52 protein-coding genes and 1 tRNA gene (2 of these 53 running past the window's edge) are annotated in these 57,671 nt (G+C 48.7%); 39 read left to right on the top strand and 14 right to left on the bottom strand.

Annotation, left to right across the window (positions count from 1 at the left end; genetic code table 11):
- From ilvB to ACFORK_RS16905, 5 genes are all read left to right on the top strand, one after another.
- Positions 1 to 1,233, top strand: the 3' portion of a protein-coding gene (ilvB, locus tag ACFORK_RS16925) for a biosynthetic-type acetolactate synthase large subunit (RefSeq protein ID WP_379200959.1). Its footprint begins 510 nt before the window's first position; the window shows 1,233 of its 1,743 coding nt (coding positions 511-1,743); its start codon lies off the left edge, out of view; it ends in the stop codon at positions 1,231 to 1,233.
- Between the two features lie 5 nt (positions 1,234 to 1,238).
- A complete protein-coding gene (ilvN, locus tag ACFORK_RS16920) occupies positions 1,239 to 1,718 on the top strand; it encodes an acetolactate synthase small subunit (protein ID WP_175370017.1) in 480 nt (159 codons plus the stop codon).
- Positions 1,719 to 1,918: 200 nt separating this feature from the next.
- Complete coding sequence (ilvC, locus tag ACFORK_RS16915) at positions 1,919 to 2,911, top strand: ketol-acid reductoisomerase (protein WP_379200957.1); 993 nt, start codon at positions 1,919 to 1,921, stop codon at positions 2,909 to 2,911.
- 110 nt (positions 2,912 to 3,021) lie between these two features.
- The gene (locus tag ACFORK_RS16910; protein ID WP_379200955.1) at positions 3,022 to 4,563 is read left to right on the top strand and encodes a 2-isopropylmalate synthase; all 1,542 of its coding nucleotides are present in this window, start codon (positions 3,022 to 3,024) and stop codon (positions 4,561 to 4,563) included.
- A 339-nt stretch (positions 4,564 to 4,902) separates the two neighbouring features.
- Positions 4,903 to 9,180, top strand: a complete 4,278-nt coding sequence (locus tag ACFORK_RS16905) for a collagen binding domain-containing protein (protein WP_379200952.1) — start codon at positions 4,903 to 4,905, stop codon at positions 9,178 to 9,180.
- Between the two features lie 117 nt (positions 9,181 to 9,297).
- On the opposite strand, the gene ACFORK_RS16900 is transcribed toward ACFORK_RS16905, so the two are convergent.
- A complete protein-coding gene (locus ACFORK_RS16900) occupies positions 9,298 to 10,443 on the bottom strand; it encodes a response regulator (protein ID WP_379200950.1) in 1,146 nt (381 codons plus the stop codon).
- A 396-nt stretch (positions 10,444 to 10,839) separates the two neighbouring features.
- Here ACFORK_RS16900 and ACFORK_RS16895 point away from each other — a divergent pair, with 396 nt between their 5' ends.
- From ACFORK_RS16895 to ACFORK_RS16880, 4 genes are read left to right on the top strand one after another with little or no spacing between them, the layout of a single operon-like run.
- Positions 10,840 to 11,382, top strand: coding sequence for an RNA polymerase sigma factor (locus ACFORK_RS16895; RefSeq protein WP_379201249.1), 543 nt, complete (start codon positions 10,840 to 10,842; stop codon positions 11,380 to 11,382).
- Positions 11,379 to 11,828, top strand: a complete 450-nt coding sequence (locus tag ACFORK_RS16890) for an anti-sigma factor family protein (RefSeq protein WP_379200948.1) — start codon at positions 11,379 to 11,381, stop codon at positions 11,826 to 11,828. Before ACFORK_RS16895 ends, ACFORK_RS16890 begins: the two co-directional genes overlap by 4 nt.
- A gap of 55 nt (positions 11,829 to 11,883) precedes the next feature.
- On the top strand, positions 11,884 to 12,381 hold the full coding sequence (locus ACFORK_RS16885) for a hypothetical protein (RefSeq protein ID WP_379200946.1): 498 nt from the start codon (positions 11,884 to 11,886) through the stop codon (positions 12,379 to 12,381).
- Between the two features lie 19 nt (positions 12,382 to 12,400).
- Positions 12,401 to 13,495 (top strand): LiaF transmembrane domain-containing protein, encoded by a 1,095-nt coding sequence (locus tag ACFORK_RS16880; RefSeq protein ID WP_379200944.1) that lies wholly within the window; start codon positions 12,401 to 12,403, stop codon positions 13,493 to 13,495.
- A gap of 131 nt (positions 13,496 to 13,626) precedes the next feature.
- On the opposite strand, the gene ACFORK_RS16875 is transcribed toward ACFORK_RS16880, so the two are convergent.
- Positions 13,627 to 14,607: an aldo/keto reductase gene (locus ACFORK_RS16875; RefSeq protein WP_379200942.1), complete on the bottom strand. Its 981-nt coding sequence runs from the start codon at positions 14,605 to 14,607 to the stop codon at positions 13,627 to 13,629.
- Between the two features lie 239 nt (positions 14,608 to 14,846).
- Here ACFORK_RS16875 and ACFORK_RS16870 point away from each other — a divergent pair, with 239 nt between their 5' ends.
- The 7 genes from ACFORK_RS16870 (at position 14,847) to ACFORK_RS16840 (ending at position 21,427) form a co-directional block, all read left to right on the top strand.
- A complete protein-coding gene (locus ACFORK_RS16870) occupies positions 14,847 to 15,050 on the top strand; it encodes a hypothetical protein (RefSeq protein WP_379200940.1) in 204 nt (67 codons plus the stop codon).
- A gap of 191 nt (positions 15,051 to 15,241) precedes the next feature.
- Entirely contained in the window at positions 15,242 to 16,324 is a 1,083-nt protein-coding gene (leuB, locus tag ACFORK_RS16865) for a 3-isopropylmalate dehydrogenase (protein WP_379200938.1), read from the top strand.
- A 262-nt stretch (positions 16,325 to 16,586) separates the two neighbouring features.
- Positions 16,587 to 17,126: a peroxiredoxin gene (locus ACFORK_RS16860; protein ID WP_379200936.1), complete on the top strand. Its 540-nt coding sequence runs from the start codon at positions 16,587 to 16,589 to the stop codon at positions 17,124 to 17,126.
- Positions 17,127 to 17,361: 235 nt separating this feature from the next.
- Positions 17,362 to 17,769, top strand: coding sequence for a hypothetical protein (locus tag ACFORK_RS16855; RefSeq protein ID WP_379200934.1), 408 nt, complete (start codon positions 17,362 to 17,364; stop codon positions 17,767 to 17,769).
- Between the two features lie 389 nt (positions 17,770 to 18,158).
- Positions 18,159 to 19,262 carry an ATP-binding protein gene (locus tag ACFORK_RS16850; RefSeq protein ID WP_379200932.1) on the top strand — a complete coding sequence of 368 codons (1,104 nt, stop codon included), beginning with the start codon at positions 18,159 to 18,161 and terminating at the stop codon, positions 19,260 to 19,262.
- A gap of 165 nt (positions 19,263 to 19,427) precedes the next feature.
- On the top strand, positions 19,428 to 20,948 hold the full coding sequence (locus tag ACFORK_RS16845; RefSeq protein WP_379200930.1) for a leucyl aminopeptidase: 1,521 nt from the start codon (positions 19,428 to 19,430) through the stop codon (positions 20,946 to 20,948).
- The gene (locus ACFORK_RS16840; protein ID WP_379200928.1) at positions 20,945 to 21,427 is read left to right on the top strand and encodes a hypothetical protein; all 483 of its coding nucleotides are present in this window, start codon (positions 20,945 to 20,947) and stop codon (positions 21,425 to 21,427) included. Before ACFORK_RS16845 ends, ACFORK_RS16840 begins: the two co-directional genes overlap by 4 nt.
- Positions 21,428 to 21,518: 91 nt before the next feature.
- On the opposite strand, the gene ACFORK_RS16835 is transcribed toward ACFORK_RS16840, so the two are convergent.
- The 4 genes from ACFORK_RS16835 to ACFORK_RS16820 all read right to left on the bottom strand — a co-directional run bounded on the left by ACFORK_RS16835 (position 21,519) and on the right by ACFORK_RS16820 (position 24,254).
- On the bottom strand, positions 21,519 to 21,656 hold the full coding sequence (locus ACFORK_RS16835; RefSeq protein ID WP_379200926.1) for a hypothetical protein: 138 nt from the start codon (positions 21,654 to 21,656) through the stop codon (positions 21,519 to 21,521).
- Between the two features lie 107 nt (positions 21,657 to 21,763).
- Positions 21,764 to 21,943: a FeoB-associated Cys-rich membrane protein gene (locus tag ACFORK_RS16830; protein ID WP_379200924.1), complete on the bottom strand. Its 180-nt coding sequence runs from the start codon at positions 21,941 to 21,943 to the stop codon at positions 21,764 to 21,766.
- Positions 21,944 to 22,002: 59 nt separating this feature from the next.
- Entirely contained in the window at positions 22,003 to 24,015 is a 2,013-nt protein-coding gene (gene feoB / locus ACFORK_RS16825; protein ID WP_379200922.1) for a ferrous iron transport protein B, read from the bottom strand.
- Positions 24,012 to 24,254: a FeoA family protein gene (locus ACFORK_RS16820; RefSeq protein WP_379200920.1), complete on the bottom strand. Its 243-nt coding sequence runs from the start codon at positions 24,252 to 24,254 to the stop codon at positions 24,012 to 24,014. The genes feoB and ACFORK_RS16820 overlap by 4 nt, the downstream gene beginning before the upstream one ends.
- Positions 24,255 to 24,440: 186 nt before the next feature.
- Between ACFORK_RS16820 and ACFORK_RS16815 the strand changes: the two genes are divergently transcribed.
- From ACFORK_RS16815 to ACFORK_RS16795, 5 genes are all read left to right on the top strand, one after another.
- Positions 24,441 to 25,400 (top strand): aldolase catalytic domain-containing protein, encoded by a 960-nt coding sequence (locus ACFORK_RS16815; RefSeq protein WP_379200918.1) that lies wholly within the window; start codon positions 24,441 to 24,443, stop codon positions 25,398 to 25,400.
- Between the two features lie 259 nt (positions 25,401 to 25,659).
- Positions 25,660 to 27,786 (top strand): putative bifunctional diguanylate cyclase/phosphodiesterase, encoded by a 2,127-nt coding sequence (locus ACFORK_RS16810; RefSeq protein ID WP_379200916.1) that lies wholly within the window; start codon positions 25,660 to 25,662, stop codon positions 27,784 to 27,786.
- Between the two features lie 84 nt (positions 27,787 to 27,870).
- Positions 27,871 to 27,944 (top strand) — tRNA-Gly (locus ACFORK_RS16805).
- Positions 27,945 to 28,197: 253 nt separating this feature from the next.
- A complete protein-coding gene (locus ACFORK_RS16800; RefSeq protein WP_379200914.1) occupies positions 28,198 to 29,028 on the top strand; it encodes a DUF3800 domain-containing protein in 831 nt (276 codons plus the stop codon).
- Between the two features lie 628 nt (positions 29,029 to 29,656).
- The gene (locus ACFORK_RS16795) at positions 29,657 to 30,535 is read left to right on the top strand and encodes a cation diffusion facilitator family transporter (RefSeq protein WP_379201247.1); all 879 of its coding nucleotides are present in this window, start codon (positions 29,657 to 29,659) and stop codon (positions 30,533 to 30,535) included.
- Between the two features lie 21 nt (positions 30,536 to 30,556).
- Here ACFORK_RS16795 and ACFORK_RS16790 read toward each other — a convergent pair whose 3' ends face one another.
- The gene (locus ACFORK_RS16790) at positions 30,557 to 31,234 is read right to left on the bottom strand and encodes a DUF1796 family putative cysteine peptidase (RefSeq protein ID WP_379200912.1); all 678 of its coding nucleotides are present in this window, start codon (positions 31,232 to 31,234) and stop codon (positions 30,557 to 30,559) included.
- 188 nt (positions 31,235 to 31,422) lie between these two features.
- Here ACFORK_RS16790 and ACFORK_RS16785 point away from each other — a divergent pair, with 188 nt between their 5' ends.
- Positions 31,423 to 31,704, top strand: a complete 282-nt coding sequence (locus tag ACFORK_RS16785; protein WP_379200910.1) for a hypothetical protein — start codon at positions 31,423 to 31,425, stop codon at positions 31,702 to 31,704.
- Positions 31,705 to 31,807: 103 nt separating this feature from the next.
- Here ACFORK_RS16785 and ACFORK_RS16780 read toward each other — a convergent pair whose 3' ends face one another.
- Positions 31,808 to 33,163: a dipeptidase gene (locus ACFORK_RS16780; RefSeq protein ID WP_379200908.1), complete on the bottom strand. Its 1,356-nt coding sequence runs from the start codon at positions 33,161 to 33,163 to the stop codon at positions 31,808 to 31,810.
- Between the two features lie 347 nt (positions 33,164 to 33,510).
- Here ACFORK_RS16780 and ACFORK_RS16775 point away from each other — a divergent pair, with 347 nt between their 5' ends.
- The 3 genes from ACFORK_RS16775 (at position 33,511) to ACFORK_RS16765 (ending at position 35,483) form a co-directional block, all read left to right on the top strand.
- Positions 33,511 to 34,464 (top strand): TRM11 family SAM-dependent methyltransferase, encoded by a 954-nt coding sequence (locus ACFORK_RS16775; protein ID WP_379200906.1) that lies wholly within the window; start codon positions 33,511 to 33,513, stop codon positions 34,462 to 34,464.
- A gap of 42 nt (positions 34,465 to 34,506) precedes the next feature.
- Positions 34,507 to 35,124, top strand: a complete 618-nt coding sequence (locus ACFORK_RS16770) for an NUDIX hydrolase (protein ID WP_379200904.1) — start codon at positions 34,507 to 34,509, stop codon at positions 35,122 to 35,124.
- A gap of 206 nt (positions 35,125 to 35,330) precedes the next feature.
- Positions 35,331 to 35,483, top strand: coding sequence for a hypothetical protein (locus ACFORK_RS16765; protein WP_175371189.1), 153 nt, complete (start codon positions 35,331 to 35,333; stop codon positions 35,481 to 35,483).
- Between the two features lie 93 nt (positions 35,484 to 35,576).
- Here ACFORK_RS16765 and ACFORK_RS16760 read toward each other — a convergent pair whose 3' ends face one another.
- The 3 genes from ACFORK_RS16760 to ACFORK_RS16750 form a co-directional block, all read right to left on the bottom strand.
- The gene (locus ACFORK_RS16760) at positions 35,577 to 36,050 is read right to left on the bottom strand and encodes an ASCH domain-containing protein (protein WP_379200901.1); all 474 of its coding nucleotides are present in this window, start codon (positions 36,048 to 36,050) and stop codon (positions 35,577 to 35,579) included.
- Positions 36,051 to 36,323: 273 nt separating this feature from the next.
- Positions 36,324 to 38,423 (bottom strand): ribosomal protection-like ABC-F family protein, encoded by a 2,100-nt coding sequence (gene abc-f / locus ACFORK_RS16755; protein WP_379200899.1) that lies wholly within the window; start codon positions 38,421 to 38,423, stop codon positions 36,324 to 36,326.
- A 94-nt stretch (positions 38,424 to 38,517) separates the two neighbouring features.
- Entirely contained in the window at positions 38,518 to 38,682 is a 165-nt protein-coding gene (locus ACFORK_RS16750) for a hypothetical protein (protein ID WP_379200897.1), read from the bottom strand.
- A 278-nt stretch (positions 38,683 to 38,960) separates the two neighbouring features.
- Here ACFORK_RS16750 and ACFORK_RS16745 point away from each other — a divergent pair, with 278 nt between their 5' ends.
- The 3 genes from ACFORK_RS16745 (at position 38,961) to ACFORK_RS16735 (ending at position 42,655) form a co-directional block, all read left to right on the top strand.
- Positions 38,961 to 39,338: a PH domain-containing protein gene (locus ACFORK_RS16745; RefSeq protein WP_379200895.1), complete on the top strand. Its 378-nt coding sequence runs from the start codon at positions 38,961 to 38,963 to the stop codon at positions 39,336 to 39,338.
- A gap of 272 nt (positions 39,339 to 39,610) precedes the next feature.
- Positions 39,611 to 41,428 (top strand): adenine deaminase, encoded by a 1,818-nt coding sequence (locus tag ACFORK_RS16740; protein ID WP_379200893.1) that lies wholly within the window; start codon positions 39,611 to 39,613, stop codon positions 41,426 to 41,428.
- A gap of 774 nt (positions 41,429 to 42,202) precedes the next feature.
- Positions 42,203 to 42,655, top strand: coding sequence for an IDEAL domain-containing protein (locus tag ACFORK_RS16735; RefSeq protein WP_379200892.1), 453 nt, complete (start codon positions 42,203 to 42,205; stop codon positions 42,653 to 42,655).
- Positions 42,656 to 42,711: 56 nt separating this feature from the next.
- On the opposite strand, the gene hemH is transcribed toward ACFORK_RS16735, so the two are convergent.
- Positions 42,712 to 43,761, bottom strand: coding sequence for a ferrochelatase (hemH, locus tag ACFORK_RS16730; protein ID WP_379200891.1), 1,050 nt, complete (start codon positions 43,759 to 43,761; stop codon positions 42,712 to 42,714).
- A gap of 454 nt (positions 43,762 to 44,215) precedes the next feature.
- Between hemH and ACFORK_RS16725 the strand changes: the two genes are divergently transcribed.
- The gene (locus ACFORK_RS16725; protein ID WP_379200889.1) at positions 44,216 to 46,570 is read left to right on the top strand and encodes an FMN-binding protein; all 2,355 of its coding nucleotides are present in this window, start codon (positions 44,216 to 44,218) and stop codon (positions 46,568 to 46,570) included.
- A gap of 252 nt (positions 46,571 to 46,822) precedes the next feature.
- Complete coding sequence (locus tag ACFORK_RS16720; RefSeq protein ID WP_379200887.1) at positions 46,823 to 47,779, top strand: 3'-5' exoribonuclease YhaM family protein; 957 nt, start codon at positions 46,823 to 46,825, stop codon at positions 47,777 to 47,779.
- Positions 47,780 to 47,850: 71 nt separating this feature from the next.
- Here the strand turns inward: ACFORK_RS16720 and ACFORK_RS16715 are convergent, their stop codons facing one another.
- Together ACFORK_RS16715 and ACFORK_RS16710 are read right to left on the bottom strand one after the other, a co-directional pair.
- Positions 47,851 to 48,504, bottom strand: coding sequence for a 3'-5' exonuclease (locus tag ACFORK_RS16715; protein ID WP_379200885.1), 654 nt, complete (start codon positions 48,502 to 48,504; stop codon positions 47,851 to 47,853).
- Between the two features lie 492 nt (positions 48,505 to 48,996).
- Positions 48,997 to 49,542, bottom strand: a complete 546-nt coding sequence (locus tag ACFORK_RS16710) for a GNAT family N-acetyltransferase (RefSeq protein ID WP_379200883.1) — start codon at positions 49,540 to 49,542, stop codon at positions 48,997 to 48,999.
- A 265-nt stretch (positions 49,543 to 49,807) separates the two neighbouring features.
- Between ACFORK_RS16710 and ACFORK_RS16705 the strand changes: the two genes are divergently transcribed.
- The 9 genes from ACFORK_RS16705 to solA all read left to right on the top strand — a co-directional run.
- Positions 49,808 to 50,701 carry a LysR substrate-binding domain-containing protein gene (locus ACFORK_RS16705; protein ID WP_379200881.1) on the top strand — a complete coding sequence of 298 codons (894 nt, stop codon included), beginning with the start codon at positions 49,808 to 49,810 and terminating at the stop codon, positions 50,699 to 50,701.
- Positions 50,702 to 50,816: 115 nt separating this feature from the next.
- A complete protein-coding gene (locus tag ACFORK_RS16700; protein WP_379200879.1) occupies positions 50,817 to 51,323 on the top strand; it encodes a GNAT family N-acetyltransferase in 507 nt (168 codons plus the stop codon).
- Positions 51,324 to 51,340: 17 nt separating this feature from the next.
- Positions 51,341 to 52,204: a transporter substrate-binding domain-containing protein gene (locus tag ACFORK_RS16695; RefSeq protein WP_379200877.1), complete on the top strand. Its 864-nt coding sequence runs from the start codon at positions 51,341 to 51,343 to the stop codon at positions 52,202 to 52,204.
- 36 nt (positions 52,205 to 52,240) lie between these two features.
- The gene (locus ACFORK_RS16690) at positions 52,241 to 53,026 is read left to right on the top strand and encodes an amino acid ABC transporter permease (RefSeq protein ID WP_379200875.1); all 786 of its coding nucleotides are present in this window, start codon (positions 52,241 to 52,243) and stop codon (positions 53,024 to 53,026) included.
- A complete protein-coding gene (locus ACFORK_RS16685; RefSeq protein WP_379200873.1) occupies positions 53,023 to 53,733 on the top strand; it encodes an amino acid ABC transporter permease in 711 nt (236 codons plus the stop codon). The genes ACFORK_RS16690 and ACFORK_RS16685 overlap by 4 nt, the downstream gene beginning before the upstream one ends.
- The gene (locus tag ACFORK_RS16680) at positions 53,730 to 54,482 is read left to right on the top strand and encodes an amino acid ABC transporter ATP-binding protein (protein ID WP_379200871.1); all 753 of its coding nucleotides are present in this window, start codon (positions 53,730 to 53,732) and stop codon (positions 54,480 to 54,482) included. Before ACFORK_RS16685 ends, ACFORK_RS16680 begins: the two co-directional genes overlap by 4 nt.
- Positions 54,483 to 54,494: 12 nt before the next feature.
- On the top strand, positions 54,495 to 55,511 hold the full coding sequence (locus ACFORK_RS16675; RefSeq protein WP_379200869.1) for an LLM class flavin-dependent oxidoreductase: 1,017 nt from the start codon (positions 54,495 to 54,497) through the stop codon (positions 55,509 to 55,511).
- Positions 55,512 to 55,562: 51 nt separating this feature from the next.
- Positions 55,563 to 56,738 carry an amidohydrolase gene (locus ACFORK_RS16670; protein WP_379200867.1) on the top strand — a complete coding sequence of 392 codons (1,176 nt, stop codon included), beginning with the start codon at positions 55,563 to 55,565 and terminating at the stop codon, positions 56,736 to 56,738.
- A gap of 2 nt (positions 56,739 to 56,740) precedes the next feature.
- Positions 56,741 to 57,671: the 5' portion of an N-methyl-L-tryptophan oxidase gene (gene solA / locus ACFORK_RS16665; protein WP_379200865.1), read on the top strand. Its footprint extends 242 nt past the window's final position; 931 of the gene's 1,173 nt are visible here — the first part of the coding sequence; its start codon is at positions 56,741 to 56,743; the stop codon falls past the right edge of the window.

Genomic DNA, 57,671 nt, shown 5'->3' with positions numbered 1-57,671 from the left:
ACAGGTCGTAAAGGTCCTGTCCTTATCGACATTCCGAAGGATGTATCGGCAGCGAAAACGCTGTTTACTCCAGTGCAGGGTGTCAACCTTCGTGGATATAACCCGCGAACTGTACCTAACAAGCTGCAGCTTGATAAGCTCGTGAAAGCTATCTCGGAAGCTGAGCGCCCAATTATCATTGCAGGTGGCGGAGTTATTTACTCCGGAGCGCATGAAGAGATGTTGGAATTTGTTAAACGTACTGAAATTCCAATCACGACGACATTGCTGGGCCTAGGTTGTTTCCCAAGCGGAGAAGACCTGTGGATGGGGATGCCGGGAATGCACGGCACCTACACTGCCAATAACGCCATCCAGCAGAGTGATCTGCTCATCAATATCGGTGCCCGGTTCGACGATCGTGTAACAGGAAAGCTGGACGGTTTCGCGCCAAAAGCCAAAATTGTACACATTGACATTGACCCGGCAGAGATCGGTAAGAACGTAACGCCTGACATTCCAATCGTAGGAGATGTGAAGACCGTTCTGGAAATGCTGAATCCAGAGGTAGGACGCGCAGTTAAGGCAGATGCCTGGAGAGCACAGATCGCTCAGTGGAAGCAGGAGAAGCCACTGCGCTATAATGATTCCGAGACGGAATTGAAGCCGCAATGGGTTATCGAGATGATCAACGACACCACTAAAGGTGAAGCGATTGTCACAACGGATGTTGGTCAACACCAAATGTGGGCGGCACAGTACTACAAGTTCAATCATCCACGCTCATGGATCACCTCCGGCGGTCTTGGAACGATGGGCTTCGGATTCCCGTCCGCGATCGGCGCGCAAATGGCGCACCCGGAACGTCTAGTCGTATCTATTAACGGAGACGGTGGTATGCAGATGTGTTCTCAGGAACTTGCAATTTGCGCCATTCACAATATTCCGGTCAAAATTGTAGTCATCAATAATGAGGTGCTCGGTATGGTTCGTCAGTGGCAGAACCTCATCTATGAGAAGCGTTACAGCTATACGGATCTGGCAGGCAGCCCGAACTTCGTCAAGCTGGCTGAAGCATATGGTGTGAAAGGCCTCCGGGCAACCAACAAGGAAGAAGCAAGAGCGGCATGGCAGGAAGCGATGGATACACCGGGTCCAGTATTGGTAGAATTCGTAGTTCCTAAGGACGAGAATGTCTATCCAATGGTTACCCAAGGCTCTACCATCGATCAAATGCTGATGGGGGATGAATAACAGTGATGAAACATACGATTGCTGTACTGGTGAATGACCAACCAGGCGTACTGCAGCGGGTATCTGGTTTGTTCGGGCGTCGGGGCTATAATATTGAGAGCATTACTGTGGGGCAGTCTGAAGAAGAAGGACTCTCCCGGATGGTTATCGTTACCTGGGGTGACGCTAGCACTTTGGAACAGATCGAGAAGCAGCTTTACAAGCTGATTGATGTCATCAAGGTTGTGGACCTCAGCTCCAAACCAATGGTAGCGAGAGAGCTTGCCTTGATCAAGGTGAAGGCAGAGCCATCGGAGCGCCCAGAAATCATGGGCGTGGTGGAGACTTTCCGGGCCGCTGTTGTTGATATTGGCAGCACTAGTCTCCTCGTACAGGTCGTGGGTGACACCGAGAAAATCGATGCCATGATTGAACTGCTCAAGCCTTACGGCATTAAAGAGCTATCGCGCACAGGAGTCACAGCCATGATTCGTGGCAACGCCTAAAGGCTGTATTTTACGGCTTTAGCGAATTACTGCTTGGTTGCTTTAACGAGATGTGATATAACGGTATAACGAGAATACGAAATAACGACATGCCCGCTAAAGAGCGGGGGCTTGAGGAGCAGCTTTGAGAGTCCTTCAGGCAGATGCTCTTGAAGCACCCGCTCTTTACGATGGGTCCAATTTAAAGGAGGATATTGACAATGGCAGTGACAGTTTACTATGAACAAGATGCAGAACTTAGCGTATTAAAAGGGAAGACAATTGCGGTAATCGGTTATGGTAGCCAAGGGCATGCCCAAGCACAAAACCTTCGTGATAGCGGTCTTCAAGTTGTCATCGGCCTGCGTGAAGGTAAATCCTTTGAAGCAGCTAAGAACGACGGTTTCGAAGTATTGCCAGTAGCGGAAGCAGTATCCCGTGCTGATGTCGTGCAAATTCTGATGCCAGACGAAACACAAGCATCCGTATATAAGAACGAAATTGAACCAAACCTTAAAAAAGGTGCAGCACTGATGTTCTCCCACGGCTTCAACGTACATTTTGGCCAAATCGTAGCACCTAAGGATGCAGACGTGCTGCTCGTAGCTCCTAAATCCCCAGGTCACATGGTTCGCCGTACTTATGTAGAAGGCTTCGGTGTTCCTGGCCTGATCGCAATCCATCAAGACGCTACCGGACAAGCGCAAGCTATCGGTCTGGCGTATGCAAAAGGTATCGGCTGTACTCGTGCAGGCGTTATCGAAACTTCCTTCCGTGAAGAAACTGAAACCGATCTGTTCGGTGAGCAAGCTGTACTTTGCGGCGGCGTATCCGCTCTGATCAAAGCCGGTTTTGAAACACTGACTGAAGCTGGTTATGCTCCTGAGATGGCTTACTTCGAGTGCTTGCATGAGTTGAAGCTGATCGTAGACCTGATCTATGAAGGAGGATTGGCTACAATGCGTGATTCCATCAGTAACACTGCTGAATACGGCGACTATGTAACAGGTCCTCGCGTTGTAACTGATGAAACTAAGAAAGCTATGAAGGCTGTTCTGAGCGATATCCAACAAGGTAAATTTGCTCGTGACTTCATCTTGGAGAACCAATCCGGCCGTGCGTTCCTGACTGCAACTCGCCGCAACGAAGCTGCTCATCCAATCGAAGTAGTAGGCGGACAATTGCGTGAAATGATGCACTGGATCAAGAAATAAGCACATATAAATAAGATAACTTTGAAGTCTATATGGTAATCCCCAGATGCGGCCGTCCACCAACGAGCCGCATTTGAGGGTTTTAGCCCAATTTTCAGGAGGTGCTCCGCATGCGGAAAATTTATGTGTTCGATACGACACTGCGCGATGGAGAGCAGTCGCCGGGTGTGAACCTGAACACGCTTGAAAAAGTGGAAATCGCTCATCAGCTTGAAAAGCTTGGGATTGACCGCATGGAAGCGGGCTTTCCAGCTGCCTCGCCGGGTGATCTGGCGGCAGTCAACGCGGTAGCCAGAGCCGTTAAGAATGCGACAGTGATCGGGTTGTCCCGCTCAAGAGAAGCAGATATTGACGCGGTAAAAGAAGCCTTGAAGGGTGCGCAGGACCCTTGCATCCACCTTTTCCTGGCAACCTCACCTATCCACCGGCAGCATAAGCTGCGGATGGAAAAGTCTCAGGTACTGGAGACTGCGCAGGCAGCGATTCGTTATGCGAAGAAGTATTTTCCCAAGCTGGAATTCTCACTTGAGGATGCTGGCCGTACCGAATATGATTTCCTCGTTGAAGTTGTGAGCATGGCGGTACGTGAAGGAGCGAATGTGGTTAATATTCCGGATACAGTCGGTTATTTGAACCCTTCGGAATACGGAGCGATCTTCAAATATTTGAAAGAAAATGTGCCTGATATCGAGCGGGTGCAGCTCAGCGCGCACTGCCATAATGATCTTGGCATGGCTACGGCCAATACTCTTGCAGCAATTCAGAATGGTGCAGACCAGATTGAAGGTACCATCAACGGTATCGGCGAACGCGCCGGGAATACGGCTATTGAAGAGGTCGCGCTTGCGTTGGAGACGCGGAGTGAATTTTTCGGAGCAAAGACTTCTCTCGTGCTGTCCGAGATCTCCCGTACCAGTCGCTTGGTCAGCAAACTGACCGGTATGGTTGTTCCAGGTAACAAAGCAATTGTGGGTGCGAATGCGTTCGCGCATGAATCAGGCATTCACCAGGACGGTATGCTGAAGGAGAAGACGACTTACGAGATTATGACGCCGGAGACCATTGGTCTCAAGGAAAGCAAGCTGGTGCTCGGCAAGCATTCCGGTCGCCACGCGTTCCGCGACAAGCTGAATGATCTTGGTTACGATCTGCCGGATGAAGAGTTGAACACTGCGTTTGGCAAGTTCAAAGATCTGGCGGATAAGAAGAAGGAAGTGTCCGACGAGGATATTTTGGCTCTGCTTGAAGAGAAGCTTGCGAAGACACCTGAAACCTTCCGCTTGCAGACGATTTATGTCACCTACGGTAATGAAGCCACACCAACAGCCAAGGTCGTTATCAATGGTCCTGAGGAGCAGCATATTACTGCTTCTGCTGAAGGTAACGGTTCCGTAGATGCGATCTACAATGCTATCGATTCGGCTACGGGAGAAGAAGTCACCTTGAGTGATTATTCTATTAAATCTGTCAGCCGGGGTAAAGATGCACAGGGTGAGGTTCATGTGGTGTTGACACAGGGCATAGTTGCGGCACAGGGCAGAGGTCTTAGCACCGATATTCTGGAAGCCAGCGCCCGGGCTTATCTGGATGCGCTTAACAAGCTGATCGAGAAGCGTAAGACCTATACGGAGCGCGACCGCGCTACATTATAAACTATATAAAGCGATTGCCTGACAGACCGTCCCGACAATAGAGATTATTCTATTGCCGGGGCGGTTTTTTTGTTGCTTTTGTCTCATTGAGCCCTCTTGTTTGTATTTTTAGTGACTAGTCTACGTTTTGTTCAGTTTTTGTTTAGACGTAATATTTAAAATGAGTTGATAGCTTGAGCTTTTCATGGCAAGGGCATCCAGGAAGAGTTGCGAAAGGAGGAGCGCCGGGAGAGAGACTCTCTCTAGCAAGGTAGCGTAATCCGGTAAGGGAATCTGGAACGAAAAGCTTCAACCTAGAAACCACATAGAAATGAAGAGAAAAGGAGGATATTGAAACAGATGTTCAAGAGGAGAGTTAGCGCATGGCTGATTGTGATCCTGCTTGTGACTCAATGGACTTCCGGCTTTGGCTTCAATGCACAGGCACATGCTGAAAGTTCCGCCATCAGTGAGAATCTGATTACTAGTGTTTCACTTGCGGTATACACGGATGATAGCTACTCGGAGACGGTAACTGGGAACGTGTATCAGCTCGATTCATACTCAGAATTGAAGTATACCTGGGAACTTCCAAACGGTCATAAGTACACCGACGGGTCTACGTATACCTTTGATCTTCCCAACCAGTTTGAATTGTATAATGACCTTGATGGCCCCCTGGATTTTGACGGTGTGACGGTGGGCACTTATTCAGTGAATAAGAATACGAACAAGGTCGTATTTACGTTCAATAGTTACATTGAAAGCCATGATAATGTAGGGGGGACATTTACTGTAAGGTCTCTGCTGAGCTCCAAGAAAATTACAGGCTCTACAAAGCAGACCTTGGTTTTCCCGATCAAGGGTGGTACACAAACCATTGAATTAAACTTGAAACCGAAGGGTAGCTCCACGGTGGAGAAGAAAGGAACGGCCAAGCCACAAGCTTACAATGCTACTAGCATCGATTGGACTATCGATGTGAACAAAGTACTGGATAGTGTTTATGGGGCTTCGGTAACGGATGCACTCCCCACAGGTCTGGATCTGGATCAGAATTCCATAACTGTTTACGAACTAAACGTGGACGTAGATGGTAAGGTAACTCAAGGCAGTCAGGTTGACAGTAGCAAGTTCACTACGAGAGATTCAAGCACGGGTGAATTGAAGCTGTCCTTTACAGACAGTCCGATTACAAAAGCTTACCGGATTGCGTTTAGCACGAATATTAACGCCGCCGGAAGCGATCTGACTAACTTTGTGAATAAGGGTATCTTTAGTGGTACCGGTGGATTTTCTAAAGAAAGCCAGGCGACTGTTACAGTAGGCCGCGGCAAACCTTTGGATAAAGTGACGACAGGATACGATAAGAATAATCAGATCATTAGCTGGGGGATTAACTTCAACTATAATGAGAAAACAATTCCTTCTGCTAAGGCAGTACTAGAAGATTATTTTAACAACTCGCATGATCTGATCGCTACTTCCTTGAAAGTATATCCAGTTACAATTGACAGTAACGGAAAGGCTACCAAGAGCAATACTCCACTGGATCCAAGCAAGTATACAATCACGTCTCTTACCGATACCGATAAGGGAACGAATGGCTTCAAGCTGCAATTTAATAACGATATCAGCTCTGCCTATCGGATTGAATACCAGACCAAAGCAAACGGCCGTGTATTCGATGATGGATCAGTTCAGAACAGTGTAACTTACAATGGAGAAACCAAGACAGTTCCACGAAATACGGAACAGGTTATTCTTCATAAAAGTTATAGCAATATTGATTATGCTAATAAGACACTGCAATGGACGATCAATATTAATGATGACAGCAAGAAAATGAATGATCTGGTTGTAACGGATACCTTCGGGAATGCCGGACTTAAACTGGATAGAAACTCGTTGAAAGTAACCACCAAAAGCGGAGCAGCACCATCAGTCTATGATGTTGTGTATAAGGAGACTACCCCTCCAGCTGCCACCGATGGTTTTATCATCACCTTTACACAGCCAGTAACTGAGCCGTATACCATTACTTACACCACAAACTTTAACTATGATTGGTTGGCCCAAGGGAAATATGATTTTCTTAATAAAGCCGGCATAGAATGGAAAGAAGATGGGGAGACGACTAAGCGGAGCAAGGATGCTACCTCCATCTTTAATCCGAGAGAAGAAGTGAAGAACAACGGTAAAAAGTTCGGCTCCTATAATGCAATTACCAAGAAAGTTACTTGGGGCATTGGCGCGAACTATAACAAAAAGACACTCGCCGCAGCTGTACTGGAAGATACTATTACTGCCGGCCAGAATGTCGATTTGGCATCCCTGAAGGTTTACAAATGGGAGTATGGCAAGAATGGTGATCCAACTCTTGGAACGACGCTGAAAATTAATGAGGATTACAAAGTTACCCTGGTCGGCAGTACGCTGAAGGTAGCCTTCCAAAAACCTATCGACTATGCGTTCTATGTGGAATTCGATACAACATTTACAGATCAAGCTATCGATGTAGATAAAGTAGATAACACGGCAAAACTTTTGAATGGTACCACAGCAGAGTCGCAAAATCTGAAAGCTTCCGTGAATATTCCGCAGGGTGGGGAATATGTAACCAAGAGTGGCGTGCAAGATGGTAACAAAATTAACTGGACCATCTATATTAATCGTAATCAGTCCTTTGTAAAAGAAGCTGAAATTAACGACGTACCGAGTGAAAACCAAATACTGTTGTCCAATACATTCAATCTGTTTAAAACAACAGTAGATGACAAGGGTAATGTTAAACCGACCAACATCAAACTGGTTGAAGGCACAGATTACAAATTGGTCATCTCTACAGACAACGACGGTAAGGAAAGTTTCAAACTTAGTTTCTTGAAGGATATCTCAGAGGCATATGTACTGGAATACCAATCGCTGATCGTAGCCAAAAATAATGACAAGGTCAGCAATAAGGTAAGCTTCAGTGGTAAAAACGTAAAGATAACTGTAAAGGATAAAAATGAGGAGATTACAGTAAAACTCTCTAGTGGATCCGGTACAGGTAGTGGCGTAAGAGGAGAACTGAAGCTCAAGAAGGTAGACAAGAACGATGGTACCAAGTTACTCAGTGGTGCAACATTTGATCTGTACCGTGTGGTAGATGCAGATAAAATATGGATTAAAGAAGGCACTACTGATACCGATGGGCTTCTTGTATTCACGAAGCTGCTTAGTGGTAAATACATTTTGATTGAGAAGGCAGCTCCTACCGGTTATGTGCTTGATGCAACACCGTATGAAGCAACTATCAACAGCACAACGACAGTAGACGTAACTGCAACCAACAAAACGGTTGCAACACCGACACCGTCGCCAACAGCAACACCGTCACCGACACCAACAGTAACACCGTCGCCGACACCGACAGCAACACCGTCGCCGACACCAACAGCAACACCGTCGCCGACAGCAACACCGTCGCCGACACCAACACCAACAGCGTCGCCGACACCGTCGCCGACAGCAACACCGTCGCCAACGCCGACAGCAACACCGTCGCCGACACCGACAGTAACACCGTCGCCGACACCAACAGCAACACCGAAACCAACGCCGACAGCAACACCGACACCGACGCCGACAGCAACACCGTCGCCGACACCAACAGCAACACCGAAACCAACGCCGACAGCAACACCGTCGCCGACACCAACAGCAACACCGTCGCCGACACCGACAGCAACACCGAAACCAACGCCGACAGCAACACCGTCGCCGACACCGACAGCAACACCGTCGCCAACGCCGGTAGCAACACCGACACCGACGCCAACTGTAGTACCGACAGCAACACCGACACCAACACCGGTAGCAACACCGACACCGACGCCAACGGTAGTGCCGACAGCAACACCGTCACCAACGCCAATAGCGACAGCTTCTGCTACGCCTGAGGCCAGTGCAACACCTACGGTAGCGCCGCCTACTGATGGACCGACAGCAACACCAGCACCAACATTGCCGCCGACATCGACATTTGAGCCGGTAGCAACACCTACTCCTGTACCAGGAGTTGTTGTGACACCAACGCCATCACCGTCACCGGGTGCTTCAGTAACGCCATCGTCCACTCCTTCGGCAACGCCGACAGTTGTACCAAGTGCAGGTCCAACAACAACACCTGCTCAACCGACAACTCCGGCAACACCAGCTATTCCGCAGGTGACACCGCCTGTGAAGCAGGAGACAACGACCGAAGAAGTACCAATTGAAGGTGAGATTCCACTTGGAGGTGTGCCAAGTATCGGTGATAAACCGACACACGGCAAGGTCACCCTGACGCCAAACGGCAAGTGGGTTTATACACCAGACCCAGGCTTTATCGGAAAAGACAAATTCACGATCATCGTGACCGATAAAGATGGAAATGAAGAAGAGGTCGTCATCGAAATTGATGTTGAGGAAGTACCAAAGGGAACGGTAACAGGAGAGCCAGATGGTAATAGTAAAGGCAAAGGTGGAAAACCTGCCGTATTGCCGAAGACTGGCGAAGACAGCCCGCTTCCAATCTACCTGGCTGGTGGATCTCTGATTATTCTCGGCTATGTACTCAGCAGAAGATTCAGAAGAGGCGGCAAACAGGAGTAGAGATAAGAGCGACACGAGATATTAAAAAGGTCTAGATAAAAGCAAGCCCATCTCCAGATTCAACGGAGATGGGCTTGCTTCTTTGTATAGGATGAGTTACGGGGCAATTCTTTTTCTCTACAACTGTTTCAGGTTGTGTAGCTTCCAGTCGGTATACCAGTGTTCAATATTGGACGGCAGTTCGGTGCTGAGATCATCCTTTAGCAGTTCTGTGAGCGCTTTGTATTGCTCCTCCACCGCAGAACGCTCCCCAATACTGTCATAGATCTTCATCAGGCCCAGGTGCCCTTGTTCAAAATAGGGTTGAAGCTGGACGATCCGTTGATAGACGGTTACAGCTTCAGGAATTCGTCCACTGCCAATGTAATATTCGGCGATCCCGATGGCATGATGTAACCAAATGGTCCGAAGCCGCTGTCGTTCGCTTTCCGCCCACAGATAGTCATAGTCCCCAAAATAATCTCCAGAATACAGATCGAACAATCGTTGATGATCATTGAAATTGCTATCCTCGATGGGATCAAGCGTTAGAATGCCGTTTTCCCACTGGGCAGAATCAATCAGCATCGTACCACTCTCCAGAGTGTAGCCCTCCCCGCCGCTGACATTGTTGATCTGCAGCTCTATGCCGGCCTGCTTCAAGCATTGTCTGACCTGATAGATCGTTGTATAGAGATGGGTTGAAGCTTTTTTTAAATTAAAGTCCGGCCACAGCATATCGATCAGCGTGTCTTTGCTAACAAAACGATTGCGGTTATGGAGCAGAAAAGCGAACAGTTCCTGTGCCTTGTTAGTCCGCCAGCGAATTGCGCTTAGATGAACGCCTCCCCGTTCAAAACGCAGGGTAGGAAAGCAGCGGACCATGAGTGTATCCGAGGAGACTACCTGCTTGGTCACTCGTTGTGTCCGTTCCTCTAGACGACTAATGGTTTTTAAAAGCCGGTCACGGATAACAGGTTTCAGTACATAGTCCAGCGCGTTGACTTCAAATGCTTCCAAGGCATAATTGTTATAAGCTGTCACAAATACAATATCAGCTTCCGGGGTATGCTCATGCATGATTTCTGCAGCTTGCAGGCCGTTCATCTCCGGCATATCAATATCCAGAAAAATAACGTCGGCTTTCCACTTTCCTGCTTCTCTGACCGCTTCTACAGGGTCCGTGTACGTGGCCGCTACATTCACTGTCCCCAGTTCCTTAAGCATATGCTCCAATTTCATCAAGGCCAGCCGCTCATCGTCCACTAGAATTGCCTGGATCATTACTATCCCACCACTCAGACTTAGTTTTTTCTTGCAAGACCGTACAAAACGTTCCTTCTCAATGTACAAATAAGCGCGCATAAGTTCAAGCTTTCGCTCAAAAAAATTCAGCATTCAGGAGGCTGAAGCTGATCTGGTATGCTTTATATACGGTTGCGAAACATTCAAGGGCGGTCATTACGACCAGAAAAAGCATCGTGCTCAGAATGATTTATCTCATAGCTATAATACAAAGGTTAATTCGACAAAGACGGCATCATTCCCTCTATAATAGTACTAAGCTGTTATATATATGATTGGAAATTGTTTGAACGCAAATTAAAAATGTGCGAAAAGTTTGCAGGGAAGTCGCGTTGCCGGGCGTCTAACTAAAAGAAGCAGGAGGAGGGGAGACAACTGGAAGAGGCGGAATGGATATCCGCTGTGCTGAGAGGCGAGCATCAAATGTTCGGACATTTGGTGGAACGCTATCAAGGCATGGTGTACAGAGTATGTATTAAGATTACAGGAGAAGCCGAATCCGCCAAGGATATGGCCCAGGAGGTCTTCATCAAGGCCTACAAAGCGCTCCCCTCCTTCCGGGGACAATCCTCCTTCTCCACCTGGCTGTACAGAATTGCCTACCGAACCTGTCTGGACTGGAAACGGGCTAACGACAGAGAGTGGCGGCATCGCAGTATGGCTGAGTACACAGAGAATGATTGGGTGACGTCGCAGACCCCAGAGCACGCAGCGCTTCGCAAAGAGGCCTCTGCTGAACTGGATGAGAATTTGAACAGCCTTGCAGAACCGTACCGGTCGGTTGTGCAGCTATACTATTTTCAGCGGCACTCTTATCAGGAAATAGCCGAACAGCGAGGCGTTTCCGTCAAAACAGTGGAATCGCAGCTGTATCGTGCCAGACAGATGATGCGCAAACAAGGGGAGGAATGGCGATGAATTGTGCAACAGTTAAAGAATGGATGCCGCATTATATAGACGGTCAGCTGTCTCCAGAGATGGAGCTGAGCATCAGGTTGCATATCGAGTCCTGTCCTGATTGTGCCCAGTGGCTGGAGGAAGCCAGGGAAATGTCGGTTTTGTGGATGGATATGGAAGTCCGGCTGCCGGATTTTGAGGAACCTATGGATTATCCCGATTTGAAAACAGATGTGATGGCTCATATTGAATCGCTGGAAGCCGGGCGAAGAGAGCGTATGGTTACAGGAACGCTGGCAAGACGACGGTTTGCGCCCAAAACTTCTTGGATGCACTATGGCCTTGCGGCCTGCCTGACGTTCCTGCTGCTCCAGCTCGGAGTCTTTGAGAATTTGGCTTACGGAATCACGGAGATTAATGGGCATGTGTCAACCTCAGTGAATTCATGGTTCAAAGCCAATAAATAACGCTTAATTTGAAATCGCAAAGATTAGCACATTACAAATTATGGGAGGATATTGTATGATTAGAAAGAGACGCTGGCTTACCTTTTTTCTGGCGATGATCCCAGGGGTGGGGCATCTTTATCTTGGATTCAAAAAGCAGGGTCTGCAGTTTATGATCGGAGCATCCATCTGCATCATCTGCATTCCGTCAGAGCCGATGATTTTTCCGTTCGCCTTGGCGGCACTGTGGTTCTATCAGTTGTTTGATGCGCTGCAAAAAGCGGCTTGGATGAAGATTGCAGCAGCAGAGCATGAACGGATGATGTTCCAGCCAGATGGCTTCGGCGCTCCGTGGACGCTGGATCTGCATTCAATGCCGGGATATCCGCAGGAAGACCTGAACCCGGCCTGGGTAGGGATTGGCTGTGTTGTTGGCGGCATTCTGCTACTTATGATTACAGCATTTCCAGGATTGTGGGATATTTTATCAGAGATCAATTTCGGCACAATTCTACTCTCACTGGTGCTGATTGGCTATGGGCTGAAACTGCTCAAGGGTAATTCAAGAGCCTAAGAAACGGGGAGTTATGTCAATGAGTAGATGGAAAATCGGAAGTTTCACCGCAGCGATCGGCTGTATCGCGGTTGGCGTTATTATTGCGTTGGCCCAGTACGGTATGTTGAGCTACGCTGCCTTGGGCTTTTTGTGGCCCGCTTTGCTGATCCTGTTCGGTCTGGAGATGCTGCTTAGACTCTTTTTTCGCTCAGATGTCAAAAGCCGTGTAAGCGGGTGGGCTATTGTTCTAATCATTCTTCTCATTGCTGCAAGTGGAGGTCAGTCGCTTTATGCTGGAGGCTCGCTGAGTGGAGTGTTCGGCAATAATCAGTTGGTGGAGATGAGCGGAACGGCAGAGGCGGGCTCTGAGATCAAGGCGGTCAGGATTGAGCTGCCGAATGGCAAAGTGAACGTAAAGGGAGAAGCTGAGAAGGCCAACGTTCAATATGAGGGGAGCCTGCTAATTCCCGGCGATTCAGAGAGTGAAGCGAAGAGTAATCTGGATAAGAAATGGGAGATCGAGGTCCAAGGGGATACACTGGTTCTGAGGCTAGCAGGCAACAATAACTGGCTTTCCAATATACAGTTCGGTTTCTATAACAAAGGTCCGCACCTGAATGTGAGTCTGCCCCAGAATCTGGCGGTCGAGGTCATCACCAGAGACGGTTCTGTTGAAGCCTCCGGGCTTCAGTCTGGTTTGTCGGTTGACACCTCCAATGGGGCGATGAACCTGCATGATATTGCCGGTGGCTTAACAGCCCATTCCAGTAACGGATCGATTACGGTGAAAAATATCCAGGGCGAGGTGGAGCTGTCCAGCTCTAACGGATCGATGACGCTTGATAAAGTCGATGGGGCCCTGACTGCCAAGAGCAGTAATGGCAAAATAACGGTTAACTCCGGGATAACCGGGGATTGGAGTCTGACAACGAGCAATGGTTCCGTGGTTCTCGGAATACCTGAGGCTACAGATGCCACTATCTCCGCGGACACCAGTAACAATTCACTCAAAGGCAATGTGAATTGGGACCGCAGAAACGATACCAGCGGTACGGCTAAAGTCGGCAAAGGTACTTATAAAATTACTATCTCAACTAGTAATGGCGGTATCACCGCTGATACGACAGAATAGCAGAGCAATGTTAAAGGGAGCTGTCTCTTCCGGTACAAGACCGGGGAAGAGACAGCTCCCTTTGTTGAAGATAGGTTTGCTTTATAGATACCGGACTAGCAATGTAGTCAGGTTCATCCTACCTTGCAATCTTACCAGGCGTAGGCTTTCGGTGCTTCTCCACCCGGGCCAGGGAAGATTTCGTCGAGACGTTTCAGTACGGACTCGTCCAGTACAATTTCCAGACTGCGCAGTGCGCTTTCGAACTGCTCCAGTGTACGCGGCCCAATGATCGGTGCGGTGACTGCTGGATTAGCCAGTAGCCAAGCCAATGCTATATTGTCTTGTGGCTCACCCAGTTCTTGGCTCAGCGCGGCAAATGCCTCAAGCTGGCTCTTGTACTGCTCTACGCGCTCCGTGTTACCACCGCTGCGGCTGCCTTCGATCTTCTTAAGCGCGTTGCGGCCCAGCAGACCTCCGTCGAGTGGGCTCCAAGGGATGATGCCAAGGCCGAGACTTTGTGAGGCTGGCAGCACCTCAAGCTCCGGCAGGCGGCAGGTGAGGCTGTATTTGTGCTGCTCGGAGACAAGTCCCAGGAATCCGCGGGCCTTAGCTTCTTGCTGAGCAACAGCGATGTCCCAGCCAGCAAAGTTGCTGGAGCCGACATAGTCGATTTTACCTTGGCTCACGGCCAGCTCAAAGGCACCCCACAGCTCGTCCCAGGACACACTGCGATCCACATGGTGCATCTGATACAGCTCGATGTGATCGGTCTGAAGACGCTTCAGGGAACCTTCCAGATGGCGGCGGATTTTGTAGGCGGAAAGACCAGCTTCATCATTGGGGCCGTCCAGCTTGTCGCTCATGGAGCCATAAGCTTTGGTCGCGAGAACAACTTTCTCCCGGCGTCCGCCACCCTGCTTGAACCAACGACCGATAATGGTCTCTGTCAGGCCGGAATTCTCACCCCAACCATAAATGTTAGCGGTATCAAAAAAATTGACCCCTGCATCCAGCGCGGCGTCCATAATCCGAAATGCTTCTTTTTCATCCGTAGATGGGCCAAAATTCATCGTTCCCAGACAGAGGCGGCTAACCTGCATGCCTGATTTACCAAGCTTAGCGTATTGCACGGTGCAATCACTCCTTCAATGAATTTGAAATAGGGCGAAACCGGTTGCTTTTTCTTTTACTTATTAATTGTAACCAACTTTTAAGGCAAGAGCAAATGCATAAGGGAATATTTGTGCATGAACTAATTTATACCCATGGGGCTGTGCAACTAACAATAATGAAGCTCATATACAAATTGTTACAGATCTAGTACAGTCATGATATTCATAGAAATTTATATTTCTAAGGGGGAGTTGGAATGTCGAGCACATCGGGAGGATGGTTCTTATTGGATGGACTTAGTATATTCGGTATATTGTTATGGTTGGCTTCGCTTGGAATGGGTCTGTATGCCTTTGTACTCTTTGTGAAGCTTGCCCGCAGAGGTATAACAGCACTTGATCTGTACATTTATGACAAGACGATTGGAAGTAACCGACCGAGGAATGACGACGGACTGTGAGGGCAGAGATAACCCAAGATGTAAAGCAGCAATCCAGGCGTAAATCTCTCCATTTGAAAAGAGTATCCCTATAGGCTGTGCCTATAACCTCAATAGAATTTATATCTTTGTTGTTTATAGCCCATTGTGATACAACAATATAAAGAAGAACTATGTCTGCTTGAATGCAGACCACTTGAGGAGTGACTGAAATGAGCGAGGTTAAGAAAATTGCGGTAATCGCAGGGGATGGAATCGGACCTGAGGTTGTGGCTGAAGCGGAAAAAGTATTGAAGGTAACAGAAGAAGTGTTCGGCTACAAGTTTGAAACAGAGCATGCGCTGTTCGGAGGCATTGCCATTGACGAGAGAGGCACACCACTTCCAGAAGATACGCTGGAGATCTGTCGCAGTGCAGATGCTGTATTGCTGGGTGCTGTAGGCGGACCGAAGTGGGATAACAACCCTAAAGAGCTGCGTCCGGAAACAGGTCTGCTGGGTATTCGCAAAGCGCTAGGACTGTTCTCCAACTTGCGTCCTGCTAACGTCTTTGATTGTCTGAAAGATGCCTCTACATTGAAACCGGAAGTGCTGGAAGGCACAGACCTTATGGTCGTGCGCGAGCTGACAGGCGGCATTTACTTCGGGGACAAGCTTCGTCGTCAAGGTGAGCATGGCGAAGAAGCAGTGGATACTTGCGTATACAATGTTACAGAAGTTGAGCGTATCGTGCGCCAAGCGTTCGAAATTGCCGGCAAACGCCGCAAGAAGCTGGCCAGTGTAGATAAAGCCAACGTGCTTGAGACTTCCCGCCTGTGGCGTGAGGTAGTGAACAGAGTGGCTCCTGAGTACCCGGACATTGAGCTCGAGCACGTACTGGTGGATAACTGTGCGATGCAGCTCCTGCGTCGTCCATCGAGCTTCGACGTTATCGTTACCGAGAACATGTTCGGAGATATCCTTAGTGATGAAGCAGCAATGCTGACAGGTTCCATCGGAATGTTGGCTTCCGCCTCCATGGGAGAAGGCAGCTACGGCCTCTACGAGCCGGTACACGGCTCCGCGCCTGATATTGCAGGCCAAGGTCTTGCCAATCCAATCGCGACCATTCTGTCCCTGGGCTTGATGTTCCGTTTGACCTTCGGTTATGAAGATGCAGCAGATGCCATTGAAGCGGCAGTAGCGGAAGTACTGGATGCAGGTCACCGTACAAGCGACATTGCTGTAGATAAGAGCCAAGCGATCAGCACCACGCAGATGGGTGACCTGATTGCGGCTGCTATCCGCAAAGCCTAAAGGAACGTTACCGCCTTCTCTCTGAGCTCTGATAATTCCGGTACCATGTACTGAAACGTCACAGAAAATTGCTTATTTATAATTATTATAAAAAAATAATGACTGTAATATTGACTTTGATTTTGTGCGATGATACCATTTGGTATGTAGCAACAAGACAGTAACTGTCCATCAAAATTCAAGAAAGACATCAGCTTCTTGATTTTCTTCGGAAATCATGCAGACTATTGTTTTTCTTACATAATCAAGGGAGGAATAAGCAATGGCAGAACGTTTGGTAGGTAAACCGGCTCCGGATTTCACTTTGGAGACTGTATCGGGTGATGGTAAGGATTTCGGAAAGGTTAGCTTGTCCGATTACCGTGGTAAATGGCTTGTATTCTTCTTTTATCCACTAGATTTCACATTTGTATGCCCAACTGAGATCACAGCTCTTAGCGATGCTGCAGCTCAATTTGCGGCGCTTGACACTGAAATTCTGGGTGCCAGCACAGACTCGATCCACAGCCACAAAGCATGGATCAACACACCTAAGGATTCCAATGGCCTTGGCCAATTGAACTTCCCGCTTGCCGCTGACCTTACGAAGAAGGTTGCTAGAGACTACGGCATCCTGATCGAAGAAGAAGGTATCGCTCTGCGCGGTTTGTTCATCATCGATCCAGAAGGCGAACTGAAATATCAAGTCGTTAACCACAATGATGTAGGCCGTAGCGTAGAAGAAACGCTTCGTGTGCTTCAAGCACTGCAATCCGGCGGATTGTGCGCAATGAACTGGAAACCAGGCGACAAGAACTTGTAATCCGTTCATTCAGCATTGTGATCTTTGATAGCTAACAAGGACCTCCTTGCGGGATTTTCCCGACAAGGGGGTTTTTTGCTCCCGATCGCTTGTCTTTTTATAAAAAACCGATTGAAATTGGGCATTAAGGCTAAATATATAGCTTCAAGGAGAGGAATCTCCGGCATGAAAGCGAAATACAATACAATAATACGTGATTTATAAATTTCTGAACATCCAAGGAGGGTGAACAATCATGAGCTTTTGCTGTGGAGCGAGTATGGTAGGAACAACGGGAACCCTAAAACATTATCGCACGCAAGTCCATAATGTTCCCCTGCTTTTTTGCCCGGTGTGCCACCGGGTTGAGGTACATTATAAGGTTGAGAACGAGTATGAGATCCTGGCTGAATATGCGCATGGCGATGGCGTAACTGATGTGGATTTCCAGGATTACGTCATGGAGGACGATGAATCGGTCTTCGAGAATGTCATCAATGTCGAGAGTGAGGACCCTTTGGCGATCGTCCGCAGCCAAATTGACATGGCGCTCGACTTGCTGGCTGTTGCTAAGCAGATTCAGGATGACAAGTGGGAACGTGAACTGAAGAAGAGATTGGCTGTCATGAGCCAAAGGCGTCACCGTCTTCAGCAAAAGGCATAAGCCAACACATACTGATATTCTATGAGAAAAGAGCCTCTGCTGGTGCAGAGGTTTTCTTTTTGTTTTGTCAAAAATCGCTTTGTAAATCGTTATTTATGTAAAATCAGGAACGTATGTCCCCTTTAATTCTGCTGCTTCGGGACTAAATTTATCTAGATTGAAAAAAATACTATGTCTTATGTATCATTTTATGAATATTTTTACCATTCGACAGTTTCTCTGATTGCGTTGTCTTCTCCACTTGGATATGATTGGAATATAGTTGAAACGGTTGGATAACAATGAACGATTACCGAATGTTCTGGCGTCTTCGTCATATACTCAAATACATAGTCATTTGATGTCGTTGAGCGCTTCGTCATTTGCAGTAGAAGGGGGAACTTCGTATCGTGATAAGCCAATTTCAAGAAAGCTTGCATTTAACGGCAAGAACGTTTCAATCTGCAATGTTGGATACGACGTTTGAAGATGTTCTGGAGCACATTGACAGCGGGATTATGCTTTTTGACGAAGAGGGAGTTCTTAGCTTTGTGAATAAGCAAATGTACGGGATGCTAGACCTGCCACGCAGTTCGTTGGTTGGATGCACGATGTCTCACCTGCTGGCCCATGTTCAGCTAAGCCGTTTCAAGAAGAGGCTTGTACTCCGCATATACCGTGAGACCGTCTACAAGGGGAAGTCGAGTTATGAATATATTGATGAATTCGGCCGTTATTGGAGAGTCACCCTGTCCTCGGGGGAACAACTGAAAGGCTCTTATCTCTTTACGGTGAAGGAAATCTCCGATTACAAGCTGATCGAGCAAACCGCCTACCAAAATGACAATCTCGCTATGTTAGGCAAGCTGTCCGCGTCCATCGCTCATGAAATCCGCAATCCCCTGACCGCAATCCGCGGCTTTATCCAATTGCTCCGTCCACACCTGCACCAACTTGGCAAAGAAGAGTATGCCAGAATTATACTGGCCGAAATAGACCGGGCGAACGATATTATACATGAATTTCTGACCTCCTCCAAACCCTCTGTACCTCAAGTCGGAATAATCTCAGTGTCAGCATTGCTTAAAGAGGTTGTGCTTTTGACAGAGAGCGAAGCGCTAATGAAGGGCTGCCAGATCAATCTGCATCAACTTCAAAACGACCTGATCATATCTGTAGACGTCAAGCAGGTGAAGCAGGTGGTGCTGAATATGATAAGAAATGCAATGGAAGCGATTACAGACCGGATAGACAGTGATATGGGTAAAATCGAGATCGGCGCACGGAGAGAAGGTGCGGAGGTCCGCATTTTTATTTCCGACAACGGTAAGGGTATGGATATCCTCACCTTGGACAGGTTGTTCAGCCCCTTCTTTACCACTAAGGAGAATGGGACGGGTCTGGGATTGTCAGTCAGTGATCGGATTATCAAAAATCACGGAGGATGCATTTCTGTCAGCAGCCGGTTGAATGAGGGTACACAGTTTGTCATTTCGCTGCCTCTGATTCAATAGACCTCGATAAGATCAGTTGCTTCAATTATTAGTCCCATAGCGCGAAGAGACAGGTTGATACTTTGTCAGGTCGAGAGTAGAGATCTCCCGTCCTGCAGGAGATCAACCTGTTCTGTGTTACAATGAACGCTTAGACTTCTGGGAAGGACAGATGGAGGGATTACAATGAATATTGAATGGAGCAGTGGAAGACTGGGTGATTCCGTACAGGCTGATGCCCTTGTGCTGATGATCGCGGAGTCGGAAGCTCAGCATGGCGGCATATCTGCAGAATGGGATAGACGATTACACGGTTTGAACAAGGCAGGATTGTTTGAGGGTAAGCTGAACCAGACTTACGCACTGCCGCTGGAAGATCATCCGGCTTGTTCTTTAGCTATTTTGACCGGAATAGGATCCGGTTCTCTGGATAAATCAGGCTTGCGACTATGGGCGGCTCAGCTTGTCCGAACAGCGCTCAAATTGAAGGTGCAGCGAGTAATCATACAATTGCCGCAGGACTTCGCTCTGAGAACAGCAGGGTTGTCAGACATGGAGGCCGCGCATGCGCTAAGCGAGGGCTTTATACTAGGGGCTTACCGCCGGAAGCATTACAAGCTGGATCAGCCCCAGTTCGGTATAGATCATCTTTTGATCCATCAGGAGGGTGCGATAGAAGAGGAAAGAGCGGCTAGATGGAGAGCTGGACTTGAGCGGGGGCAAGCCTTTGGCGAGGGTACGAATCTGGCACGTGACCTGACGAATACACCGGGCAATCTGTTGGTTCCGTCAGATCTGGCCGTTGCCGCCGTTGCCGTAGCAGAGCGATACGGCTTTCCGGCAGAGGTTCTGGATGAGCAGGAAATCGAAAGAAAGGGCATGGGTGGACTGATCGCCGTGGGCAAAGGCAGCGTCAATCCACCGCGGATGATCGTGATCCGTTATCAGGGTACAGACGAGTGGGAGAATGTCACCGGGCTGGTCGGTAAAGGCATCACCTTTGACACAGGAGGAATATCCTTGAAAAGGGCCCCTGGTATGGAGGACATGATCAGCGATATGGGCGGTGCCGCTGCGGTACTGGGTGTCATGGAGGCGCTGGGGCGTCTGCGGCCGCGCATCAATGTAGTGATGGCCATTCCTTCAGCGGAAAATATGCCGGCAGGAAATGCGTTCAAGCCCGGCGATATCGTTACATCCTACAGCGGGAGGACCATCGAAATACTCAATACAGATGCCGAAGGACGGATTGTGCTAGCAGACGCGCTCACCTACATTAGGGAATGGGGTGCGGAGCGTATTGTGGATGTGGCAACTCTAACCGGGGCTGTAGTGTCTATGCTTGGTGATATTGCGACTGGGGCTGTCACGAACAATGAAGCCCTGTTGGAAGAGATTATAGCGGCAAGTGACAGTGTCTGTGAAAAGATATGGCAGCTGCCGGCATATCCCGAATTCCGGGATATGCTCAAGAGCGAGGTAGCGGATATCCGCGGCAGTGCCGGAAGATATGGCGGCGCAACGACCGCCGGATTGTTTATCGGTACCTTTGCCGAAGGATTGCCCTGGGTACATCTTGATATTGCCGGAACGGCGTTCCTATCAAGGGAACGTGGACTCAATCCCAAGGGGGCGTCCGGCGTAATGGTCCGTACGCTGCTGGAATGGCTGCTCAGTCAGGCTGGAGGATTATTGGAGGAAGTATGAAGAAATTAGACTGGATTAAAGTAATTTTAGTAGCATCACTTTTCGGGAATGTTACCTTATTTATGAATCATAAACGTGCGGACAGCAGACAAGAATTGAGAAATGAATTATTGAATGCTCATATTTACCGCAACCTGTCACAATTAGAAGCAACTATACTGTATCAACAAGAGAATAACTGGAACAATGAAGCTCTTATTACTCAAAAACTAGAGGATGCGATGGATTCGATAATCTTACATATGGGCATGGAAACAGATGAGGATAAGGAAGATATCCTTTGGAAGCTACATGATTACATGAACAGTTTCAAGGCAGGTGACGGAGCTTTAGCTGTCAGCCTAAACGATAAGCAACGCGACGATTACATTTATTTAGGTGAGAAGCTGCGGTCCAGCGGGTGGACGTTTAATGCGGGCTATGATACAAGTTGGAGCATGTTTGCTTCAAAAGTAAAGGAGCTCATTGAGGAGTCATAAAATATGTTAGTTGAATGAACAAAAAAGGCAGTGCCTCCCGATTCGTGGGGAAAGCACTGTCTTTTATCTCTTCTTGAAGGTCCATCCAGAATCAATTGCCGCGTCGTGAAGTAATTTGCTCGGCAAAGGATTGAATGCCATTCATCACTTTGTCTCGGGTCTTTTTATCCCGCAACAGATATACAGCTCCCAACGCCGCGGTGGTCAATAACGTCTTTTTAGCACCCATTGTGTGCACCTCCTCGGTCTAGTCTGCAGTCTGTACATAACACAAACATACCCGTGACCGAAGAGAATTAAACCAAGATATTAATGGAAACCAGATTCCAAGAGGGGTTAGCGTTTGCCCTTGACGCTTCCGCCGCTGCAGGAGAGCGGGGAGTCGAGGGAAGCTGCAGAACAGGTCTTGCCTTTGTCACAACCGGCGCAAGCGCCTTGTTTTCCCTTCTGTACATGACGGTAAATCATCCAGCCTGAGTAGCCGAATACAAGCCCAATGATGATAACGTTGATCATGTTTCCTCCCCGCTTTCTACCGCTGACTGCGGTTCAATTATCTGATTCATCCTCACAGCTTACGCCCACCCAAGCAGCCGCCCGCCCTGAAAAACAAGGAGCGACACGATATAAGCCAATACCAGGCAATAGCCCATGGAGAAGAATGTCCATTTCCAGGAATCTGTCTCCTTCTTGATCACACCGACGGTAGCCAGACAAGGAATATAGAGCAGAATAAAGATCATGAAGCTGATGGAGCTTAGCGGTGTGAACACTTGGGAAATCTGGCCTTCCAGCCCGGCAGTATCCGGGGCGTGATAGATAATGTTCATGGTAGAGACAACGACTTCTTTTGCCAAAAAACCAGGAACCAACGTGGAGCCTGCCTGCCATGTGCCAAAGCCGAGCGGCTCCAGCAACGGAGCGATCAGTCCGCCGAATTTGGCCAGATAACTATCATCCATCGCGACATCGAGTCCACCCGGTCCGGCATAGGAGACTAGCCAGATGATGACGGAGCCTGCCAGGATAATGGTTCCGGCTTTGCGCAGAAAGCCCTTGCCCTTCTCCCAGGTGCTGCGCGACAGAGTCTTCAACTGCGGCATCCGGTAAGGAGGCAGCTCAATCATGAAGACAGAGGACTCATTTTTAAATAGTAATTTGGAGAATACTTTACATAGAATCAATGCAAAGACAATGCCTAGAACATACATGGAAAGTACAGCAAAGGCCTGCCGTTCCGGGAAAAAGACTGCTGCAAACAAAGCGTACACCGGGAGTCGTGCAGAGCAGGACATCAGTGGCATAAGCAGTGTGGTCAGCATCCGGTCTTTGGGCTGTTCAATGCTTCGTGCAGCCATAATGGCCGGTACGTTACAGCCAAATCCGATAATAAATGGGATAAAAGCCTTGCCGTTCAACCCCATCCGTTCCATCGTACTGTCCATCAGTAGACACACCCTGGCCATGTAGCCGGAATCCTCTAGGAACGAGATGATCAGGAAGAGGATAAAGATCTGTGGTACAAATACAATCACACCACCAACGCCAGCAATGATACCGTCGACGATCAGCGCATGTGTAAAATTGGAGGCTCCGAGGAATCCTAGCAGGGAATTGGCACCTTCACTGACTGGGCCCGAGATCAGTCCGTCCACGATATCTGACAACGGACCACCGACCCAATCAAAGGTAGTCTTGAACAAGGCATACATGATTAAGATAAATAAAGGCAGTCCCCAGAATCGATGTGTCAGAAGGGCATCCAGTCTTTCGGTTAGGTTGTGCGGCTTCTGATCTGCTCTGTCCAGCACTTCCAGGCATAACGAGGTGATATAGTCCATCCGGACCGAACGGAGCCACTGGGGCAATGTCAAGGCCAGCTTCTTGCGTTGTAGCTCGCTCTGACAGGCATCCCCAAGCTGCAATAACTTGCTGACATCCATGCGAGCTTTCAGGAAATCTAAGACAACGGGATTCAGCTCCATTAGTTGTAAAGCGATCCAACGGTGATTCGGCAAATCCTCCAGGTGGCGCAATTCCTGCTCAATCGAAGAGATAGTAGCTTCCGCGATTTCCCCGTAATGGAGCTTGAAGTGGACAGGAGGGATGTCCGTGGATTGTCCGAGAAGGCTCAGAATTTCTTTGCAGCCCTTGCCAGTTCTCGCTACCAGCGGAAGTACAGGAATGCCAAGCCTGTCCTGCAAAACTTCTGGGTTGACATGAATGCCACGCGCCGTAGCCACATCAATCATGTTCAGACCCAGCACGGTTGGTTTGCCGTACTCAAGCAATTGGAGCGTAAGCAGAAGGTTGCGTTCCAATTGGGAAGCATCGACTATATTGATCAGTGCTTCGGGCGATTCTTCAATCAGGTACTGGGCAGCTACGCCTTCATCGCGAGAAAGTGGATGCAGGGAGTAAATGCCGGGCAGGTCGATGATCTTGCCTGCGCCGTTCTTGAGGCTGCCGACTTTTTTCTCGACGGTTACACCCGCCCAGTTCCCTACATACTCGTAGGAAGCAGTTAGTGTGTTGAAAAGAGAGGTTTTTCCGGTATTGGGATTGCCGACCAGTGCGATAGCGCTCATAAGAGGTTAACCTCTATTCTGGAAGCTTCCTTCCGGCGAATAGCGAACAGCTGGCCGTTGCATTCTAGGGTGATGGGACCGAGAAAGGGGCCTTTTCCTTTAAGTCGAATAAGGACACCCTCCAGAACGCCAAGATCGGCTAGACGTCGACGGAGGATGGGGTTAATGCCTTCTATTCTATGAATGGAACCAGTAGCGCCGGATGGTAGTTGGAGCAGAGTACAGGGGTGCAGAGTCATAATAACCCTCCATAAGATATTGATAATCAATCTCAATGGTCTTTTTATGTAATGTAGCATGATTTATGAGGAAACTCTGTGATTTTCGTCATTGTTGCCTGAAGGAAAATAGCTTTACATTTTAATCTTCATTAAAGTATTATTGAACGATAATCCATGATTGCATAGTTGAAGGGAGAACGAATCGTGAAGACTAATCAGAGCAAAATCGTCGATTGCACCATCCGCGACGGAGGTCTAGTGAATAACTGGGATTTCAGCGTGGAATTTGTTCAACAATTGTACGCCGGCTTGAATGAAGCAGGTGTTGATTATATGGAGATCGGGTACAAGAATTCGCCCAAATTGCTGAAGGGTGCCGAAGGCGCCGGACCTTGGCGTTTCCTGGATGATGACTTCCTGCGCAAGGTAATCCCGCAAAAAGGCCACACGAAGCTCTCTGCGCTCGTCGATATCGGCCGTGTAGATGAGAATGATATCCTGCCGCGTAGCGAAAGCATGCTCGACCTGATCCGGGTAGCCTGCTACAGCAAAGATGTAGACAAAGCACTGCAGTTGGTGCAGACCTTCCATGACCTCGGGTATGAGACCACCATCAACATTATGGCACTGTCGAATGTGATGGAGAACGAACTGTTGGAAGCCTTCGAACTGATCAATGAGAGTGTTGTTGATGTAGTGTACATCGTAGATTCCTATGGTAGCCTGGATCACAATGATATGAAGTATCTGGTGGACAAGTTCAAGACGCATCTTCCGAACAAACGCCTAGGGGTTCATACTCATAACAACCTGCAACTGGCCTTCTCCAATACGCTTGTAGCTGCCGAGAATGGTGTGGAGTTGCTGGATGCTTCTTGCTACGGTATGGGACGTGCAGCGGGTAATTGCCCGACAGAGCTGCTCGTTACTCACTTGAAAAATACAAATTACAAACTTCGCCCGGTGCTGGACGTTGTGGAACGCCTGATGATTCCATTGCGTGAAAAAGAGGAGTGGGGCTATATCATTCCTTACATGATCACCGGTACGCTTGACGAGCATCCCCGCTCAGCCATGGCTCTCCGTTCATCGGAAGACAAGGACAAATCGGTAGATTTCTATGACAAGCTCACAACACCGGAAGTTACCTTTGGGGAAAAATAAACGGCAGCTTTCACAACAAGCACTGACCCCGTCTTGGGGAAGGTGCTTTTTTTTGCGAAATGCTAAAACCTTCTTCGTTAAAATGCAAAAATATAGGCGGAAGATTAATAGTGTCTGTCGATAACACTTTTATATTGTCGAAAGAACGCTGTAACTTTAGAGACCGATTCAACCGATATTTATACATAGGGTAAAAAAATCCATTCCATTCACTATCAGAAATAAATATAGATATTATTTTTTCGGACGCGAGGGACTTATGAGACAAGAAGAGAAAAAAACAATTCGTGCGGCCATACTGGGGGCGCTACTGTTCCTTCTGATTCAGATTTTTCATTCATCGTTAAATCTGGATGACGACTGGTCCTTACTGTCAGCGTTATACCTTATTGCTGGCTGCTGCAGTGTTGCTTTCGGGTTCGCAATTTTTGCACAGGGCTGGCTATTTTTCTCGAACAGATTGTCCAGAGCGAGACTATACGCCTCTGCGCTGTTTTTAGGAGTGTGTATCTTTGATTTCCTGCATATACTCAGCTTTGTCGGTATTCCCTGGATATCTTTCTACATAAGCTCTGATGAATCATTGTGGCTGCTGTCCGCATCGCGTCTGGCCAGTGCGCTTGGTATCCTGTTTATTTTCAGCCGAAAATCCCCTGCCGTCTCCTACTCGCATAAGAGCAGAGTGTTTCGGGTGTCTCTTATGCTCATTGTGCTGTCTCTGAGTGTATTCTTTTCCGGAAGAGCGATTTTCCCCCAACTTCTGATGGATGCCAGTGAAAGCACATTGAAACAAATTGTGGATATTGCCGTACTTATCCTCTATCTGATCGGCGTTGTCGCCATACTCTTTCCAGACAAGCAGGAGAAATCCGCATCCTTGTTAATTATTATCCGAGCCCTGATTTTCTTCGCTCTTGGGCAAACATTCTATATGTATCCTCTTCACCTTGGCGATGTGGACTATCTGTTCGGGATGATTTGCAGCGCAGTGGCCTATTATTTCCTGCTTACCGGGATTTATCGGCTAACGATTGAGGAGCCCTTCCATGAGAAACAGCAGATTGAAGCCCGCATTAATTATCTGGCCTTTCATGATGACCTGACGGGCTTGCCCAACAGACGCCGCCTGATGCAGCGTGTAGAAGAAATGATCAAGAACACGAACAAGGACGAGGAAAAGAGTCTCTCCGCAGTCGCTATTTTGAATATTAATCATTTTAAGAATATTAACGACTCTCTGGGCCATTTTGCCGGAGATCTGCTTCTGCAGATGGTCTCACAGCGTATCGGCTCCGATGCTAGGCACCATGAAGAGCTCTTTAGTATGGGAGCAGATGAGTTTGCTTTTCTGATGAAGGAGAGAGACAGCCTGGAGGATTACCTGGTTCGGGCCAGGGAACTGCTGGGGCTGTTTGAGACGCCGGTTAATCTGGAATCGAGTGAATATCATATTTCGCTAAGTCTGGGATTGAGCATTTACCCGGGGGATGGAGAGACGGCTGAACAATTGATCCAGAATGCGGATACGGCCGTGCATAATGCCAAGGAGCAGGGCGTAGACATCCGGCGTTACATACCGGCTATGCAGATGAAGGCCAAGGAGCGCTTAAAGCTGGAAAATGATCTGCGGAGAGCGCTGGAGCGGGACGAGTTCTATCTGGTCTATCAACCACAGGTACAGCTAGAAACGGAAGAAATTGTGGGGATGGAGGCGCTGCTGCGCTGGAATCACCCCAAGCGCGGGCTGGTCTCCCCGGCCGACTTCATCCCGATTGCTGAAGAGAGTGGGCTCATCGTGCCTATAGGGGAATGGGTGCTGCGGACTGCCTGTCTGCAAAATAAAAAATGGCAGGAGGCCGGCTACCGGCCCATCTGCGTATCCGTTAACTTGTCGATGCGCCAGTTCCTGCAGCCTAACCTAGCTGGCAAGATCGGCGGCATTTTATCAGACATTGGGCTGGACCCAAGTTATGTTGATCTTGAGATCACGGAGAGTATGACCTTGGATAAGGAGACAGCATTTGAACAGTTGAAACGGCTCAAGGAGCTTGGTGTGTTCATCAGCATAGATGATTTCGGCACAGGCTATAGCTCTTTGCATTACCTCAAGAATATGCCGATTGACCGGCTCAAGATCGACCGCTCCTTCGTGGCTGAAGTGATGGAGGACAGCAACAATGCGGCGATCGTCTCAACCATTACGTCCATGGCCCACCACCTGAAGCTCAAAGTCACCGCCGAAGGCGTCGAGAATGAGGAACAGCTACAATTCCTGCGCCAGCAGCGTTGCCATGAGGGGCAGGGCTTTCTGTTCAGCAAGCCGATCCGGGCCGCGGAGTTCGAGGTCTCTTTTCTCCAGTCTCCTATGCTGGGTTTGCCGCATTGATTCCAGGAATTTCAACTTAGGCAAATCCAAGTATTGCATTTCGAGCTGAAGAATGATAAGATATCTCTTGTATTCAATTTCATTGCGGGTGTAGTTCAATGGTAGAACTTCAGCCTTCCAAGCTGATAGCGTGGGTTCGATTCCCATCACCCGCTCCAACATTTAAATAACCCAAACCCTTGCACTGCAAGGGTTTTTTTGTTGCGTATAAGGCGACATTTACTATATATTTTATTCCAATGGGGCAGAAAATGGGGCTAAGTTAGAACATTGTGAATTGTGGTCTTCAATGCTTTTATCAGATACTAATCCGCTCTCTGGTTTCAACCGGGGAGCTTTTTTATTGATAATGTACATTCCAAAATATAGTATAATGAGGAGTATAAGGATGGAGTTTAGGGGGAATCTAAGGTGCAGTATATTATCTATATGGATGAATCAAATGATGAAGGACCTAGATTTGGGAACTTTTATGGTGGGGCCCTAGTTCGATCTCATGATAACCAATGGGTGACTGAAATCTTAGAAAATAAAAAACGTGAGTTAGGTTTAAATGGTGAAATTAAGTGGCAAAAGGTCACACTGCAATATGTTGAAAAGTACATTGCTTTGATGGATACTTTATTTGATCTTATACAAGAAGATTCTGTTAAGATTAGAATAATGTTTACACAGAATTACTTTGAGGCGATAAACCTTTCAACTGAGCAGAGAACCAAAGAATACCAAATGCTATATTATCAATTTTTCAAACACGCATTTGGCTTAAAGTACTCCAATCCAACTTCTTTAGAAGATTTATCATTGCGTATTTATTTTGATGAATTACCTGTTTCCCCGAAAGATGCCTCTGAATTTAAGGACCACATTGAAAGAATCCAATTGACCAGGGAATTTACAGAAGCAAAAATTAGAATCAGAAAAGAGGATATCACAGAAGTCAAGTCACATAACCATGTATTAATGCAATATATGGATGTGGTTCTTGGGTCAATGTATTTTAGACTTCACGATTTTCATAAGATTATACCAGAAGGAGAAAAAAGAAGGGGAAAGAGAACCGTTGCAAAAGAGATGGTTTACAAACATATAAACAACAGAATACGAGGAATATATCCGAATTTTAACATCGGGGTTTCAACTGGATATAAGAACATTGAGGACAGGTGGAACCATCCATACAGACATTGGCTTTTCATCCCTAATGAACACAGAATTGCTCCTAAGTATATAAAAAAATAAACCCCATCTCTCCTACATAATTGGCCTAAGTGGAACTTAAGCGTTCGGAGAAGACAGGGCTTCTGATACATTAAATATATACCCAAAAAAGCCTTATTGCAATACTGGCTGATGAATTTTATTGGGATTAAGCAAATTTATTAGCAACTTATCCAATAATTATCCACAAAATAGTATAGTCTAGAATGAGTTTTTTATACCCGAAATTACAATTCCCTCGCTATGATAATGACTTTATGACAGCTAGCTTAGCCCAGTCTAAGGTTGAGTCCTGTATTAACATTTGAGGGATCTTCATCACTTATGAAAGTAATAGCACCGATCGATGTAAGCACTTATTAAATACAAAATAAGAAAAAGGGCTTGTAGCTAGAGGGCAAGCTCTTTTTGTGTACATATATTTAAAGTTAGAGCTATCTAATGTCATTTTTCTGTGGCATAACTGTCGTCTGATATGTCCTTAATTTTAAGGGTTGTCGTACTTATTTTAGTACTTATTTTCTTTCCCATTGGAAAAACTTTAAAATAGGGCATACTTCATTGTGGCTTTACAACAAGGTTTCTCTAGACCCACTCGCTATTTGTCTGTTAAGTTTTACTTAATCCTGGAAAAAAGGTTGTGAAGCTCTTGAATGGCTCGAAGACTGCTTTCCTATCTGTGCTTAGCAATACCTTTATCGTTTCTTTAAAACTTGTCATCGGAATAGTTACAGGTTCGGTAGCCATTATCTCGGAAGCGATCCACTCTGCGCTGGATTTAGTTGCTTCGTTGATTGCGTTCATCTCGGTGCGAATATCAGGGCGTTCTGCGGATAAAGGTCACCCTTATGGCCATGGCAAAGTAGAGAACATTTCAGGCACAGTGGAAACATTACTTATTTTTGTAGCTGGGATCTGGATTATTTATGAGTGTGTTCATAAAATAATGAATCCGACGGAAATCGAATTCCCCTTCCTGGGCATCCTTGTTATGGTTATCGGGGGCGGTGTCAATTTTGTGGTTTCTCTGAAAGTTAAAAAGAAGGCTGAAGAACTTCATTCTGTTGCGATGAAATCAAATGCACTGCATCTGCTTACTGATGTCTTCACATCTTTGGGGGTTGCATTCAGTTTATTATTGGTTACCCTCACGGGATGGACGGTACTGGACCCAGTGATCGGGATTGTTTTGGCCATTTATATCATGAGAGAAGCCTTCAAGCTGCTTAAGGAATCATTTCCTCCTTTGATAGACGCGCGATTAGCAGAGGAAGAGGAGAAAGAAATCATACTTCTCATTGAATCCTTCAAAGGGAGATATATTGAGTTTCATGATTTTCGCACCCGCAGGTCGGGTCCGGAAGAGTATGTGGATTTTCATCTGGTGATCCCATCCATGATGGATGTTAATACTGCGCATCAGCTATGCGATGAAATTGAACAAACCATTAAAGCAACATTTGTACGTGCCCAGGTGATGATTCACATTGAACCAGAACATGAGAAGTTGGCAAGCCAACCGTTGTAAATTCAGCAGATCCTGCCAAGATTAATCCTCATTCAATTGGATGTCCTTCAGGATATAATCCCAGCTATCATAATCATTCATGTCCTCAGGGACTTCCAAGACACAGATGTTGTCAATATTCCAATTGATCTCTCTAACAGACTGGAGGTCGGGTACAGGATTCAGAATTAGTACGGTGAAGCTGTTTTTTTGCAAATACTGAGACAATACCTCGCGAAGCTCTACCGCCTGTTCATAATGACTGGCCCATCTGACGAATAACGTGCTCTGGCTTCTCGTTAAGCGGTCCCAGAATCGTGAGATACGAAAATTGAGTTTGGCTTTATACGATGGATAGGAGGCAGTCCAATCCGTACCCTCAATGATCGGAAAATCATGGACGGAGATAATATTGTACTGTGTGTCTTTGATAAAATAGGATTTTACCGGAGTGTTCTCATTTCCCCCAGGATAAATAGGTGCTCCATCATCCAGCAGAAAATGGGTATCCTCTAGCATGTGCAAATTTTCGAACTCCATAAAGCTCTGAAACTTGTTTCTATAAAGTCTGTTCACATCACTCAACGAAAACGAGATCATCCAGTCGAGAGGCATGGCGAACTTCCTTAGATTGTTTCTTCTGAGATTTATAGCAGGTGCACAGGACATCCCTAAGCTGACGATTAAATCATAGCTTTTTTTAACCTCTTTTAGTTTCATGTAATCACCCTGTTCTAATCAGATTCTATCCATTTAGTAAGTTATATGTTTGCATGCTCTGAATGGATTGGACAGGGAAGTAGAGGATATCGCTATTTACATATTGTCCCAGAAACGCTAAAATAGAATTCTTGAATGCATCACAATCACACCCTGCCAACTAAAGGAATGAATTTAGGAGCTATACGATGAAAAATAAATATTTAACCCTGCTTATGGCCTTACTTACTCTAGTGCTGGTCCTCGGTCAACCTGGTTATATTGATGCCCAGACTAATAACGTAATTGATAGTAAAACCCGAGATAGACTGACAGAGCAATATGGACTTGAGCAGCCAGAAATTTCGCATAGTAGTGGAATTGATATTGGAATAAGTGATCCTGTCCCGTTCTTCATTACCATATCTAAAGTCGCTGTGAATCCATATGCCTTTATGGTCCAAAAGCTTATCCGTCATTGGGTTTACTGAGAAGATGAGCTCCTAGCGCTATTACATAGGTTCATTAATTATCAGGTTATCGCAAAAAAGCCCGGCCTCCTTAAATGGGAGGTCGGGCTTTAACGTAATTGTCTTATACTGTTTTCAAAAACTCAACAATGGTCAGCAGACCTTTATCGAAGTTCTCCAGGTTAAAATGCTCATCCGGTGCATGCAGATTCTCGTCGTCGAGACCAAAGCCCATCAGAACCACTGGTGCTTCCAACACCCGAGCGAAGCTCTCCATGATTGGAATGGAGCCACCGTCTTTGGTGAACAGCGCACGGGTTCCGTACACTTTGCCATAGGCATCGGCTGCGGTTTGCAGGATTGGATGTGACGGATCACTGTTGAAGGCGCGTGCCTTCTCCATTTGCTTCACATGTACCTTCGCGCCAGTTTGAATATTGGCTTTTAGGTGAGCCTCGATGACATCGAGGGCATGCTGTGGATCTTGGTCACCTACGAGACGGCAGGTGATTTTGGCATGTGCTTCTTTAGGGATAACCGTCTTGCTGCCTTCGCCTTGGAAACCGCCGTACACGCCGTTCAGTTCAAGCGTAGGCCGAGCGCCAATCCGCTCTACGAAGCTGTATCCTTCTTCGCCATATAGCGAATCCAGTCCAAGTCCTTCTCTGATTTTGTTCTCGTCTACGCCCTGCTTGGCGAACTCTTCGCGCAGTAGCGGGGACAATTCCGGAACGCCTTCGTAGAAGCCTTCCACCGCGACACGGCCCTTATCGTCATGCAGGCTAGTCAGCAGCGATACGAGGGCATGCAGAGCGTTCGGAACGCCACCACCGTACGAGCCGGAGTGCAGATCGGTCAGAGCAGTCGTTACAGTGACTTCCAGCGAGCAGAGACCGCGCAGTCCTGTGCAGATGGCCGGGCGACCGCGCTCCAGCAGTGAGGTATCGGAGACAAGCACAGCATCTGCTGCGAGCTTCTCTTTGTTAGCTTCGAGGAATGGCGGCAGATGTGCACTGCCGATCTCTTCTTCGCCCTCGATGCAGAGCTTGATGTTAACCGGGAGGGTGCCTTCTTCCTTCAGGATGGCCTCAATCGCTTTGATGTGCAGGAAGACTTGACCTTTATCGTCTGTTGCCCCGCGGGCAAACAGCTTGCCATCCCGGATTTCCGGTTCAAAAGGTGGGGTCGTCCACAGATTCAGCGGATCTACCGGCTGTACATCATAATGGCCATAGACCAGGATGGTCGGCTTGCCCGGCGCATGAAGGTAATCGGCATATATGACAGGATGTCCGGCAGTGGGATGCAGCTCGATGTTCTCCAGCCCGGCCCGTTTCAATGTATCCAGCAGCCAGTGTGCCGCCGCCAGAACATCATCCTTGTGCGCAGACAAGGCAGAGATGCTTGGAATGGTAAGCCACTGTTTTAACTCGTCGAGATGAGCGTCCCGGTGAGTTTGAAAATAAGATTCGTACGACATAGTGATATGTACCTCCTTAAAATGTATGCCCGCACGACGGGCTTAAGGTCTAGCCAGAGGGTCATTGAACCGAGAGTCTAGTCTTTACTACCGTTCTTAGAATGCGTGCTACAGGAAACATTATACTGGAGAACGCCAAAGTGAGCAAAAAGGATTGCAAAATGGAGCCAGTCCCTCCCGTTTTCCTTGATGTAGCGCCGCTTGCCGCTTCTCTCCCGATTGTTGATTACTAAGCAGTAACCATGATAGACTGGGTAAACCTAATAGGCGAAGTGCTGTACAAGCTGCAAACTGCAAGCTGTATGGAGGTAACCGGAACGATTATATGAACAGAGGATGGGACGATTTTGCATAAAGAGGTTAAAACACCTGCATTTATCTATACTTACGCTAGCTCGGTGGACGAAGAATCCCTATGTGAGATGGAGCTGCGCTGCTTGTTTGGGCAGAACGTGGGCCCATCAATTTTTGCAAGCGATATTGAAGTAGACGTCAGCCGCAGTCCTTTTGTTAAGGAACGGATTGATGTGATGTATGCGGGTGATAGTCTGCCCGAGATCTATGAACAAACTGAACAGGTGCAGGTTGGGGAGAAGACGTTTAAAGTTATTTTCGTCAAGACCAACGATCTGACGGCTGAGAATAAAATCGAATATGATGCGCGCAGAGGAATTGAGCGGGAAATTGGCCTACGCATTGAAGGCGAAGCGGATGTGAACTCTCCGCAGTTGGTATATGGCATTGTGACCTTGGGCGGGCGCTGGTACTTCGGGCCTTACCATAAGAATAACGCGGATTGGTTCCGTCATATGAAAAAACCTCGCAGTTACTCCATTGCGCTCAGCACACGTGTGGCCCGGGCAGCCATTAACATGGGTATTCCAGATCCGCAGGGCATTAAGGCGATTGACCCTTGCTGCGGAATAGGTACAGTGATGGTAGAGGCCCTATCTATGGGTATCGATATTGTGGGCCGGGATATCAATCCTATGATTGCCACTGGAGCTAGAACGAACATCGCCCATTTTGGATACAGCAGTGATGTTACCTTGGGGGATATCGCCGATATTCAGGAACACTATGACTTTGCATTCGTAGACATGCCTTATAACCTGTATTCCAGCATTACACCCGAAGAACAATTCTCCATTCTGACCAATACCCGGCGAATTGCCGACCGTGCTGTGATTGTGGCGATTGAGGCTATGGATGAAATGATTACGGATGCCGGATTTACGATCAAGGATCGTTGTATTGCCAAAAAGGCGGGCTTTTCCCGTCACATCATGCTCTGCCAATAGACTGTACCTTGCGGGGGAATCTAAGGAGAAGAGGGATTATTCATGGAACAGAAATGGTTATCCTGGGCTAAAGAAATTCAGGCGATTGCACAGACGGGTCTTGCTTATGCCAAAGATGTGTATGATGTAGAGCGTTATCAGGCGCTTCGTGAGCTAAGTGTGGATATTCTGGCCAACTATTCTTATGAGAGCAAAGAGAAAATCAGGCTGTCTTTCGCAGGAGAGGAAGGGTATTGTACGCCCAAAGTGGATATCCGGGGTGTAGTGTTCCGTGAAGACAAGATTCTGCTCGTCCGTGAGAAGCTGGATGGCAAATGGGCGCTTCCCGGCGGCTGGGCGGATATTGGTCTATCCCCGAGTGAGGTGGTCGTTAAGGAAATTGCTGAAGAAGCGGGCTTTCAGACCGAGGCAGTCCGCTTACTCGCCGTACTGGATAAAAAGTTTCATCAGCATCCTCCGGAACCTTACCATATCTACAAGTTGTTCATCCTCTGCCGAATTACCGGCGGTGAGGCTGCCGTAGGAGTGGAGACCAGTGGGGTCGCTTTCTTCGGGGTAGACGAGTTGCCAGAGCTTTCGGAAGAACGGAATACGAAGACTCAACTGCAGACTATGTTTGAATACTTGCAAAATCCCGACAAGGCAGTCATTTTGGACTAGGGGTCATGCATATAATGTATGAATTCCCGGTGTGCAGGCGTTTCGAATGCCGGAAAAAGTGGTTAATATCCATTATGTAAGCACTTACAATTTTAAAGCCCGCTGAGCCTTTATATCTAAAAAAAGATTAAAATTTTTACTTTTTGGGCCAGGCGGTCTACATTTTTTCCTCTGCTGTGACGATAGATATTTTAGGAGGGGATCGCATGGAACAAGAAGAACTGAGACTTCCGTTGCAACAGGAGGGTGTGAAACGTCCTGCGGAAGGCAATATCGCTACCGGGCTGTTGTGGGGCCTTCTGATCAGCATCCCGCTATGGATTTCGGTCTTTGGCTGGATTATGGGCATTTGGCGTTAGAACCAGCACAAAGTACACATTTATTCTATAACTTTAGCCGCATATAACAAAGGCTGCACTCTTCGATTTGAAGAGGCAGCCTTTTTGGTGTTTTTAGAGGGTGGGGGATGGCGAATAGACAACTTTAAAGTTCTCACACAGGACCATTATCCCGGTGTCAAAAGCTACATTCCAGAAATCTGCCTCCCGAGAGAAGAAATCCTCATGGACAGCACGCCAATAGTCCAGTGTTCTGTCGCCTTCACCTTCCGTAAAGGCAAATTCCTCACCAACCTCGTTAAAGGGTAGAATGTCCACCTTCGTGGTTAGAATCACCGCTTTCGGCTGGCCCAGCCCGTTCAGGAGAATGGCGTGGTCGCCGACGTGAGGCGGCGTTCCCCCTTCCAGCTCATACATTGCATAGTTAGAGGATGTTCCTGTCTTGATTCCCCGCAGCACGAGGTCCAGGAGCTCGTCAGCCATCTCCGGGCTATCACCAAAGGCCCAGGCCACATAGTGCTCCCCAGCTTCGGGATGTACGCGGAGGTATTCTTGCCAAAATTGCTCGATTTGTTCAGTGTTATTCATAGTATTCACTCCAGTTGTTATATAGGGTCTTCCCGCGGGCCAAAAGATGGGGGGAAGACGGCTTTCTCACAGCCGTCTTTTTATCGCATCTTATCGTATCTATCGTAAATCGCATTTTATCGTATCGTATCGCATCTATCGTATATCGTATATCGTATCTATCGTAAATCGCATCCAATAACGCTCTGCTTCAACGCTTGGGTTCAGCGTCTCTTTCTCACATTAAATACACGTGTGCTCCCCGGCGCGTGCCAGATGCAGCCAGCTGCTGTGTTACTCTACAGCACCTTCTGCGGCTTCCATCCAGGCGGAGTAGAGCTCATCCAGCTTCTCCTGCGCAGCATCCCTCTCTTGCTGAAGCTCTGTTAGCACAGCTGCATCGTTGCCGATTAGCGGGTCCATCATCCGGGCATCGATGTCTCCGAGCACCTGTTCCGCAGCAGCGATGTCCTGTTCCCAGACAGCTTGAGAACGGGTAGGGAGAGAAGAGCCCCAGCCTCCGAATTTCTTCTTCCCGGAACCTTTAGCTCTGGCACCACCTGTTTGTGATGGAGCCAGGCGGGAGCCAGCGTGTTTGCCGGAAGTACTGGCATTCTTATCCGTTGCTCCAGTGACATTATTGGATGAGGAACGGGTAGTATCCGTGGATGCTGCTCCAGTACCATTTCGCTGTGACGAGCCAGCAGCATTCTTTCCTGTTGCCGTAGCGTCTTGCTGTGACACACCGGCAGAGGCCGCTAATTCAGCCTGCTTTTCTTTATAGTATTCATAGTTCCCCTGGAAGGCATGGAATCGGCCGTTTTCAATACACCACAACTTGCCGAAGCAGCGGTTGATGAAATATCGGTCATGGGAGACGGCCAATACGGTACCCGGGAATTCCTCAAGTGCTTCTTCCAGCGCTTCGCGGGAATCGATATCGAGATGGTTGGTCGGCTCATCGAGAATCAGCAGATTCGGACGACGGTGCATTAGCACTGCGAACCGCAGCCGGGTCCATTCGCCGCCGGACAGGTTCGCTATGTCTTTGAACACATCGCTTCCGAAGAAGAGGAAGCGGGCCAGCTGCCCGCGGGCTTCGCCTTCCTCAAGTCCCGCTTCTTCCCGGAAATACCGGAGGACAGATTGCCCGCCGTCCCCGGGAACGGCCTCCTGAGCGAGATACCCGACAGCGGCCCGGGAACCCAACGTACAGCTGCCGCTGTCCGGAGTTTCCTCGCCGAGCACCATTCGCAGCAGCGTACTTTTCCCTGCGCCGTTGCCGCCGATCAGGGCTGTTGTTTCACCGTATCGCAGAACTTCACTGGCATCCTTGAACAGTAGGCGTTCACCGTAAGACTTGGCAACCCGGTCCAAGATTAGCGCCTGATTCCCGGAGCGGTCATTCTGCTCCAATTGCAAATCCATCGATTTTCGCTCCAGAATCGGGCGTTTCACCTTAACCATTCGATCCAGAGCCTTTTGCATGGAGGCAGCCCGGCGGTGGAAGCTAGGGTTCGGTGGATTAGAGCGGTTGCCCCATTCAATCAGTCGTTTGATGCTTTCCTGCATTTGTTTGATTTTCTTCTGCTGTTCTTGGTAATCCGCAAACTGCTGGAGCAAGCGCGTCTCTTTTTCCTTCTGATATCCGCTGTAATTCGTGTGATAGGTGATGGCCTCACCATCTTCAATCTCTATCACCTTCTTCACCAGCGCGTCCAGGAAGTAGCGGTCATGGGAAATCGCGAGGATGGTGCCATCATAGTCCTGCAGGAACTGCTCCAGCCATTCGATGGCCGCCATGTCCAAATGGTTAGTCGGCTCATCGAGCAGCAGTACATCGGGACGGCGCAGCAGCAACTCAGCCAGGCCGACCTTGGTTTTCTCCCCGCCAGAGAGGGAGGTGAAGAGGCGGTCATACTGCTCTTGTTGAATGCCTAGCCCTGCGGACACCCGCTGGATGTTGGCTTCGATCTCATAACCGCCAGCATTCTCGAACTTTTCCTGAAGGCTACCGTATTCCCGAAGCAGCCGATTCCAGTGTGCTTCATCGGTTTCAGCGTTCAGTAGGGACATCTCCTGCTCTAATTCCCGCAAGCGATGCTGCCATTGCAACGTCTCAGCAAAGCTGCGCTGCAGAATGTCATACACCGTGTCATTTTCCTGAAAATCTTGAATCTGCGCCAGCATCCCGACAACACTGCCTTTGCGGATCGAGATTTGTCCTTGATCCGGGCGTTCAGCGCCGCTGAGCAGGTGGAAGAGAGTGGTTTTGCCACAGCCATTACGGCCGATCAGGCCGATTTTCTCGCCTTGGCGGATTTCAAAGGTAATGCTATTCAGCACGAGCTCGGCGCCGTGGTATTTTTGGACATTTTGACATTGAATAATCATAGGTATTCTCCTTTTAGAACACCCTTCATCCGCCGTTACACTAATACAAAAAGACCGCAGGGAAATATCCCCACGGTCTTGTCATCTCCGATAATTATATCCGCTCGGGTGATGGCAGGAAGGGCATCTCGCAATTGTGTAGTGTTATTGAGTTCCTGAAAATGGACAGACTTCTCCCGTTGTTGGCATTTTCATTAACGATGCCAGCCATTGCCAAAGGCAGCCGGCTAATAACACTGTTGGTCCAATTGCGATCCATCCTACCACACCCCCTTTTTTGCAATATAAGGAATTATATGTTTTACGCTATACATTGTCCTTTTATTTCTCGCTGAAACGGATACCGTCCCTTGAGAGGACGGCAAAGCCGTTTCTGCTTGCAAATTTACATTAATACTAATCAATTCGTCTGAAATAAGCAAGCCAAAAATTGCGAATTCCTGGTCATTACCTCGAATGATTGCCGAAATTTCTAATAATATGAGTATATGACGGAAGGCGGTCGTCAAATTACAGGACAGAAATGGGGAAGGGCCAATGGCGCTTTTTGACGGAATATTGGGCAATGCTTCACAGGTGGATCTGGCTGCAGTGCGCAAGGAATACGGTCAGATTCTGATCCTTGATGAAAAGATTGAGCGAGCCTACAAGCTGGTCCGGGATATGTTTATTTTTACAGATAAACGGCTCATTCTGGTCGATAAGCAAGGGATGACGGGGAAGAAAACGGAGTATCATTCCATCCCTTACAAAAGCATCTCCCATTACTCGGTGGAGACGGCGGGACATTTGGATCTCGATGCCGAGCTGTGTCTATACATTTCCAGCAGCGCAGTTCCTATTAAGAAGACGTTCAACAAAAACGTAAATATTTATGAGGTGCAGTCGGTCCTGTCGCAATATATTTTGAAGTAGTTTTATGATGGATTACGAGGTGGTAGCGGTTACGTTATTCCTGCTGGCGGCACCCCCTTATACAGTGCTTGACGTACTGCTGGGAACGTAAGATAATCGTTGGAACGAACCTGCTACTGGAGCAGGGAACCATCGGCGATATACAATTTCAAAAACGTCTGCACTTGCGGCAAAACGGCTCTTGTCTCTTCCGGGATGAGGTAGCCGTTTTTCTTAGAATACGGGCAGATCAGTTATGGGTACGCTGATAAATAAAAGAGGGGGAGATCACGATGACTTTTGAGAGAAAACCTTTGGCAGATTGTGTACCGGAGCTTGTGGCTACAGCACGTGGCGACCGGCCGGCTACGCTGGTAATTACCGGCGGCAAGCTAGTGAATGTGATCTCCGGCGAGATTTTGGATGGAATGTCTGTTGGGATACAGGGAGGACGCATCGCTTATGTGGGCAAGGATGTCTCCCATTTGATTGGTGAGGACACACAGATCATTGATGCGGCTGGAAAATATATTGCTCCTGGCCTGCTCGATGGTCACTGCCATATTGAGAGCACCCAGTTAACTGCGACGGAGTTTGCTCGCGCGGTGCTGCCGCTCGGCACGACCGGAGGGTTCTTCGATGCACACGAGATTGCCAACGTTTTCGGGTTAAAAGGCATCAAGCTGATGCTGGATGAGCTGCGCGGGACGCCGCTGGCGGGATATATGCAGGTAGCATCCTGCGTGCCAGCGGCGGGACCGGAGTTTGAGACCACCGGTGCGGCTATTGGCCCGGAGGAAGTAGCAGAAGCTTTTACCTGGGGCGAGGATGTGATCGCGCTAGGTGAGGTAATGAACTTCCCGGGCGTTGTCTATGGAGACGAGAAGATGCTGGGTGAAATCCAGGCTACGCTGCGGGCTGGTCGGCAGGTGGACGGGCACTTTACTTGGCCTTCCAGCGACTGGAGACTTCCAGTCTACGCGGCAGCGGGTGTCACGGGCGACCATGAGTGCGTGACGGCAGAAGATGTTATTGAACGCGTTCGGCTCGGCATGTATGCCAAGCTGCGCCGTGGCTCCGCCTGGCATGATGTGGCGAAGACGATCACAGCTCATACGGAGCATGGGATTGATCCGCGCCGAATCATGCTCGTGACCGATGACCGTAGCTCTGAATCCCTGCGCGATGAGGGGCATATGGATTTTGTGGTGCGTCATGCCATTGCTCAGGGCGTGAAGCCGGTGACCGCGTTCCAGATGGCGACGATCAACACGGCGGAGCGCTTTGGCGTAGCCCGGGATATCGGCTCCATTACGCCGGGTTCCTATGCCGATATTATCCTGCTTGATGGTAATCTGGCAGATGTTAATGTTGTGCTAACCATCGCCGCGGGCGTCGTAGTGGCCGAGAATGGCGCAATGACAGCGCAGCTGCCAGCTTTCACCTATCCGGCGGATGTAAGGGCTTCGGTCCACTTGGCGCAGCGTCCGAGCGCTGAGGATTTTGTGATCACAGCTCCAATAACTTCGGGAACGTTGTCCACTCGGGTCATCAAGGTTCGGGAGAACCATGTAGAGACCATCGAACGCATCCTTACCCTTCCTGTCGAGGATGGCAAGCTGCAAGTGGATCAAGGTGACGGACTGTGTAAAATTGCTGTGCTGGAGCGCCACAAGGGGACAGGCAACAAGTCGGTCGGAGTTGTGGAAGGAATCGGCTTCCATGAACCGGCGGCCATCGCCATGACTGTGGCCCATGATAGCCACAATGTGCTGGTTATCGGGAATGATGACGAGCTTATGGCCCGTGCCGCAAATGCAGTCGCTGATGCACAAGGTGGCGTAGCGGTAATCACAGCGTCTGGAGAAACCTTATTCCCGCTGGCCATCGCCGGACTGATGTCCGCCGAGCCGTTCGAGATCGCAGCTGCCCAGTCAGCGGCCATCAGCACCGCACTTTACAATGCGGGCTGTACGTTGAATTATGCCTTTATGACCTTGTCGCTGCTTGCGCTTGCGGTGATTCCGACCCTTCGCATTTCCGATAAGGGCCTGGTGCGGATTTCCCCGGAAGACGGGATACAACTGGTGCCGCTGTTTGTCCAAGATTAAATAGAAACAGTGCTACTTTAATAGAGCCATGACCCGGATATAACGGGAAAAGAGCTGCCATGAAGGGTGTTTTGCCCTACTGTGGCAGCTCTTTCTATTTTTACTAATAAGTTAGGCTGTGCTTGATCATGAAAAGGATATATATTAAACAAATATAACAAAATTGAATCATTTTCTTTGTAAAAATAGTATAAAATCATTAACTATATAAGATGAACAAAAGAAAATAACCAAAGCGAGAAGGAACGAAAGGGAAAGTTTGGAATTGTAGGCACGAAGCACTCGCCCTGAAAGCTTTTCATAGGAAAGCTAGCACTCGGAAGCATGGGCTATCGCCAGATTTCAACGGCTAGAAGCAGTATATTCCCTTCACCAGCTGTATTAACAGTGAAAAAGAGGGTCAGATACTCCAACTAAGAGCATTTTTGTACTTTATTTTTCTTTAATATTAGTGAATAGGGGAAATAAGGGCGTTATTGTATCTTATTTTTCAAAAAAAGCACGTTAGACGGGCATTATGGAAGATTTAAGGTGCAATTCTGCACTTAATCTCCACTAACCCTTAATTACAGAGGATTTAAGGTACAAAAATGCACTTAATTACACTTAGAGACTCTTATTATAAGTTCTTTTTTCTTCGCTTTGTGTATTACTTTTAAGCGCCCTATATAGTAGTGGAGGAAGTTCTTCTTATATTAGCTACTGTTAATGTGTCGGTTTATTTCAAAGTAATAAAATTAATGGCGGTTATTCAAGAGAAGGGGTGCATCAGAGATGATCAGATTAGGAACGCAGGACATTGTGGATATTGCCATGAAGCAAATTGCCGGTATTTTCAAAATGGAGCCGCTCGAGCTGAGATTTGTCAATGATTTTCAAGGGGAGAAGTATCTCCTGACCAATGACAAGCTGCACCTCAGCAACAAGCAATATTGGGCGAAGGTGATGGAATGTGTCTTCGAGGACCAGGTCAGACCTGTTCTGATGTGCGAAGTGCTATATTTTCTCCGGAATGAATTCCTGGAAAGTGAGATCAAGTTGAACTTTTCCTACGATTTCGCCGAAGGAGTGGAAGGGGAGGCCGAAGCCTCCGCAGAGATCTGTTTCAATGATTCACCTGAGCTTACACGGAGTGAAATTGCCGAGTTGATTGATGTCGCGTTGTCCATGCAGGATAAGCAGTGGTTTGATGAATTGACTGACAAATATAAGCAACTGGGCGTATAAGTATGACGTTCAGTCCATAGAGCCGTTACCGGTAGTACAAGCCGCCCTTTTTCGGATCAGAGATGATCTGCGGAAGGGCGGCTTGTGTGCGTTATCCAGCCCAGTGCATTCTGCTCCACCTGATGGGCCAGAAAGGACAGCCAATCCTCCTCGCTGTTTAGGCAAGGAAAAGCAGTGAAATTCTCCTCTTGTCCGCCGCCTGCTACGAATAACTCTCGCCCTTCTATAGCAAGCTCATGCAGGGTTTCCAAACAATCCGTTACGAGACCTGGTGAGAAAATCGCCGGTCTGCGTATTCCCCGTCCTGCCAATTCGCCAAGTACAGCTGCTGTTGCTGGTCCAACCCATTCTTCCCGTCCGAACCGGGATTGAAAAGCAAGCTGCCATTCTCCTGGTTCCCAGCCCATGGCTTCAGCCAGCAGCCTGGCTGTCTCTTTGCATTGCTCCGGATATGGATCGCCGGTGCCGGCATACCGCTTCGGAATGCCGTGAAAGGTTAGAACGTAATAATCAGGCTTGTCCTCCATCTCTTCCAATAGGCGGTGGAGATGATTTTTCATGGCCGTGATGTAGCCGGGTGCATCATAATAAGCCTCCATGAAGCGGAGGGCTGGTACAAATCGCTTGGATGCCGGACCACGTGCGCTGCGTCGCCCAAGTGCCGCAAAGGCGGCTGCATCATACATAGAGGCGGTTGTCGTTGAAGAATACTGCGGGAATAGCGGAACGATAATGATCCGTGTTATCCCTGATTTTTCAAGTTTGAGTACAGCCTGTTCCATACCCGGCTCACTGTAGGCGAGACCCAGCTCGACCTGATAGCGATTGCCCAGCAGCTGTTGCAGCCTAGCCTGCTGCGCTAAGGAATGGGTGAGCAGCGGCGAGCCGTCCACTCCCCAAATCTGCCGGTACAGCTCTGCTGAGCGGCGGGGCCGGGTACGCAGAATGATCCCGCGCAGTAAGGGCTGCCATAGCAATGGTGAATAGTCGATAATCCGGCGGTCGGACAGAAAGCGTCTCAGATAAGGGCGCACTGCTTTGGCACTAGGCTGTGACGGTGTTCCAATTTGAGCAAGAATGACCCCGATAGGTGGTTGCTTGTTCACAGGGTCGATCAACTCCCTTCGTCTTGGCATCCTGTTAAAATAGCATACCTAACACGAGTTGCACAATTAGTGTAATCATTGCAATTTTACAGCAAGCAAAAAATGTAAGATATGAGAGAGGAATAACAATGAATAGTAAATAACTAGAAAATAGTGATGTTTATTATAGGGGTTGTGATTTTATTTACAGAGAACAAGGAGAGGAGTCTGATAACATCAAGCCAGAAATTGCCGCTGAGAGGCTTTTAACTAATTATGTGAATTAATTCACCTTTGTACTAATAGACATTTTCTAATGGACGGCGGACGATTTAATTCAGGTACCGGAGAGGGGGGATGGGCTCTTATGGAGGAGGCGCGAAGTTCTTCATAAGAAAGGGATGAAAGCGCTATGATCAGATTTATTTAATAAAGAGCTACATACTACTGGGGACTTGGTAAAGGAGAATACAGATTGAAAAAACAAAAGTTAATATCATTGACTGTCAGCGCAGCACTACTGCTGTCGCCATTCGCTTACACGCTTAACATTCCCGCTCTGAACCTCAAAGTGGACGCAGTGTCTGCTGCTTCGGAGGAAGCACCAGCAGCACCTGCCAAGCCTGCGGCAACTCCTAAAGCGGAGCCTGCGGCGAAACCAACCGCTAAGCCAACGCCAAAACCAACGGTTAAACCAACACCGAAACCAACAGAGAAGCCAGTAGCAACACCGCAGCCTACTGTAAAGCCGGCAGCGACAGTCCAGCCTGCAGCATCTGCCAAACCGGTCGTGACAACCCCGGCCAAGCCTGCAGCAACAACCGGACCTGCGGCAACCGCCAAGCCTGTGGCTACTCCTGTTCCGGCTGCAACGGCTAAACCAGTGGCTACCCCTGTTCCGGCTGCAACAGCTAAGCCTGTGGCAACACCGCAGCCTGTGACTGTTCAAGAGAACGTTTATGAAGACGGGATCTATGTGGCTTACGGTAACGCCTACTCTAAAGGTACAGAAGGCGTCAAAATTGCCATCAAGGACGGCAAGATTACCGATATCGAGTTGATGAGAACTAGTCCGAGCTTGATTGACCGTGATGCCCGGTACAATTACAGCGGCGTATGGCAGGCCTATAAGCTGATGCATGAAAGACTGCTTGGCAAAACAAGAGACCAAGCCGCTGATGTGGATGCCGTATCTGGTGCAACACGGACCAGCGATGGCTGGAAATTGTCCGTGGATAGAGCTTTTGAACGTGCATTGAAGGTGAAGCCGGCCGATGCGGTGTATTTTTCCGGTGAGCATATGGGGATTGATCCAGAAAGAAAATATGCTGTATTCTCCACCTATGATGAGAACAAGCTGACAGCAGTGAAGGTATATCCACTGAACAGTGCTGGTGACATCGTGGAAGAGAAAGCTTTTACACCGGAACAGACAGCTACAGTAGCAGCGATTACGCCTGCCCTGCTGGGTAGCGGAACAGCCGCCAAACCTGTTGCCGGATTGGAAGGTGATTTCAAGGCTGCGGTCAATGCTTTCTGGGATGCGGAGCAAAATGCCAAGATTGATAATTCTTCTGCCTATATCGACGGCTTCTATTCTTCTTACGGCACAGCAAGAAGCGTTGGTGTAGAAAGAGCGGATGTAATCATTCGTAATGGCAAGCTGGTCGATGTGAAGCTATACAGACTGGGTTCCAATCTGATTGACAGAGGCAATACCGCTTATGCTGACGTTGTTAAAGCCAACGCTCCAATGACAGCAAAGTTCCTGGCAAACGGGTCTTATATCGCTAATTATGATGAGAAGGTTGACGGAGTCTCCGGAGCTACTGAGAGCAGCCATGGCTGGAATCAGGCGATTGAAAGAGCCTTCGAGAAGGCCCAGAAAGACAAGGGCGAAGAGAAATATTTTGACGGAAAATTTGCAGGTGTAGATAACAGGTCCAAAGTTCTTCTATTGGTGGATCTTGCAGGAGATAAAGTAACTGGCGTGAAGTTGAGTCTGTTCAGTGCAGACAAAAAGCTGATTGCCGACGATAAATTGACTGCCGATCAGAAATCAATCGTAGATCGTCTGACAGCGGATCTGGTGGCTAAAGGCGTTGAACTTACGGACATTGCAGGTCAGGAAGAGTTATCAGCAGCAGCAAGAGCTGCACTGACCGACGCACTGGCCAATGCGTCCAAAGAACAAGGCGCGTATAAAGATGGCAAGTTCACCGCATACGGCAACGCGTATGACAAAGGCTCCAACAGAGCAGATGTTACACTGCGCAATGGCAGAATCGTAGATGTCGCTCTTTATCGTGTAGCGATGAACCTTGTAGATAGAGGAGCAGCTGCTTACCCTGAGGTTGTCAAAGCTATTCCGGTATTGACTGAAAAGTTCCTGGCAGCAGGCACTAGAGAAGGCGCGCAAGAGGTGGATGCCATCTCAGGCGCTACCAGCAGCAGTGTAGCACTGAAGGCTGCGGTGGACAGAGCTTACGGTAAAGCGGAGATTGTAGAGAAGGAAAAGGCTGCTTATTTCGATGGGATCTTTATTGGCGTAAGTAACGATAAAACCGTTAATGTGATGGTGACCACGAAATATGGCGTTCCTGTAAAAATGATGGTGTATTATCTCGATAAAAACGGTAATACCCGCACCGAAGCTCAGTTAAACGAGGCCGAAAGAGCGGTGAAGACTGAGATTGAAGGCGGCTCAACCCAGGGTCTGCATAAGTATGGATACCGGGCGGCGGCGTTCGGAAATAATGACGCAGAAAAGGAAATATCCGCGAAGGCAGTAGAAGCGATCAAATCAGCGCTTGAAGCTGCGGGTAAATAAGGCGTAATAAATTGTTATATGGGGTTGTCCAAGGCCAGTCACGCGGTCTGGGGCAGCCCCCTTTTGGTTTATTTATTCTAGATATACTAGCCAATGAAACCCTGAATTTGGCTGCATTCGTGGTGCTTATAACTTTTGGACAAATTAGCAGGCAGACGGTAATATAATACTTTTAAAGGGATTCAGGAGGTGAGTGTCTAAGAGTAATATATACAGCAGGCCCCAGGCTTGTTATTAATGGGAGGCTTCAACATGACACTTATTAAACAACTGGCTCCACAGGATGAATTTGTCGGCTATTATATCTTGCGGGAACTGGCAGTCAAACAAACAAACGGTACTCCTCCAAAGGATTATTTTGATATTGTTCTAGGCGATTCCAGCGGACAGCTGACCGCGAAGTATTGGGATGTTAGCGTGGCGGACAAAGAAACCTTTTTTCCGATGTCGCTGGTAAAGATTCGGGGGATTGCTCATACGTATCGCGAGAAGCTACAGGTTAAGATTACGAAGATCCGACTGGTGAATGAAGCCGATGGTATAGCGCTGACGGATTTTATCCGCTCTGCCCCGATTCGGCCCGTAGATCTGATTCATACAATCAAGAATGTGATGAACAGTATTGCCGATCCAGAGATCGCTGCCATTGTATCTTTTTGTGTCGGCAAAGTGGAAGAGAAACTTACGCATTATCCGGCGGCCAAAACGCATCATCATGCCTACTTCGCCGGACTTGCCTATCATATGGTTCGTATGCTGGAGATTGGTGACTTTCTCTGCAAGCAGCGTCCGTTCCTGAACCCGGATTTGCTTAAAGCGGGTATCATTCTTCATGATATTGCCAAACCGGAGGAGATGATCTCACAGCTCGGGATCGTATCGGATTATAGCGTGCAGGGCAAGCTGATCGGACATATCTCCATGGCTTCCAACTGGATTACAGAGGCGGCGATCCGCACGGGCATTGATTTGGAATCGGAAAAGGTGATGGCGTTGCAGCATCTGGTCTTGTCGCACCATAATCTGGGTGAATGGGGAAGCCCTGTTCAGCCGCAAACGGCCGAGGCGGTGGCCCTGCATCATATTGATGCGATGGATGCCAAACTACAAATGGTAGAAGACGCGCTGGATACGACGCCTGAGACGGAGGAATGGACACCATTCATCCGGGGATTAGAGAACAAAGCGGTCTACCGGCTGAAAATTTGATAAAAGAGAACCCCCGGCGAATGCGTCGGGGGTTCTCTTTTTGACACGATAGATGAAATTAGAGAAGAGCGTTATATAAAAGAGTTCAGCGAAGAGGCCGATCTGCCAACACTGTCTTTCTTGCGCACACTCTTCTTCGGCTTTTTGGGAGCCGAGAAGGGGGTGTATCCACCGGGATACATCGTTCCGCTCGCATACCCTTGCGTGCCGGCCAGGAGCAACGGGTCATGCTGCTCTTCCTGTTCCATCAGCTTTAGCAGGATCGAAGCTGCGGCGCGGGCATCATCAAGAGCGTCATGGTGCTTGAGCGGGATGCCAAAATGCTCAGAGATCACGTTCAACTTATGGGAGGGCAGATCTCCCAGCATTTTTTTGCCCAGCACATAGGTACAGAGATATTGAAATGCGGGGTAATCGAGGTAAGCACCGTCAAGGCAATAACGCAGAACGCTCATGTCAAAAGAAGCGTTGTGGGCTACAATAATCTGTCCCTGCAGCAGTGGTTCCAGCGTAGGCCAAAGCTCGGAAAAAGTAGGCTGTCCATCTACCATAGACGGGGTAATGCCGTGAATGGCGATGTTCCAACCATCGAACCGCTGCTGCGGATCAATGAGCCAGGAGTGCTCTGCGGTGATGATGCCTCCGCGAACCTCTACAAGTCCCAGTGCGCAGGCACTGGATCTGCTAGAATTGGCCGTTTCAAAATCGATTGCTGTAAAATCCATGGGTAAAGCCCCTTTTCTATTATGTAGACGCTCCTTAACGTAGCATTGCATGTCATAGATTCAATTTTGCCAGAAAATACGTTCCGATTCAAACGCTATATAAGACGAACTTAAGAACCGAACGTAAGGCTCGGTCGTCACTACGGTGGAATGTTTGGACTTCCAGCCGCTGTTGTCCCCAGATTTCTTTCAATTGTATCGCTGTTCGCGGTTGAAATCCGGGAACAGCGTAGGCTTACGATGCTAGCTTTCCTGCGGAAAGCTTTCAGGCGGTCGCTATCGCTCCTACAGTTCCAAAATTCCCCCTTCGTTCCTCCTCGCTTTTCGTTACTTTCTTTTGTTCATCTTTATCTAATAAAAAAAGAGTATTCCACAAGCCTTGGATGGCTGCGGAGTACTCTTTTGTGTATGATGCACAGTGGTTAGTGATGTCCAGAAAAATACTTTCTGGCAGGAAAGGCAACCCTTGATTGCCAGGGCCGAAGGTACGCCTTAAGATACGGCATTCTGCCGGAATTGCAGCTGATCCAAATCCAGGCGGAAGCCCTTAACGAGATGATCCCCGTTATCAATATCTGTCTCATAGGCCCGCTGGAAGCCCAGCTTTTCATACAGCTGAATCGCCGTCGCCATCATATCGGAGGTGTGCAGATTCAGGGTACTTGCTCCAAGTTCGAGGCTGCGCCGTATCGATTCCTGAATGAGAAGGGTAGCAATTCCCCGTCCTCGAGCATTGGGAGCGACCGCTAACAAGCGGATAATGGGTGACTCGATGCCAAGCTCAGGCTTGCCGTAAGCGGCCTCTGAGGAGAGAAACAACTGCACACTGCCTACAATCTGCCCATCTATTTCGGCAATAATCCGTGCTTCAGGCAGGTCCCCGTAGGCGGATTCCCTAATGGAGCTGCTATATGCTATCCAGGCTGCTTCCGGTAGAACAGCTGCATATTGGCTGTAAGCCTCCAGCATCAATTCGGCGATAGCCTCACGATCTTGCGCTGTGGCTTCACGAACACTCACTTCATGTATATGTCCCATACGGTGCCTCCCTTGTTTGGCTACATTCTATATTGTAAAAGTAATTATAATACTAAAACCCGATAGATATAAGTGGTATTTAACAATTTTGATTGTTATATAGAAAAATTTAATTTGTAATAAAAGCAAAAATGAAAATTCGTTGACAAAAAAATAAGGGATGACTAAGATAGATACAAAATCTCTATAGGTCGTTACGGTCTTAATTCATTGTTAATCCATTGGAATAATTGAAATTGTCACAAACGTGAATGGGGGAGCTCAAATGAACATCGAAAATATTGAAGCCTTTGTCTATATCAATCATTATGGCAGCTTTAACAAGGCAGCGGATGTCCTTTTTATCTCTCAGCCTACGGTTACGGCTCGCATTCAGTCTCTCGAACGGGAGCTTGATAGCAGGCTGTTCGACCGGCTGGGCAAAGTAATCCATCTTACGGATAAAGGCAGACAATTTCTTCCGTACGCACAGCAAATCCTGCAGACCTATCAGAAAGGCAAGCATCAGCTGCAATCCAAGGGTAGAATTCCCAACGAGCTGCGCATTGGCAGTACTATATCGGTCGCCAATTATTTATTGCCACGTCTACTACCTCATCTCAAAGAATGCTATCCACATATGAACTTCAAAGTGACGACAGCCTCCACCGAGCATCTGATTGAGAAGCTGAAGTCAAAAGATATTGATCTTGCATTTATCCGCAAGGTTGTGAATCCGGCGTTTCAAGCCTACCCATTTTGTGACGATCCGATCTCTCTATATGTTCATGAAGGTCATCGTTTGGCTGGTGTGGGGCGAGCTTCGATTCAGGATATCCGCAATGAGCCGCTCGTGTTCTTCGAGTGCGGGTCGCTGGATTGGCTGCGGTTGCATCGTGTCTTTGAGAGTCTGGAACAACCGCCGAATATTTTATATCAAGTAGATAATCTGGAGACAGCCAAGAAGCTGGTGATCAAGAAAGCCGGAATTTGTTTCTTGCCAGCCCTCAGCACAGAGGAAGAAGTGGCTGCCGGGAAGCTGATTCCCGTGCAAATTGCCGAGACCGCAGGTATATCCCTGCGCACCAGCCTTATTACCTTGAATGGTGAGAACGCCGAATTCATTGCCACATTGCTAGAAGAGGGCGCGGTAAGTCCGAAGAATCAACTAATTGTATAAATGAATAGAAAAACTCTATTAGCGCATGGCCGTTATGCGGTGATAAAGTTAATTGCACATAATCACTACTAAATCGATGGGGATTATAAATTTAAAAAGGTGGGGAGGACAGAGGATGAGCGAGGTATTTCGACAGGCAGATCTCAAGGATGCGGAGCAATTGGTAGATATTATATATCGCGCCTATCATCTGATCCGTGAGCTCGGGCTGCACTGGCCGGCAGCAACCGCCGATCTGGCTCTGGTCCAAGAGAATGTAACGCTCAATGAGTGTTATGTATTAGAGAAGGACGGAGCCATCCTGGGGACAGTCACCCTTTCCAAGGGAGATGAGATCAGTCAGCACACAGGCATCCCTTTCGTCAAATGGTTCGCCGTCGATCCGGATTATAGCGGGCAGGGCTATGGAGGCAAGCTGCTGGATTGGGTGGAAGAGCATATCATTTATGATCGTCTGGGCTCCTCTGCTGTGACGCTGGCAACAGCCAAGAAGCATCCCTGGCTGGTTCAGATGTATGAGCGGCGCGGATACGAACGATTCATGGAATTGGAAGGACGAGACGGGGACGGCTTGATGTATCTTTTGAAAAAAACGCTGAAGTACCAACAACAGACTATTTAATAAAAGGGGAAATAAAGATGAAGAAGACATTCGCATTGACATCGATACTAGTATTGGCACTGGCAGCCACGGGTTGCGGCTCGAACAACAGCAGTAACAGCAAGGAAGGAAATTCGGCTGCAGCACCTGAAGGTGGAAAGACAGAGGCGGCCGCTGCCACACCAGTAACCAAAATTATTGTGGGGACAGGCACCAAATTTCCAAAGGTCTGCTTCATTGACGAGAACGGTAAGCTGACAGGCTTTGATGTGGAGCTGCTGAAAGCTATCGACGAGCGTTTGCCGCAATACGAGTTCGAGTTCCAGACTATGGACTTTAGCAACCTGCTACTGAGTCTGGAGACGAAGAAGATTGATCTGGTAGCGCACGTTATGGAGAAGAACCCGGAACGTGAAGAAAAATATCTGTTCAACAAAGAAGCTTATGGACACTGGAGAAACCGGGTCGTAGTAGATAAGTCGAACGATTCTATCAAATCACTGGATGATCTCAAAGGCAAAAAAGTCTTGGTCGGAGCGACCAGCGCACAGGCGCAGATCTTGGAGAACTATAACAAGGACCATGATAATGCTATCGATATTGTTTACCAAAATGGAGCAGCTAACGATACCGTCAATCAGGTAACCACTGGACGGGTGGATGCAACGCTTGCCGCAGATTTTGTACTGCCGGTGATTGACCCGCAGAACAAGCTAAAGGCCGTGGGCGATGGACTGTCCTCCGCTGACATTCTGTACGTGCTCCGTAAAAATGATGCCGATGAGCAGAAGCTGTCCGATGCGATTGATGGAGCGATCAAGGAACTGAGAGCAGATGGGACACTGAAAAAACTGAGCACGGAATGGCTTGGCGCGGATGTGACTTCTGACGCAGTAAACTAATCAGCACCCCTACACAGGGGAAGGGAGGGTGTCTTAATGGGTGCGCCGTTTGATATAAGTTTTGTTTTATCGTTTTTGCCAAAGCTGCTGTCCACTTTAGGCATCACGCTTTTGATAGTGGCCTGTGCATTGGTTTCCGGGGTCATTGTTGGGTTTTTCGTGGCCCTTCCCCGTTTGTACAAGATACCGGTACTGAAGACCTTATCGGAGATTTATATTTCTTTTTTCCGGGGGACCCCGGTGCTGATTCAATTGTTCCTGTTCTATTACGGGCTGCCTGAAATTCTGAAGCTTGTCCATATTGATGTCACACGGGCACCGGTGCTATTCTTTGTCATTCTGACCTATGGCCTGCACACGGGGGCGTTCATGTCAGAAATGATTCGCGCCTCCGTGATGGCTGTGGACAAAGGGCAGGTAGAGGCTGCATATGCCACGGGTATGACCGGTTTTCAGGCATTTACAAGAATTATATTGCCGCAGGCGTTAGCTATTGCCGTACCTGTCTTCTCCAATCTCGTTCTGGCCCTGCTGAAGGATACTTCGTTGGCCTTTACGCTAGGGGTTATGGAAATGACGGGTAAGGCGCAGACGCTGGGTTCATTGACACAGCATTTTATCGAGGCTTACCTCGCGCTTGCACTGATTTATCTGGTCATCAGCTTTACGATCGAGAAGCTGCTGCTCGTGGCGGAACGTCGCCTGATGCGACATGAGGTGCGGAACAGTCCGGAGAAGAGAACGTTTGGTATTCAAAAGAACAAATCCTTCCGGCGTATCATTGCCGAGCTGGAATCTGGTAAAGGAGGCGTCGGCCTGTGAAGCTGGACCCGTCATTTATATGGACCGCCTTCGTGCAGCTGCTGGGCGCCGTGCCAACGACACTATATATCACGGTTGTATCCGTTTTGGTTGGTTTCATCATCGGTACGGCGGTGGCTCTGATTCGTATTTACAGGGTGCCGGTCCTCTATCCCATTGCAGTGGGTTATGTCACCTTTATCCGCGGAACCCCGATGCTTACGCACTTATTGCTGATCTATTTTGGACTCCCGGTACTGATTGACGGGTTGTCGGCTTACTTCGGATGGAGCTTCCGGTCGGTTAACATGCCGATGATCGGTTTTGCCTATATTTCGTTCTCCATCACTGCGGGTGCTTATATGTCCGAAGTAGTCCGTGCCGGTCTGCTGGCAGTGGATAAAGGACAGCTTGAAGCAGCTCATTCCGTAGGCATGACTACACCCCAGGCCCTGAGGAGGATTGTATTCCCACAGGCGCTGGCTGCTAGTCTGCCCAATCTGTCCAGTTCTGTTATCGGGATGCTGCATGGTTCAACACTGGCCTTTACCGTATCAGTTGTGGACATCAACGCCAAGGCAGAGATCGTCGCTTCAACGAACTGGAAGTTTTTTGAGGCCTATGTCGCAGCGGCGCTTATTTTCTGGGGACTTACGGTGCTCATCGAGCGTCTGACTGCTGTGATCGAAAAACGGATCAATCTGTACAATCGAGGTGGAGTAGTATGATCAAGCTGTCGAATATATCGAAGGCTTTTGGCCGAAATCAGGTACTGAATAACATTAATTTGACGGTGACCAAAGGCGAGGTTGTCGTTATTCTGGGACCCAGTGGTTCGGGGAAAACGACGCTGCTGCGCTGCGTGAATTACCTGGAGAAGCCCGGTGATGGCGAGATTGCCATTGGCGATTTCAGCGTGAACTGCAAACATGCGCGCAAGAAGGATATTCACCAGCTTCGGCAAAAAACGGCAATGGTCTTTCAGCAGTACAATCTCTTCAGACATAAGACAGCTCTGGAGAACGTGATGGAAGGACTGCTGGTGGTGAAAAAGCTTCCCAAGGAGGATGCCAAACAGCGGAGTATTGCTCTGTTGGAGAAAGTAGGCCTCGGGAATAAGCTGGACGCTTATCCCAGCCAGCTCTCTGGCGGACAACAGCAGCGTGTCGGTATTGCCCGTGCGCTGGCGCTGGAGCCCGAAGTCATCCTGTTTGACGAGCCGACCTCTGCGCTAGACCCGGAGCTGGTGGGCGAAGTACTATCCGTTATCCGCAAAATCGCCAAGGAAGGCATCACAATGATTGTCGTGACGCATGAAATGGGCTTTGCCCGGGATGTGGCAAACCACGTGGTCTTTATGGACGGTGGCGTCATTGTTGAGGAAGGCACGCCTGGCGAGGTATTTAACCACCCGCGTGAAGAACGAACGAAGCAGTTCCTGAAACGAATTACACCGGAACTCAATTATTCCATTTAGGAGGTATTTCCCATGACGATAACGATAAGCGTATTAGACCAAAGCCCGATTTATCCAGGAGAGACATCAGAGGAAGCTCTTCATCATACGATTGCTCTGGCCCAATTGTCCGAGCGACTGGGATTTCGCCGTTTCTGGGTATCAGAGCATCATGATTCTGAACAGGTAGCAGGTTCTTCACCGGAGGTGCTGATCTCGCATCTTTTGGCCAAGACCGAAAGCATCCGCATCGGTTCAGGTGGTATCATGCTGCAGCACTATAGCCCCTACAAAGTGGCGGAGAATTTCAATGTGCTGGCCACTCTGGCTCCGGGCCGGGTGGATCTAGGTGTCGGACGCGCACCCGGAGGACTTCCACGCAGTACGCAGGCGCTGCAGCAAGGAACTCCCGGAACAGCGTCTTTGACGGAGAAAATCGTAGAGCTGGAGAAATATGTACACAACACGCTTGAGGAAGATCATCCGCTGTTCGGGATCAAGGCTGGTCCGATACCAGCGTCTCCGCCTGAGCTGTATGTGCTAGGCGCAAGTGTCGCCAGTGCGGAAATTGCCGCAGAGCTGGGTCTGCCTTATGTGTTCTCCCTGTTCATCAACGGGAACCAAGAGGTGGCGATCGAGGCAATTCAGGCGTACCGTAACGGCTTTAATATCTCGAATGGCAAGCAGCCGCAAGCCATTATTGGATTGTCGCTAGTTGTGGCCGACACTGCTGAAGAAGCTGAAGAGCTGAGCAGTGCGCTGAAGCTCTACAAAATTCATTTGGCCAGCGGAAAGTCGCTGACTGTGGCCAGTCAGGAACAGGCTGATGAGTTTATCCGCCAGAGCCAAGAAGAATACACAATTGAAGAGAAAGAAGCTGTAATTCTGAGAGGGACCCAGGAATCTGTACGCGAACAGCTCCTGCAGCTTCAACAAGCATCCGGTGTTGACGAGTTCATCGTCACCACGAATGTGCAACCCTTCGAGAAGCGGCTGCGTTCTTTTGAACTGCTGAGCGAAGCGCTGGCCGGAGTGACAGCTGAGGCTTAGCTGTGCAGGTTTTATAATCTTAATATCATTTTTTAAAAAGGAGGCAGGGTCATGACAAGTCCAGTTACAGTATCACAGGCTGAAGCTTTAAGTGAACAGTTAACCGGGATCCGGCGGCATTTGCACCGGCATCCTGAGTTGTCTCATGAAGAAGTGGAAACCACGAAATACATCACCTCCCTGCTAGAAGAGGCAGGAATCAGAATTATAGATTACGGTCTGAAAACCGGAGTCATCGCTGAAGTCGGCGGTCTGCAAGGAGGTCCGGTAGTTGCTCTGCGCGCCGATATCGATGCTTTGCCGATTCAGGAGGAGACCGGGCTACCGTATGCCTCGGTATACCCGGGGAAGATGCATGCCTGCGGGCATGATTTTCATACGGCTTCATTGATTGGAGCCGCGTATCTGCTGAAGGAGCAGGAGCATGAACTGAAAGGAACGGTCCGCTTTCTGTTCCAGCCAGCCGAAGAGAAGGCAAAAGGTGCGTTGCAGATTATTGACAGCGGTGCGCTGGAAGGCGTTAGCGCCGTCTTCGGAATCCACAACAAGCCTGAGCTACCGGTGGGAACGATCGGTATCAAAGGCGGTCCATTAATGGCAGCCGCCGATGGATTCAGAATAACAGTGACTGGAGCCGGAGCGCATGCGGCTGTGCCTGAATCAGGCATTGACCCCATTGTAGCAGCGGCGCATATCGTTACGGCACTGCAGACGGTTGTAAGCCGTAATGTAAGTCCACTGAACAGCGCTGTAATCAGTGTAACCAAGCTGCATAGTGGGAACGCCTGGAACATCATCCCGGAAACGGCTGTGCTCGGCGGTACAATTCGTACGTTTACTGAAGAGGTGCGATCCAAAGTTCTGAAACGGTTCGTTGAAGTTACGGAAGGCATAGCAGCAGCGCTGGAAACGAAGGCGACTGTGGAGTGGATTGGAGGCCCGCCGCCGACTATCAACGATGAATCCCTGGCTCAGGTGGCCAATGAGACGGCAGCTGCGCTGGGACTGAATGCGGTGACGCCGGAGCTTTCACCTGCGGGTGAGGATTTTGCCTTTTATCAACGGGTCGTCCCTGGTTTGTTCGCCTTCATGGGTACCTCCGGAACCCGGGAATGGCATCATCCCGACTTCAATCTCGATGAACGGGCCCTGCCGCTTACTGCAGGATTCTTCACAGATGTCGCGAAGCGCTATCTGGAGCGCCTGTCCACGGAAGAGCAAGGCTGAGCATGGCTGGCCCGATCTACGATGTGATCATCGTTGGCGCCGGCTCCATGGGAATGAGCGCCGGTTATCATTTGGCCCGCAGAGGTGTTAAGACGCTTTTGATTGACGCATTCGATCCACCACATACCGAAGGTAGCCATCACGGCGAGCCGCGATTGATCCGGCATGCTTATAGCGGGGATCCTGCTTATATTGACCTTGCGCTCAGGGCGCAAACGCTATGGGAAGAGGCAGAAGCAGAGAGCGGAACGGAGCTGCTGGTAAGGTCCGGCGTGTTGAATCTCGCGGACACTTACGTCTATTCCTTCAGTGGTCGGCTTCATGAAGCGGAGCAGCGAAAGGTGAGGGTCGAGCGGCTCGCCGCGGAGGAAATCAACCGCCGCTGGCCGGGGCTGACGATACCGGATCGTTTCGAGGCCATGTATGAGCCAGATGCAGGCTATTTATATAGCGAACGCTGTATTACTGCGTACCGTAAGCTTGCATTAGCTCATGGTGCGAAGCTGCTGGTGAATACACCAGTACTGGATGTGACTGCCCAAGAGGGGAGCGTCACCGTCCATACGAAGGATGGCGACATTCACGGAGCCAGCGTAATTCTTAGCGCTGGAGCCTGGTTTCAATCGCTGTCACCCTTCATCAATCTGCCGATCCAGGCTGTCCGCAAGGTGGTTGGCTGGTTTCAAAGCACACCGGATTTCGCTGCCGGGACCTTCCCGGGCTTCACGCTGGGTACGACTGATGGTGGCTTCTATGGCTTCCCGAGTATCGGCGGTGCTGGACTCAAGATTGGTCGGCATGATACTGGGCTACCGTGGAAGCCGGGCGAGCAATTGTTGCCGTTCGGCAGTGAGGACAGTGATGAAGGCGATCTGCGCCGGGTGCTGGAGAAGTATATGCCGGGTGCAGCCGGAAGGCTGCTCAAGGGGGCGG

The sequence above is a fragment of the Paenibacillus sp. GCM10012306 genome, from assembly GCF_042649265.1.
Taxonomy (GTDB): Bacteria; Bacillota; Bacilli; order Paenibacillales; family Paenibacillaceae; genus Paenibacillus_AQ.
The sequence above is the reverse complement of the archived record's forward strand: the minus strand, read 5'-3'. Positions and strand labels throughout refer to the sequence as shown.

What these genes read in the sequence shown, in the direction of transcription:
- ilvN (WP_175370017.1), top strand. Translation starts at nt 1,239, where the DNA reads ATGAAACATACGATTGCTGTACTGGTGAATGACCAACCAGGCGTACTG.
- ilvC (WP_379200957.1), top strand. Translation starts at nt 1,919, where the DNA reads ATGGCAGTGACAGTTTACTATGAACAAGATGCAGAACTTAGCGTATTA.
- ACFORK_RS16910 (WP_379200955.1), top strand. Translation starts at nt 3,022, where the DNA reads ATGCGGAAAATTTATGTGTTCGATACGACACTGCGCGATGGAGAGCAG.
- ACFORK_RS16905 (WP_379200952.1), top strand. Translation starts at nt 4,903, where the DNA reads ATGTTCAAGAGGAGAGTTAGCGCATGGCTGATTGTGATCCTGCTTGTG.
- ACFORK_RS16900 (WP_379200950.1), bottom strand. Translation starts at nt 10,443, where the DNA reads ATGATCCAGGCAATTCTAGTGGACGATGAGCGGCTGGCCTTGATGAAA.
- ACFORK_RS16890 (WP_379200948.1), top strand. Translation starts at nt 11,379, where the DNA reads ATGAATTGTGCAACAGTTAAAGAATGGATGCCGCATTATATAGACGGT.
- ACFORK_RS16885 (WP_379200946.1), top strand. Translation starts at nt 11,884, where the DNA reads ATGATTAGAAAGAGACGCTGGCTTACCTTTTTTCTGGCGATGATCCCA.
- ACFORK_RS16880 (WP_379200944.1), top strand. Translation starts at nt 12,401, where the DNA reads ATGAGTAGATGGAAAATCGGAAGTTTCACCGCAGCGATCGGCTGTATC.
- ACFORK_RS16870 (WP_379200940.1), top strand. Translation starts at nt 14,847, where the DNA reads ATGTCGAGCACATCGGGAGGATGGTTCTTATTGGATGGACTTAGTATA.
- leuB (WP_379200938.1), top strand. Translation starts at nt 15,242, where the DNA reads ATGAGCGAGGTTAAGAAAATTGCGGTAATCGCAGGGGATGGAATCGGA.
- ACFORK_RS16860 (WP_379200936.1), top strand. Translation starts at nt 16,587, where the DNA reads ATGGCAGAACGTTTGGTAGGTAAACCGGCTCCGGATTTCACTTTGGAG.
- ACFORK_RS16855 (WP_379200934.1), top strand. Translation starts at nt 17,362, where the DNA reads ATGAGCTTTTGCTGTGGAGCGAGTATGGTAGGAACAACGGGAACCCTA.
- ACFORK_RS16845 (WP_379200930.1), top strand. Translation starts at nt 19,428, where the DNA reads ATGAATATTGAATGGAGCAGTGGAAGACTGGGTGATTCCGTACAGGCT.
- ACFORK_RS16840 (WP_379200928.1), top strand. Translation starts at nt 20,945, where the DNA reads ATGAAGAAATTAGACTGGATTAAAGTAATTTTAGTAGCATCACTTTTC.
- ACFORK_RS16835 (WP_379200926.1), bottom strand. Translation starts at nt 21,656, where the DNA reads ATGGGTGCTAAAAAGACGTTATTGACCACCGCGGCGTTGGGAGCTGTA.
- ACFORK_RS16830 (WP_379200924.1), bottom strand. Translation starts at nt 21,943, where the DNA reads ATGATCAACGTTATCATCATTGGGCTTGTATTCGGCTACTCAGGCTGG.
- feoB (WP_379200922.1), bottom strand. Translation starts at nt 24,015, where the DNA reads ATGAGCGCTATCGCACTGGTCGGCAATCCCAATACCGGAAAAACCTCT.
- ACFORK_RS16820 (WP_379200920.1), bottom strand. Translation starts at nt 24,254, where the DNA reads ATGACTCTGCACCCCTGTACTCTGCTCCAACTACCATCCGGCGCTACT.
- ACFORK_RS16810 (WP_379200916.1), top strand. Translation starts at nt 25,660, where the DNA reads ATGAGACAAGAAGAGAAAAAAACAATTCGTGCGGCCATACTGGGGGCG.
- ACFORK_RS16790 (WP_379200912.1), bottom strand. Translation starts at nt 31,234, where the DNA reads ATGAAACTAAAAGAGGTTAAAAAAAGCTATGATTTAATCGTCAGCTTA.
- ACFORK_RS16785 (WP_379200910.1), top strand. Translation starts at nt 31,423, where the DNA reads ATGAAAAATAAATATTTAACCCTGCTTATGGCCTTACTTACTCTAGTG.
- ACFORK_RS16780 (WP_379200908.1), bottom strand. Translation starts at nt 33,163, where the DNA reads ATGTCGTACGAATCTTATTTTCAAACTCACCGGGACGCTCATCTCGAC.
- ACFORK_RS16770 (WP_379200904.1), top strand. Translation starts at nt 34,507, where the DNA reads ATGGAACAGAAATGGTTATCCTGGGCTAAAGAAATTCAGGCGATTGCA.
- ACFORK_RS16765 (WP_175371189.1), top strand. Translation starts at nt 35,331, where the DNA reads ATGGAACAAGAAGAACTGAGACTTCCGTTGCAACAGGAGGGTGTGAAA.
- ACFORK_RS16760 (WP_379200901.1), bottom strand. Translation starts at nt 36,050, where the DNA reads ATGAATAACACTGAACAAATCGAGCAATTTTGGCAAGAATACCTCCGC.
- abc-f (WP_379200899.1), bottom strand. Translation starts at nt 38,423, where the DNA reads ATGATTATTCAATGTCAAAATGTCCAAAAATACCACGGCGCCGAGCTC.
- ACFORK_RS16750 (WP_379200897.1), bottom strand. Translation starts at nt 38,682, where the DNA reads ATGGATCGCAATTGGACCAACAGTGTTATTAGCCGGCTGCCTTTGGCA.
- ACFORK_RS16745 (WP_379200895.1), top strand. Translation starts at nt 38,961, where the DNA reads ATGGCGCTTTTTGACGGAATATTGGGCAATGCTTCACAGGTGGATCTG.
- ACFORK_RS16740 (WP_379200893.1), top strand. Translation starts at nt 39,611, where the DNA reads ATGACTTTTGAGAGAAAACCTTTGGCAGATTGTGTACCGGAGCTTGTG.
- ACFORK_RS16735 (WP_379200892.1), top strand. Translation starts at nt 42,203, where the DNA reads ATGATCAGATTAGGAACGCAGGACATTGTGGATATTGCCATGAAGCAA.
- ACFORK_RS16720 (WP_379200887.1), top strand. Translation starts at nt 46,823, where the DNA reads ATGACACTTATTAAACAACTGGCTCCACAGGATGAATTTGTCGGCTAT.
- ACFORK_RS16715 (WP_379200885.1), bottom strand. Translation starts at nt 48,504, where the DNA reads ATGGATTTTACAGCAATCGATTTTGAAACGGCCAATTCTAGCAGATCC.
- ACFORK_RS16710 (WP_379200883.1), bottom strand. Translation starts at nt 49,542, where the DNA reads ATGGGACATATACATGAAGTGAGTGTTCGTGAAGCCACAGCGCAAGAT.
- ACFORK_RS16705 (WP_379200881.1), top strand. Translation starts at nt 49,808, where the DNA reads ATGAACATCGAAAATATTGAAGCCTTTGTCTATATCAATCATTATGGC.
- ACFORK_RS16700 (WP_379200879.1), top strand. Translation starts at nt 50,817, where the DNA reads ATGAGCGAGGTATTTCGACAGGCAGATCTCAAGGATGCGGAGCAATTG.
- ACFORK_RS16695 (WP_379200877.1), top strand. Translation starts at nt 51,341, where the DNA reads ATGAAGAAGACATTCGCATTGACATCGATACTAGTATTGGCACTGGCA.
- ACFORK_RS16690 (WP_379200875.1), top strand. Translation starts at nt 52,241, where the DNA reads ATGGGTGCGCCGTTTGATATAAGTTTTGTTTTATCGTTTTTGCCAAAG.
- ACFORK_RS16680 (WP_379200871.1), top strand. Translation starts at nt 53,730, where the DNA reads ATGATCAAGCTGTCGAATATATCGAAGGCTTTTGGCCGAAATCAGGTA.
- ACFORK_RS16675 (WP_379200869.1), top strand. Translation starts at nt 54,495, where the DNA reads ATGACGATAACGATAAGCGTATTAGACCAAAGCCCGATTTATCCAGGA.
- ACFORK_RS16670 (WP_379200867.1), top strand. Translation starts at nt 55,563, where the DNA reads ATGACAAGTCCAGTTACAGTATCACAGGCTGAAGCTTTAAGTGAACAG.